The 57,671-nt window shown below is 32.7% G+C and carries 54 protein-coding genes (2 of these 54 cut by a window edge); 19 read left to right on the top strand and 35 right to left on the bottom strand.

The window, feature by feature from the left end:
• The 7 genes from KKQ79_RS12335 to KKQ79_RS12305 all read right to left on the bottom strand — a co-directional run.
• Window positions 1-558 carry the 5' portion of a glycosyltransferase gene (locus KKQ79_RS12335; RefSeq protein WP_213190391.1) on the bottom strand. 567 nt of this gene lie to the left of the window's left edge, so only the first 558 of its 1,125 coding nucleotides appear in the window; the start codon lies at window positions 556-558; its stop codon lies beyond the left edge, outside the window.
• Between the two features lie 112 nt (window positions 559-670).
• The gene (locus tag KKQ79_RS12330) at window positions 671-1,159 is read right to left on the bottom strand and encodes a hypothetical protein (protein ID WP_213190390.1); all 489 of its coding nucleotides are present in this window, start codon (window positions 1,157-1,159) and stop codon (window positions 671-673) included.
• Window positions 1,156-2,301, bottom strand: coding sequence for a hypothetical protein (locus tag KKQ79_RS12325; RefSeq protein WP_213190389.1), 1,146 nt, complete (start codon window positions 2,299-2,301; stop codon window positions 1,156-1,158). Before KKQ79_RS12325 ends, KKQ79_RS12330 begins: the two co-directional genes overlap by 4 nt.
• Window positions 2,291-3,076, bottom strand: coding sequence for a (Fe-S)-binding protein (locus KKQ79_RS12320; protein WP_069800327.1), 786 nt, complete (start codon window positions 3,074-3,076; stop codon window positions 2,291-2,293). The genes KKQ79_RS12325 and KKQ79_RS12320 overlap by 11 nt, the downstream gene beginning before the upstream one ends.
• A gap of 72 nt (window positions 3,077-3,148) precedes the next feature.
• A complete protein-coding gene (locus KKQ79_RS12315) occupies window positions 3,149-4,480 on the bottom strand; it encodes a 4Fe-4S dicluster domain-containing protein (RefSeq protein WP_213190388.1) in 1,332 nt (443 codons plus the stop codon).
• Window positions 4,481-4,514: 34 nt separating this feature from the next.
• Window positions 4,515-5,459 (bottom strand): MlaD family protein, encoded by a 945-nt coding sequence (locus KKQ79_RS12310; RefSeq protein WP_213190387.1) that lies wholly within the window; start codon window positions 5,457-5,459, stop codon window positions 4,515-4,517.
• Window positions 5,460-5,588: 129 nt separating this feature from the next.
• A complete protein-coding gene (locus KKQ79_RS12305; protein WP_213190386.1) occupies window positions 5,589-7,730 on the bottom strand; it encodes a SurA N-terminal domain-containing protein in 2,142 nt (713 codons plus the stop codon).
• A gap of 331 nt (window positions 7,731-8,061) precedes the next feature.
• Between KKQ79_RS12305 and lon the strand changes: the two genes are divergently transcribed.
• From lon to KKQ79_RS12285, 4 genes are all read left to right on the top strand, one after another.
• Window positions 8,062-10,452 carry an endopeptidase La gene (gene lon, locus KKQ79_RS12300; protein ID WP_213190385.1) on the top strand — a complete coding sequence of 797 codons (2,391 nt, stop codon included), beginning with the start codon at window positions 8,062-8,064 and terminating at the stop codon, window positions 10,450-10,452.
• A 98-nt stretch (window positions 10,453-10,550) separates the two neighbouring features.
• Window positions 10,551-10,784, top strand: a complete 234-nt coding sequence (locus tag KKQ79_RS12295; protein ID WP_069800337.1) for a hypothetical protein — start codon at window positions 10,551-10,553, stop codon at window positions 10,782-10,784.
• The gene (locus KKQ79_RS12290; protein ID WP_245993137.1) at window positions 10,769-11,065 is read left to right on the top strand and encodes a type II toxin-antitoxin system RelE/ParE family toxin; all 297 of its coding nucleotides are present in this window, start codon (window positions 10,769-10,771) and stop codon (window positions 11,063-11,065) included. Before KKQ79_RS12295 ends, KKQ79_RS12290 begins: the two co-directional genes overlap by 16 nt.
• A gap of 194 nt (window positions 11,066-11,259) precedes the next feature.
• The gene (locus KKQ79_RS12285) at window positions 11,260-12,189 is read left to right on the top strand and encodes a DUF4349 domain-containing protein (RefSeq protein WP_213190384.1); all 930 of its coding nucleotides are present in this window, start codon (window positions 11,260-11,262) and stop codon (window positions 12,187-12,189) included.
• A 2-nt stretch (window positions 12,190-12,191) separates the two neighbouring features.
• Here KKQ79_RS12285 and KKQ79_RS12280 read toward each other — a convergent pair whose 3' ends face one another.
• The gene (locus KKQ79_RS12280) at window positions 12,192-12,644 is read right to left on the bottom strand and encodes a hypothetical protein (protein ID WP_213190383.1); all 453 of its coding nucleotides are present in this window, start codon (window positions 12,642-12,644) and stop codon (window positions 12,192-12,194) included.
• A 126-nt stretch (window positions 12,645-12,770) separates the two neighbouring features.
• Here KKQ79_RS12280 and pgi point away from each other — a divergent pair, with 126 nt between their 5' ends.
• Genes pgi through KKQ79_RS12245 form a run of 7 tightly spaced genes read left to right on the top strand, consistent with a single transcriptional unit; the run spans window position 12,771 to window position 19,619 of the window.
• Window positions 12,771-14,411 (top strand): glucose-6-phosphate isomerase, encoded by a 1,641-nt coding sequence (pgi, locus tag KKQ79_RS12275; RefSeq protein ID WP_213190382.1) that lies wholly within the window; start codon window positions 12,771-12,773, stop codon window positions 14,409-14,411.
• Between the two features lie 39 nt (window positions 14,412-14,450).
• Window positions 14,451-15,338, top strand: a complete 888-nt coding sequence (locus tag KKQ79_RS12270) for a bifunctional 5,10-methylenetetrahydrofolate dehydrogenase/5,10-methenyltetrahydrofolate cyclohydrolase (protein ID WP_213190381.1) — start codon at window positions 14,451-14,453, stop codon at window positions 15,336-15,338.
• A gap of 42 nt (window positions 15,339-15,380) precedes the next feature.
• Window positions 15,381-15,971 carry a 7-carboxy-7-deazaguanine synthase QueE gene (locus KKQ79_RS12265; RefSeq protein ID WP_430982102.1) on the top strand — a complete coding sequence of 197 codons (591 nt, stop codon included), beginning with the start codon at window positions 15,381-15,383 and terminating at the stop codon, window positions 15,969-15,971.
• A gap of 37 nt (window positions 15,972-16,008) precedes the next feature.
• Window positions 16,009-17,376 (top strand): exopolysaccharide biosynthesis polyprenyl glycosylphosphotransferase, encoded by a 1,368-nt coding sequence (locus tag KKQ79_RS12260; protein WP_213190379.1) that lies wholly within the window; start codon window positions 16,009-16,011, stop codon window positions 17,374-17,376.
• A 59-nt stretch (window positions 17,377-17,435) separates the two neighbouring features.
• The gene (locus KKQ79_RS12255; protein WP_213190378.1) at window positions 17,436-18,185 is read left to right on the top strand and encodes an MlaE family ABC transporter permease; all 750 of its coding nucleotides are present in this window, start codon (window positions 17,436-17,438) and stop codon (window positions 18,183-18,185) included.
• Complete coding sequence (locus tag KKQ79_RS12250) at window positions 18,185-19,009, top strand: ABC transporter ATP-binding protein (protein WP_213190377.1); 825 nt, start codon at window positions 18,185-18,187, stop codon at window positions 19,007-19,009. Before KKQ79_RS12255 ends, KKQ79_RS12250 begins: the two co-directional genes overlap by 1 nt.
• On the top strand, window positions 18,984-19,619 hold the full coding sequence (locus KKQ79_RS12245; protein ID WP_250131248.1) for a porin family protein: 636 nt from the start codon (window positions 18,984-18,986) through the stop codon (window positions 19,617-19,619). Before KKQ79_RS12250 ends, KKQ79_RS12245 begins: the two co-directional genes overlap by 26 nt.
• 65 nt (window positions 19,620-19,684) lie before the next feature.
• On the opposite strand, the gene KKQ79_RS12240 is transcribed toward KKQ79_RS12245, so the two are convergent.
• Window positions 19,685-19,999, bottom strand: coding sequence for a hypothetical protein (locus KKQ79_RS12240; protein ID WP_213190376.1), 315 nt, complete (start codon window positions 19,997-19,999; stop codon window positions 19,685-19,687).
• Between the two features lie 77 nt (window positions 20,000-20,076).
• Entirely contained in the window at window positions 20,077-20,886 is an 810-nt protein-coding gene (locus KKQ79_RS12235; RefSeq protein WP_213190375.1) for a M48 family metallopeptidase, read from the bottom strand.
• Between the two features lie 152 nt (window positions 20,887-21,038).
• Here KKQ79_RS12235 and KKQ79_RS12230 point away from each other — a divergent pair, with 152 nt between their 5' ends.
• Window positions 21,039-21,569 (top strand): DUF4251 domain-containing protein, encoded by a 531-nt coding sequence (locus KKQ79_RS12230; RefSeq protein WP_213190374.1) that lies wholly within the window; start codon window positions 21,039-21,041, stop codon window positions 21,567-21,569.
• 1 nt (window position 21,570) lies between these two features.
• Here the strand turns inward: KKQ79_RS12230 and meaB are convergent, their stop codons facing one another.
• From meaB to scpA, 3 genes are all read right to left on the bottom strand, one after another.
• Complete coding sequence (meaB, locus tag KKQ79_RS12225; RefSeq protein ID WP_213190373.1) at window positions 21,571-22,557, bottom strand: methylmalonyl Co-A mutase-associated GTPase MeaB; 987 nt, start codon at window positions 22,555-22,557, stop codon at window positions 21,571-21,573.
• A 181-nt stretch (window positions 22,558-22,738) separates the two neighbouring features.
• A complete protein-coding gene (locus KKQ79_RS12220; protein ID WP_213190372.1) occupies window positions 22,739-22,951 on the bottom strand; it encodes a DUF2281 domain-containing protein in 213 nt (70 codons plus the stop codon).
• A 213-nt stretch (window positions 22,952-23,164) separates the two neighbouring features.
• Window positions 23,165-25,288: a methylmalonyl-CoA mutase gene (scpA, locus tag KKQ79_RS12215; protein ID WP_213190371.1), complete on the bottom strand. Its 2,124-nt coding sequence runs from the start codon at window positions 25,286-25,288 to the stop codon at window positions 23,165-23,167.
• Between the two features lie 416 nt (window positions 25,289-25,704).
• On the opposite strand from scpA, the gene pflB reads away from it, so the two are divergent.
• Together pflB and pflA are read left to right on the top strand one after the other, a co-directional pair.
• Complete coding sequence (gene pflB / locus KKQ79_RS12210) at window positions 25,705-27,930, top strand: formate C-acetyltransferase (RefSeq protein WP_213190370.1); 2,226 nt, start codon at window positions 25,705-25,707, stop codon at window positions 27,928-27,930.
• A gap of 224 nt (window positions 27,931-28,154) precedes the next feature.
• Window positions 28,155-28,892: a pyruvate formate-lyase-activating protein gene (gene pflA, locus KKQ79_RS12205; RefSeq protein ID WP_213190369.1), complete on the top strand. Its 738-nt coding sequence runs from the start codon at window positions 28,155-28,157 to the stop codon at window positions 28,890-28,892.
• Window positions 28,893-28,951: 59 nt separating this feature from the next.
• Here pflA and prfA read toward each other — a convergent pair whose 3' ends face one another.
• Complete coding sequence (prfA, locus tag KKQ79_RS12200; protein ID WP_213190368.1) at window positions 28,952-30,034, bottom strand: peptide chain release factor 1; 1,083 nt, start codon at window positions 30,032-30,034, stop codon at window positions 28,952-28,954.
• Between the two features lie 373 nt (window positions 30,035-30,407).
• Entirely contained in the window at window positions 30,408-30,680 is a 273-nt protein-coding gene (locus KKQ79_RS12195; protein WP_213190741.1) for a hypothetical protein, read from the bottom strand.
• Between the two features lie 285 nt (window positions 30,681-30,965).
• Between KKQ79_RS12195 and KKQ79_RS12190 the strand changes: the two genes are divergently transcribed.
• Window positions 30,966-33,437 carry an FAD-dependent oxidoreductase gene (locus tag KKQ79_RS12190; protein WP_213190367.1) on the top strand — a complete coding sequence of 824 codons (2,472 nt, stop codon included), beginning with the start codon at window positions 30,966-30,968 and terminating at the stop codon, window positions 33,435-33,437.
• A gap of 68 nt (window positions 33,438-33,505) precedes the next feature.
• Here KKQ79_RS12190 and KKQ79_RS12185 read toward each other — a convergent pair whose 3' ends face one another.
• The 9 genes from KKQ79_RS12185 to KKQ79_RS12145 form a co-directional block, all read right to left on the bottom strand.
• Window positions 33,506-35,113 (bottom strand): fumarate hydratase, encoded by a 1,608-nt coding sequence (locus tag KKQ79_RS12185; RefSeq protein WP_213190366.1) that lies wholly within the window; start codon window positions 35,111-35,113, stop codon window positions 33,506-33,508.
• A gap of 202 nt (window positions 35,114-35,315) precedes the next feature.
• A complete protein-coding gene (locus KKQ79_RS12180) occupies window positions 35,316-36,023 on the bottom strand; it encodes an ABC transporter ATP-binding protein (protein ID WP_069800381.1) in 708 nt (235 codons plus the stop codon).
• Between the two features lie 195 nt (window positions 36,024-36,218).
• Window positions 36,219-37,679 (bottom strand): DUF5687 family protein, encoded by a 1,461-nt coding sequence (locus tag KKQ79_RS12175; protein ID WP_213190365.1) that lies wholly within the window; start codon window positions 37,677-37,679, stop codon window positions 36,219-36,221.
• 49 nt (window positions 37,680-37,728) lie between these two features.
• A complete protein-coding gene (gene recN / locus KKQ79_RS12170; protein ID WP_213190364.1) occupies window positions 37,729-39,378 on the bottom strand; it encodes a DNA repair protein RecN in 1,650 nt (549 codons plus the stop codon).
• 100 nt (window positions 39,379-39,478) lie between these two features.
• Entirely contained in the window at window positions 39,479-40,381 is a 903-nt protein-coding gene (gene porD / locus KKQ79_RS12165) for a type IX secretion system protein PorD (protein ID WP_213190363.1), read from the bottom strand.
• A gap of 27 nt (window positions 40,382-40,408) precedes the next feature.
• Entirely contained in the window at window positions 40,409-41,611 is a 1,203-nt protein-coding gene (coaBC, locus tag KKQ79_RS12160) for a bifunctional phosphopantothenoylcysteine decarboxylase/phosphopantothenate--cysteine ligase CoaBC (protein WP_213190362.1), read from the bottom strand.
• Window positions 41,612-41,825: 214 nt separating this feature from the next.
• A complete protein-coding gene (locus tag KKQ79_RS12155; protein ID WP_213190361.1) occupies window positions 41,826-42,146 on the bottom strand; it encodes a DNA-directed RNA polymerase subunit omega in 321 nt (106 codons plus the stop codon).
• Window positions 42,147-42,184: 38 nt separating this feature from the next.
• Complete coding sequence (locus tag KKQ79_RS12150) at window positions 42,185-43,159, bottom strand: outer membrane protein assembly factor BamD (RefSeq protein ID WP_069800392.1); 975 nt, start codon at window positions 43,157-43,159, stop codon at window positions 42,185-42,187.
• A gap of 106 nt (window positions 43,160-43,265) precedes the next feature.
• On the bottom strand, window positions 43,266-43,889 hold the full coding sequence (locus tag KKQ79_RS12145; protein WP_213190360.1) for a TetR/AcrR family transcriptional regulator: 624 nt from the start codon (window positions 43,887-43,889) through the stop codon (window positions 43,266-43,268).
• Between the two features lie 101 nt (window positions 43,890-43,990).
• Between KKQ79_RS12145 and KKQ79_RS12140 the strand changes: the two genes are divergently transcribed.
• The 4 genes from KKQ79_RS12140 to KKQ79_RS12125 are packed head-to-tail and all read left to right on the top strand — an operon-like array spanning window position 43,991 to window position 46,473.
• Window positions 43,991-44,620 (top strand): TatD family hydrolase, encoded by a 630-nt coding sequence (locus KKQ79_RS12140; RefSeq protein WP_213190359.1) that lies wholly within the window; start codon window positions 43,991-43,993, stop codon window positions 44,618-44,620.
• Window positions 44,621-44,674: 54 nt separating this feature from the next.
• The gene (locus KKQ79_RS12135; protein ID WP_213190358.1) at window positions 44,675-45,421 is read left to right on the top strand and encodes a tRNA threonylcarbamoyladenosine dehydratase; all 747 of its coding nucleotides are present in this window, start codon (window positions 44,675-44,677) and stop codon (window positions 45,419-45,421) included.
• 16 nt (window positions 45,422-45,437) lie between these two features.
• Window positions 45,438-45,806: a ribonuclease P protein component gene (gene rnpA, locus KKQ79_RS12130; RefSeq protein WP_213190357.1), complete on the top strand. Its 369-nt coding sequence runs from the start codon at window positions 45,438-45,440 to the stop codon at window positions 45,804-45,806.
• 58 nt (window positions 45,807-45,864) lie between these two features.
• Window positions 45,865-46,473: a DUF4126 domain-containing protein gene (locus KKQ79_RS12125; protein WP_213190356.1), complete on the top strand. Its 609-nt coding sequence runs from the start codon at window positions 45,865-45,867 to the stop codon at window positions 46,471-46,473.
• Between the two features lie 58 nt (window positions 46,474-46,531).
• Here KKQ79_RS12125 and KKQ79_RS12120 read toward each other — a convergent pair whose 3' ends face one another.
• The 11 genes from KKQ79_RS12120 to KKQ79_RS12070 form a co-directional block, all read right to left on the bottom strand.
• Entirely contained in the window at window positions 46,532-48,199 is a 1,668-nt protein-coding gene (locus KKQ79_RS12120) for a hypothetical protein (protein ID WP_213190355.1), read from the bottom strand.
• Window positions 48,200-48,202: 3 nt separating this feature from the next.
• Window positions 48,203-48,769 carry an LptE family protein gene (locus KKQ79_RS12115; RefSeq protein WP_213190354.1) on the bottom strand — a complete coding sequence of 189 codons (567 nt, stop codon included), beginning with the start codon at window positions 48,767-48,769 and terminating at the stop codon, window positions 48,203-48,205.
• Window positions 48,769-50,052, bottom strand: coding sequence for a sigma-54 interaction domain-containing protein (locus KKQ79_RS12110; protein WP_213190353.1), 1,284 nt, complete (start codon window positions 50,050-50,052; stop codon window positions 48,769-48,771). The genes KKQ79_RS12115 and KKQ79_RS12110 overlap by 1 nt, the downstream gene beginning before the upstream one ends.
• Window positions 50,053-50,095: 43 nt before the next feature.
• Window positions 50,096-50,893 carry a tetratricopeptide repeat protein gene (locus KKQ79_RS12105; protein ID WP_213190352.1) on the bottom strand — a complete coding sequence of 266 codons (798 nt, stop codon included), beginning with the start codon at window positions 50,891-50,893 and terminating at the stop codon, window positions 50,096-50,098.
• Window positions 50,865-51,362 (bottom strand): hypothetical protein, encoded by a 498-nt coding sequence (locus tag KKQ79_RS12100; RefSeq protein WP_213190351.1) that lies wholly within the window; start codon window positions 51,360-51,362, stop codon window positions 50,865-50,867. Before KKQ79_RS12100 ends, KKQ79_RS12105 begins: the two co-directional genes overlap by 29 nt.
• The gene (locus KKQ79_RS12095) at window positions 51,359-51,766 is read right to left on the bottom strand and encodes a hypothetical protein (RefSeq protein ID WP_213190350.1); all 408 of its coding nucleotides are present in this window, start codon (window positions 51,764-51,766) and stop codon (window positions 51,359-51,361) included. The genes KKQ79_RS12100 and KKQ79_RS12095 overlap by 4 nt, the downstream gene beginning before the upstream one ends.
• The gene (locus KKQ79_RS12090; protein ID WP_213190349.1) at window positions 51,767-53,023 is read right to left on the bottom strand and encodes a S41 family peptidase; all 1,257 of its coding nucleotides are present in this window, start codon (window positions 53,021-53,023) and stop codon (window positions 51,767-51,769) included. It abuts the gene before it with no gap.
• A gap of 72 nt (window positions 53,024-53,095) precedes the next feature.
• Entirely contained in the window at window positions 53,096-54,529 is a 1,434-nt protein-coding gene (gene miaB / locus KKQ79_RS12085; RefSeq protein ID WP_213190348.1) for a tRNA (N6-isopentenyl adenosine(37)-C2)-methylthiotransferase MiaB, read from the bottom strand.
• Between the two features lie 107 nt (window positions 54,530-54,636).
• Window positions 54,637-55,125 (bottom strand): energy transducer TonB, encoded by a 489-nt coding sequence (locus KKQ79_RS12080; protein ID WP_104792895.1) that lies wholly within the window; start codon window positions 55,123-55,125, stop codon window positions 54,637-54,639.
• Between the two features lie 67 nt (window positions 55,126-55,192).
• A complete protein-coding gene (gene lysA, locus KKQ79_RS12075) occupies window positions 55,193-56,392 on the bottom strand; it encodes a diaminopimelate decarboxylase (RefSeq protein ID WP_213190347.1) in 1,200 nt (399 codons plus the stop codon).
• A 98-nt stretch (window positions 56,393-56,490) separates the two neighbouring features.
• A protein-coding gene (locus tag KKQ79_RS12070) for a 3'-5' exonuclease (protein WP_213190740.1) crosses the window boundary here: on the bottom strand, window positions 56,491-57,671 show its 3' portion. 40 nt of this gene lie beyond the right edge of the window; 1,181 of the gene's 1,221 nt are visible here — the last part of the coding sequence; its start codon lies off the right edge, out of view; it ends in the stop codon at window positions 56,491-56,493.

Below are 57,671 nucleotides of genomic sequence, written 5' to 3'. Positions count from 1 at the left end.
CGTATCTATAACATTACCAATTACGTTAGCTTCTTTTACAATTCCATTGAGTTGTAAACCTTTTTTTAATTCTTTGGAAACAGGAATCACCAATTCAGCATTTTTGGCAATAATTTTTGCGAGGGCAATGGTTTTTCTATTTTGTTTTGACAAAAATCCTGACCAATGTTCTGAAATCACAAACGGAATTCCGTATTTTCTTTTCAAGGAAACTGCAAAAAGCATATTGTTATGAAGAACATTTCCGTGAACCAAATCTGGCTTTTGCATTTTTTTGAAACCCAATTGATAGGCTTTCATTCTTCTCAAAAAATTCTGGAGTGGATTTTTTGAATTTTTGTAGTACACAATCAACGTTCTGATTCCATTGATAATTTGATCATCAAAAACGAATTTCTCTTTTTGGTTAAAATCGCCAATCGCATGAAGAACTTCCACGTCATGAAGCAAAGAAATGGCTTCTGCATGACGCTGCACAAAGTTTCCATTCGTAGGTTCAAGTTTATTAGGAAACCAAGACGAAATGAAGAGAATTTTATGTCGTGTATGAATGTTCAAACAGATAGTTTTATACAAATTTAAAGAAAACTTTCTAGGAAATAGATTTTGACTAAAGTCAAATTGAAGTTTGAAATAAAAAAGTCGGACTAAAGTCCGACTCTATTGAATTTTATTTGATAAAACCAGCCCAACTTCGCTTGAAAGGAAGTAAAAAGTCTGATAAATAATTTACGTAAGTGTCTTTAGAAAAATCAAAAACTTCTACTTCTTCTGAAATTTCACCATTTCTAACAGCAGTTCTAAAATCGGTCAATTTCATGGTTTTTACTTCACCATTTTCCTTGTAGCAAGCTTTCATTCTGTCAAAAATTCCTAATTGATATTCTGCCTCGATTTCTCTCATTACACCATTTAGAGAATCCATAGAACAGCCAGAAGCCTGTACTTTTTCTTCGTCTACTGTGATAATAATAAATTGCTTGTGGTCTATTTTAAAAGAAGACGTTAGTCCTTTTCCATGTGCATTCCAAGTAGGAAGAAAATCATACAATTTCTCCGTAATTTCCTTTACTTCTTTAGCAGTTAACGCTCTAGAAGCAGGATAAATAATGACTTTAAAGTCATTAGTCTCTACTATGGTTGATTCTTCTATTTTCATAATTTAAATAAATTATATTTTTTAAGTTTAATAAAATCAATTTTTCTCAACTCAAATAAAAATATTAAAAATAAAGCAAAAATAAAGGGAACATAAAATCTATACTCACCTGCAGCAGGAAAAAATAAAAACTTTAAATAAATATTTAAAAATAAATTTACAGCTACAAATTTAATCCAAATATTTTTACTTAAATATAGAATACTTAAAGTTAAAAATAATGAGCTAAGGATTACTTTCTTCATGTTAACAATTCCTTTTAATATTATATCAATATAAGTTTTTAAACTAAATTCTGGATTTTGGTCACTTATATAATTCCTTCTATAAATAAAAGAGTCATAAAAAACATGTTTCCAACCAGGATAATTATAATACTTAATTATTAAAAAATAGGCTGTTCCAATTAAAATTATAAATATTAAATTATTAACATTAATTTTTTTTAATAAAAAATATTCATATAATATTTTAAAAAAATAAAAGCTTAACCCAAATATAATGTAATCAGGTCTTGAAAGCATTATTAAAAAAATAATAAAAAAAATAAAATAAGAATTTATATTATTTATAATAAAATTAGCAAAAACTAATAATAGCAAAACTAATAATATATCTGGTGTGGCATTTCTAGATAAATAATGAAGAACTGGCAATGATGAAAACAAAACAGAAGCAAAAAAAACGAAAAACGGATATTCTAAATAGATAGCTTTTAGTGAAAAATAAAAAAATAATATAGAAATAAAAAATAGGAGTGAATTAAGATACAAAACAGAATAAGGAGCAGAAAATCCCATCAAATAAAAAGCTCTTACTAACAAATTATACCCAATTTTTATTTGATAATAAGGTAATTGTTCATTAAATGCGTCTGCATTTTCAAATAAAACTTTCCTATATGAACTTGCTCCTACTAAATTATCAAATTGTTTTAGAGAAGCCTCTTTTCTTATACTTAAATAAGTTTCGTTTTTTATTTTTTCAATATTTCCAGGGTACTCGCTCTCGAATAAGCAGCCCAAATAGCCTGGTAAATCCCAATCATACTCTCTATTTTGAAAACTATATATACTAAAGCTTAAAGCAATTAATATATATAAAATGTCTATTAAAAACCACTTTTTAGTTTTAAAGATCATCTGCTTCAGCAATTAATTCTACTATGTCTTTTACTTCTACTTCTTCATTTTTGTTGAAGTGTTTTACACCATCGGTCATCATCGTGTTACAGAATGGGCAACCTGTTGCTACAATTTTTGGATTAAGCGCAAGAGCTTCTTCTGTTCTTTCGATATTAATATCTTTATTGCCTTTTTCCGGTTCTTTAAACATTTGTGCACCTCCAGCTCCACAACATAAACCGTTGGTTTTACAACGCTTCATTTCTACCAATTCTGCATCTAATTTTTCTAAAAGAACTCTTGGAGCTTCGTATTCATCATTTGCTCTTCCTAGATAACAAGGATCGTGGAACGTAATTTTTTTACCTTTGAAAGCGCCACCTTCTATTTTAAGTCTTCCTTGTTCCATCAATTGTTGAAGCAACTGAGTATGGTGCATTACTTCGTAATTACCCCCTAAACTTGGGTATTCGTTTTTAAGAGTATTGAAACAATGCGGACAAGCCGTTACGATTTTCTTTACTTCGTAAGCGTTTAAAACTTCTATGTTCGTTAATGCCATCATCTGGAAAATGAATTCATTTCCGGCACGTTTTGCAGGGTCTCCAGTACAAGATTCTTCTTGCCCAAGAACTGCAAATTCTACTCCTACTTTATTTAAAATTTTAGCAAATGCTTTGGTAATTTTTTTGGCTCTATCGTCAAAACTTCCTGCACAACCTACCCAAAAAAGAACTTCTGGAGATTTTCCTTCGGCAGCATATTCTGCCATTGTTTTTATAGTGAAATCCATATTGTAAATATGCTAATTTGTTAATTTGCTGACGTGCTAATTTTCGCATCAACACATCATCTCATTGTCACATTAATTTTCGTTTGCCCAATTTAATCTGTCTGCTTGATTATATTGCCAAGGTGCAGCATTATTTTCTACATTCGTCATCATCATATTGAGTTCTTGTGGAGCTGCAGATTGTTCCATCACCATAAATCTACGCATTTCAAAAATGATAGAAAGTGGATCTATAAGAACTGGACAAGCTTCTACACAAGCATTACAACTTGTACAAGCCCATAATTCTTCTTTGGTAATATAATCGTTTAAGAGTTTTTTACCATCATCTACAAATTTTCCGTTTTTGTTGATGTTTTTGCCTACTTCTTCTACTCTGTCTCTGGTAGACATCATAATTTTACGTGGCGAAAGTTTTTTACCGGTAATATTTGCTGGACAAACCGCAGTACATCTTCCACATTCTGTACAAGAATAGGCATTCAGTAACTGAACTTGATTCAAATCAAAAATATCTTCAGCGCCAAATTTTGCAGGAGGTTCTGCTCCTTCTGGTTGCGCTGCATAAGGATCTGCATTAGGATCCATCATTAATTTGATTTCTTGAGTTACAGATTCTAAATTATTGAATTTACCTTTTTTCTCCAAATTAGCATACCAAGTATTCGGGAATGCAAAAATGATGTGAAGGTGTTTAGAATAATATAAATAGTTCATGAAGAACAAAATTCCTACAAAGTGGAACCACCAAGCTCCTCTTTCTATGAAATGTAAAAACCCATCACTGAAACCGAAAGATTGAAAAATCGGTGCAATAAGGTTAGATGAAACAGGGAAACTTCCGTGTGCTGCTAAAACGCCATTTTGCTGAAGCAACCAATCTGCTGCATTCATTTTGAAAAAAGCCATCATTAAGCAAAATTCTATCACCAAAATCCAATTGGCATCATTTTTTGGCCAACCTTTTAGGTCGATAGAAGATAATCTAGGAATTTTAAGACCATTTCTTCTGATGAAGAATGCCACTACAGCAATAACTACTAGCGCAGCTAAAATTTCTAATGTAGCAGTAAAAATTCCATAAAGTGTATCTCCAAAAATTGAAGCTAAGAAACGGTGCGTTCCGAAAATTCCATCTACAATGATTTCAATCAATTCAATATTGATAATCACGAAACCTACGTAAACAATCATGTGCAAGAATGCTGCAACTGGGCGTTTTTTCATTTTGCTTTGCCCGAGAGCAACAGTTGCCATTGTTTTCAATCTTTCTGAAGGGTTATCAGAACGATTGATTTCTCTTCCTAGTTTTATATTTCGGTAAATTTCTTTTAAACTTTTAAAAAACAGACCGAAACCAGCAATGAGTAAAACAAGGAATAAAATATTGTCTAGATATTGCATAGTTATTTTTTTCTCTTTTTCAAAAATACGTTAATTATTTCTTACCAAAAACAGAAATATTTATGTATCGCTTAGGATTTTCTTTAAGGTCTAAAATTAGACTATTAAGGTTCTCTGAGGTTTTATTGAGATTATTGTATAATTCCTCATCTTTAGCCAGTTTACCAAGGCTTCCTTCTCCATTATTAATCCCAGAAATCACTTGATTGAGTTTATTAGATACTTCTGAAAGCCTTTCTACTGTTTGATTGAGCTGTTTCGTATCAATACTTTCTGCAACTTTTCCATATTTCTCTACAGCAGCATTGGCAGAAATCATAGTTTTATTAGCATTATCAAGTACATTCTCTACTCTACCTTGACTTGAAGCCAATAATCTATTGGTTTGGTCAGAAGTATTTTTGAAAGAAGCAACTGTTTGGTTGAGACTTGCCAAAAGTATTTTAATTTCTCTTCTGTTTTGTTCGTCTACAATTTTATTGGTCGCTGCCATTGTAGAATCTAGTTTAGTTAAAACACTTTGTACTTGGTCTTTTACAGGGCCTACTTGCGAAGATAAACTTGCCATCAAAGAAGATTGAAAAGTTCCTCTTAAAGTATCTCCATCTTTAGCAAAAGGTGCTTTATCATAAACCAAATGAATTCTTGCTTGTTTACCAGACATAATTCCCGGTTCAAAGATTTCTACAGTAGAATTTTTAGAAAAATTAAAACCTTTATCCACTAAAACTTTAACCACAAAATAAATGGTTCCGTCTTTAGCTGTTTGAGGAAGAATTTTATCTACCTGTCCTACTTTCAAACCGTTGATAGAAACTGGATTAGACTGCTCTAAACCGTCTACATTGTCAAATTTTGCGTAGTAAATATTATCTGATGTAAAGAAACTTTTCCCCTTCATAAACTGGAAAAGAATAACGAATCCTACAATAGCTAAAAGTGCTATTAAACCTGCTTTTATTTCTTTAGTGTATTTCACAATTTTATGAATTTTTATGCGCAAATATACTACTTTTTGAAGTAATGGTAGTTTCAATATTTCTGCAGATTGTTATAAAAAAAGCGACTTTTTCTAGAAAAAGTCGCTTTTAAATATTTTTGAGAAGAATTATTGAGCTTGAGAAGTTTTATCCCATACTTCAATTCTGTAATCTTCTATCTTAGCATTGTCTTGTAAACTCTTCATTAATGATTGGCTAAACATTTGAGCACCTTGTTGTTGAATTGCTTGCATGATTTGTTTAACGTCTCCTGGTTGTTTGTTTAGCTTAACCGCTTTTTGAGTTACTACAAAAACTCCAGTTGCACCTTCTACTGGTTTAGAGATTTTACCTTTTTTAACACCAAATGCAGCTCCAGCAACTTTAGCTTCCATAGCACCTCCTACAAATGGAGAGAATAAACTTACTTGCGAAGATTGTTTAGTCGTACCAAACAATTTAGCAATTGCATCTAAAGTTGTTGCTTTGCTTGCAGTAATTTTTTCAGTGATTTTTTTCGCTAATAATTGATTTCTTACAATTGGTTCTACTTGTTCTCTTACAGATTCTGGATCTGCAATTCCCGCTTCTTGTTTACCGTTTAAGTATACTACGATGTAGTCACCATTACCAGTAGTAAAGATATTGGTTTCTCCTTTTTCTCTTTCTTTATTGAAAGCCCAAGCTAAAATTTCTTCATCTTTATCTGTTCCTAAACCTTGGATTTGACCTTGGAATCTTTTTACAGATTTAGGATTTTGGAAATTGAAATTTTTCTTTTTCGCTCCGTTTGCAAAATCATTGAAAGATTTTCCTTGAACAGACTGAATGAAAGTATTTGCTTCTGTATATACTTTGTTTTCGGTTTCTTTAGAAGCTCTGATGTCTTTTGCTAAGTTTGCAATTTTGTAAACTGGCATTTTATTTTCGTTAACAATAATATGATAACCAAAATCAGTTTCTACCACACCTACAGCTCCTTTTGCGTTTCCTTTAACCCAATCTCCAAAAGGTTTAGCGTAATTATTATCATTATCTAAAATCCAACTTAACATGCCTCCTCTTTGCGCAGCACCTGGCTCATCAGACATTTGCACATATTCGTTGAATTTCAATGGATCAGCTTTTACTAATGCACCAATGCTGTCTGCTAATTTTTTAGCTTCTTCTTTGGTTCTAGTTTGCTTTTCATCTGCTCTCATTGCGCCTTTGTACGCAAACAAAATGTGTTTAGGCATGGTAGCGCTGCTCTTTCCTACTAATTTGGTTACATAATATTTGTCACCTGATTTATAAGGTCCGAAGAATTGACCTACAGAAGCTCCTTTTACAAAAGCTTGCGCTTCTTGAGGAATTTCTTGGTCAGAAACAAATGAATATTTAATTTGTGCTTCAGAGTTTAATTCTACGAACATAGAATCGTTCGGAGTATTTTTGAAACTTTCTAAGCCATTTCCATTATCTACACCTTCGTTGTAAAGTTTGTTGATTTCTTTAAGAGCTAAAGCATCATCTGCTGCACTTGGTTTTGCAGGAAAATATACAATTCCTAAGTTTCTAGCAGCTTCAGATTTAAACATCACAGGATGTTTTTTGATATAGTTTGCTAAATCTTCAGTAGTTACTTTCACTGGATTTTTAGCAGCAAAAGCAGCATAATCTACTTTCACGAAGTCTATATCAGCAACTTCGTCTCTTTGCTTCATTAGTTCAGCAGCTTCTTTTTTGTTGGCTGTAATTCCTGCAGTAACGTTTGCAAAAAGCTGTCTTGCCATCATTCTGTATTCGATAGCCTTTTTAGCTTTTAGCCATTCATTATATTGGTTTACGTCGCCATTATTTTTAAGTTCTTCAATTTGCTTTTTAATTTCAGCAACTTTAAAGTTTCCTTTTTCGTCAAAATTTTGTGGATTCTGTTCTTTAGAAAACATTGGGTCAAATTGTAATTGATTCCAGAAAATTTCATCTGTAATTTTTAACCCCATTTTATCAAACTGTTGTTTGATTAATTTAGACTGCACCAAGATTTGCCAAGCCTGTTCTTCTAAGCCTTGCTGTGGTTGCCCTTGAGATTGTTGTTGTAACAAACTTAATTGGTCATTAAATTCATCACGAGTGATTTCTTCACCATTTACCTTTCCCAAAATATTTGGATTTTGACCAAACATTTTGTCCATGCTTTCAGGATTAATTAAAAATGCTAAAAGTGCAATAATAATCATTCCTAATAATAGCCAAGGTCTCTTTCTTATTGAAGCTGTAATTGACATTTTATATATAAGTATTTAAAATCAGTGTGCGAAAATACATAATTTTAAGATAATAGAGAAATTTTATCACTCATTTTCATTCGTTTATATTTATTTTTTTAAAGGACTTTACAGAAGTCTATCTGGCAAATATTTCACAATCGACCACCACTTTGAAAATCAGTTCAGTTTTCTAGAATAAAAAAAGGAAAATTTGTCCATAAAAACTCTTGGCATAGCTATTGCGAATATTACAGTACTCTTTATTTTAGGCAAGAAAATTTCGAATCTTGTCTTGGTAATTGATTTATATACTTTAAAAATGACAATTTGTCATTCTAATTTTTAGATTATGATTGAAATAGAAGATATCGCTTTTGAAAATTTTTTAGACGAAAATTTTAGCATCGTGGCAAACGAAGAAAAACAAACCAAAGAAGAAAAAGCGCAAGAGATTTTCCCGATTCTACCTGTTAGAAATATGGTGATGTTTCCGAAAGTGGTTATCCCAATCACTGCAGGAAGAGAAAAGTCTATTAAATTATTAGAAGAAGCACAAAAAAATGGTCAACTGATAGGAATTTTGAGTCAAAAACTCTCTCAACAAGAAAATCCCACCGAAAAAGACCTTTACCAAATAGGAACTATTGCTAAAATCATAAAAATCATCAAACTTCCTGATGGTAATATTTCTGCAATCACGAGAGGAGTTCAGCGTTTCAAAGTGAAAAATTTCATTGAAACCGAACCTTATTTCACCGCAGAAATAGAAAAATTAAAAGATTCTTCTACCAAAAAGAAAGAAGAATATGAAGCTTTGATTGATAACATCAAGGATTTAGCAATTAAAATCATAGAAATAGACCCTAATATTCCTGGCGCAGCTAATTTTGCCATCAGAAATATTGAAGGACAAGAAGATTTACTAAATTTTATCTGTGTAAATGCAAATTTCTCTTCGGAAAACAAACAAAAACTTCTGGAAGAAAAATCACTGATGAAGCGCGCAGAATTATGCTATGAACTGATGCATGATGATTTCAGAAGATTAGAATTGAAAAATCAAATTCATCAAAAAACTTCTCGCGATTTAGACAAACAACAGAGAGAATATTTCCTGAGCCAACAAATTAAAACCATTCAGGAAGAATTAGGCGGTGGAACGGAAACCGATGTAGATGAACTGAAGAAAAAAGCAGAAAAAATTTCTTGGAAACCAGAAATTCAGGAACATTTCGAGAAAGAACTGAAAAGACTTCAACGCCATAATCCTAATTCGCCAGATTATAATGTACAGAGAAATTATTTAGATTTCTTCACAGATTTACCTTGGAATTCTTATTCTAAAGACATTTTTGATATTCCAAAAGCGGAAAAAATCTTGAATAAAGACCATTTCGGTTTAGAAGACATCAAAAAAAGAATTTTAGAACACATGGCAGTTCTGAAATTAAAAAACGACATGAAATCTCCGATTTTGTGTTTAGTGGGTCCTCCTGGAGTTGGTAAAACTTCCCTCGGAAAGTCTATTGCAGATGCTCTTGGCAGAAAATATGTAAGAATGAGTTTGGGCGGTTTGCATGACGAATCAGAAATCCGTGGACACAGAAAAACTTACATCGGCGCAATGGCGGGAAGATTATTGCAAGCCATCAAAAAAGCGGGAACATCTAATCCAGTTATCGTTTTAGATGAAATAGACAAACTTGGACAAGGAATGCATGGCGACCCTAGTTCTGCACTTTTGGAAGTTCTAGATCCAGAACAAAACCACAGTTTTTATGATAATTTCTTAGAAATTGGTTACGACTTGTCAAAAGTAATGTTCATTGCTACAGCCAATTCGCTTTCTAGCATTCAAACGCCATTGTTAGACAGAATGGAAATTATTCAACTTTCGGGTTATACGATTGAAGAAAAGGTAGAAATCGCAAAACGCCATTTGATTAAAAAACAAATGGAAGAAACTGGCCTACAAAAAGACGCTTATAAACTAGGAAATAAAGAAATTGCACACGTAGTAGAAGCATTCACCAGAGAAAGCGGTGTAAGAAATTTAGAAAAACAAATCGCCAAAATTTCTCGTTGGGTTGCGCTACAAATTACCATGAATAAAGAATACGACCCGAAAATTTCCATTCAGAAAATTGATGAAATCTTAGGTGTTCCGATGTCTAAAAACTTCTCAGAAATGATGGATGTTCCAGGTGTAGTTACAGGCTTAGCTTGGACTTCAGTTGGTGGCGATATCTTGTTCATAGAGAGCATTTTAAGTAAAGGAAAAGGCAATCTTACCATGACAGGAAATCTAGGAAATGTGATGAAAGAATCGGCAACCATTTCGCTAGAATACATCAAAGCAAAACATGAAAGTTTAGGCATTTCCTTAGAAGATATTGAAAATAAAAATATCCACGTTCACGTTCCAGAAGGTGCGACTCCGAAAGATGGACCAAGTGCAGGAATTGCAATGCTAACGAGTATGGTTTCTAGTTATTTGAATAAAAAAGTAAAACCACATTTAGCAATGACTGGCGAAATTACTTTAAGAGGAAAAGTGCTTCCAGTTGGCGGAATTAAAGAAAAATTGTTGGCCGCAGTAAGAGCCGAAATTAAAGAAGTAATTTTATGTGAAGAAAACAGAAAAGATGTTTTAGAAATCAACCAAAATTATCTTAAAAATCTGAAAGTTCATTACGTGAAAACCATGAAAGAAGTAGTGGAATTAGCGATTGAAAAATAGAATGTTTTGCCACCAATTCACAAATCATTTTTAATTTTATAAAAAATTGTGGATTCGTGGCAATATTTTTTTAATTTTGATATTATAAATTTCTAAAAATGAGCACTGCTGAATTAAAATTAAATTTAATCAATCAAATTGCAGGTATTACTGATAAAGTAAGACTTAAAGAAATTATGCAATTACTTAAATTTCAAGCAGATGAGTCTCTTTACATTACTAATAAAGAAGAAAAAGAGGCTGTAAAAGAAGCACAAAATCAGATTAAAAACGGAGATGGAATTTCTAATGAAGATGTTCAAAAAGAAATTACATCATGGCTGGAGAAATAATTTGGTCACCTAAAGCAAAATCTGAACTTATAGAAATTCTTGAATATTGGGTAAACAGAAATAAATCAAACATTTACAGTTTAAAACTCAATCAATTAATCCAAGAACAACTCATTTTTATTTTAGAATTCCCAAAAATTGGTAGAAAAACGGATATCAAAAACGTTTATGTTAAAATTATCAGAGATTATCTACTTTATTATGAAATAGAAAAAGGAAATCTTCATGTTTTGACAATAAGACACGGAAAAAAGAATCCTAAAACTTTAGCTTTGAAATAAAATCAGATAGATTTTAAAAAAAACTTAAATGATAAGACCCGCAAATTTGCGGGTTGTTGTTTTTTTTACAAACAACTGAAATTCTGCAACTTCTATTGCAAACCAAGTTTACAAAAACAAAAAACCACTTTTACAAACTTTACAAGAATCTTGTGCTCAACTTTGAGGAAGTCTAACCACAAAAACCTTAAACAATGAACACAAAATTTCAAAAACTGGTTTTCGCAACTTTTATTTTAGCGGGATTATTTTCTTGTCAAAAATCTGAAAGCGTAGATGCCGAATACGAAAGCGCTGCCATGACTGCAGATTCTACTTCTATTCAAAAAGATGAAGTTTCTTACGCTGCTTCTCAACAAATTCCAGACAAAAAATTTGTAAAAACTGCAGAAGTCAGCATGGAAGTAAAAGACGTTTACGAAGCCACAGTTCACATAGAAAATGCACTAAAAAATTTGGGCGGATTTGTTACCAAAAGTGAATTACAAAGTCAAGTTATCGAAGAAGAAACCTATAACACTTCTGACCAAAATGCGGTTTTACTCAGAAAATTCAATTCTTATAACAAAATGCAAGTAAGAGTTCCTTCGGAAAAATTAGGTGCGTTTCTCACTTCTGTAAATGACCGAAAACTTTTCTTGAATACCAGAATTATTTTGGCTGAAGATGTTACCAATAATGCTAAAATTGCAGAACTTGAATTGAAAAAAATCAATAAAACGGGCGAAGTTATTTCTCAAATTAAAAACAATGAAAAGAAAGCAAACCTCACCGAAGAAAACGAAGAGAAAAATAATACACAACAAATTGAAAATCTAAATCTTGCAGATAATATAAAGTACAGTACTGTAGATATTTACATTAAAGAACCAAAAGTAAGAATCGCCGAAATTGCCATTACCAACACCCAATTTTACGACAATAAATACCAAGTCAATTTCTTCTACGAAGCGAAATCTTCTCTACTTAACGGATTTTATTTCGTGCAAAAATTTTTCGTTTTCTTACTGAATTTTTGGCCTTTATTTTTAGGAATTCTAATTGTAATTTATTTTGTAAAGTATAACCTTACGACTATTATCTTCCCGAAAAAAATTTCAAAATCTGAGAATGTCAAAAAGTGATACTAATGAATGTTTTCTGTAATTTTAGGAACCCAAATTATTAAGATTTGATAAAAGACAATCATCACTAAAAAGAAGGCAAAAGCATATTCTTCTAGTTTTTTAAAATGAGTATATAAGTTTTGTAATCCTTTATTTTGATTATTACTTTCTGTGAAATTTTTCATTCTGAAATCCATAATTTTTCTCATGAAAAATAAAATGGGAACCGCAAAAGAAAACATTAAAATCAATGCAAATTTGAAAGCTGGAAATTCTTGCTGAAATTTTTCAAAAAATAAAAAACACAAAACAGTCAAAAAAAGTAAGCCTAGAGAAAGATATAAATAATTTTTATTGAAGTCAACCAATCTTGTAAAATAGAAAAAAGAAACAAAACCTAAAGAGATTACCGTAAAAGATAAAAGTATTTGAAAAATCACGTTATTATTTTTCTCAAAGATAACAAAATTCATAAAATCTTAAAGCCCTGAAATTTTTCGGGGCTTTTATTTTTGCGTAAATTTGCACGGACTTTGTCCGTTTTATGAAGATGAATAAAACTGTAAATTTTAGTTGTTAAACCTTAAACCAAAAGAATTATGTTACCAAAAATAAATCCAGAAAACACACAAGCTTGGAAATCACTCAACGAACATTTTGCACAAAATGATTTTGACCTAAGAACACTTTTTCAAGAAAACACTGATCGTTTCCAACAGTTTTCAGTAAAAAAAGAAAATTATCTTTTTGATTTTTCTAAAAATTTAATTGACCAAAAAGCATTTGATTTATTGCTTCAATTGGCAGAAGAAACACAATTGAAAGCTGCCATTAACGCTATGTTTTCTGGTGAAAAAATAAATGAAACCGAAAAAAGAGCGGTACTTCACACTGCTTTAAGAGATTTTTCTGACAAAGAAATTCTTGTAGACGGCGAAAACATAAAACCAGGAATCAAAAAAGTTCTTGATCACATGAAAGCTTTCTCCGAAAAAGTAATTTCAGGAGCGCACAAAGGTTTCAGCGGAAAAGAAATTACTGATGTGGTAAACATCGGAATTGGAGGTTCAGATTTAGGACCTGTAATGGTAGTTTCGGCGCTTAAGCATTTTAAAACAAGATTAAATGTACATTTCGTTTCGAATGTAGACGGAAATCACATGGCAGAAGTAGTGAAAAACTTAAATCCTGAGACTACACTTTTCATCGTAGCTTCTAAAACGTTTACCACTCAAGAAACCATGACCAATGCAAATTCTGCAAAATCTTGGTTCTTAAAAGCTGGAAAAGAAGAAGATGTAGCGAAACACTTCGTAGCTTTATCTACTAATATTCAAGCAGTTAAAGCGTTCGGAATTGCAGAAGAAAATATTTTCGAGTTCTGGGATTGGGTTGGCGGAAGATATTCACTTTGGAGCGCTATTGGTTTAAGCATCGTTCTAGCAGTGGGTTATGAAAATTTTGAAAATTTATTGAAAGGAGCTTATGAAACCGATGTGCATTTCCAAACGGCAGATTTCAAAGAAAACGTTCCTGTTTTAATGGGGCTTTTGGGAATTTGGTACAGAAATTTCTTTGATGCAAGCTCTTATGCTATTTTACCTTACTCTCAATATCTAGATAGATTTGCAGCGTATCTTCAACAAGGAGATATGGAATCTAACGGAAAATCAGTAGACAGAAATGGTGAATATGTAACTTATCAAACGGGCCCAATTATTTGGGGAGAACCTGGAACAAATGGTCAACATGCTTTCTATCAATTGATTCACCAAGGAACAGAACTCATTCCTGCAGATTTTATCGCTTATGTAAAATCTTGCAACGAAGTTTCAGACCATCAAGAAAAATTATTAGCGAACTTTTTCGCTCAAACTGAGGCACTTGCATTCGGAAAAAGCGAAGACGAAGCAAGAGCAGAATTGGTAAAAGAAGGAAAATCTGAAGAAGAAATTGAAAAATTAGTAAAATTCAAAACCTTCATGGGAAACACCCCTACTAATTCATTCTTTATCAATGAACTAACTCCTTTTTCACTAGGACAACTCATCGCACTTTACGAACACAAAATCTTCGTACAGGGTGTGATTTGGAACGTGTTTAGTTTTGACCAATTTGGTGTAGAATTAGGAAAAGTGTTAGCAGGAAAAATTCTACCAGAACTTACTGATAATGATAAAGTAAACTCACATGATTCTTCTACAAATGGTTTAATAAACTATTTCAAAGAAAATAAGTAAATTTGGAATAAATCTAAAAAGTAAATAAAAAGAAAAAACATGGCACAAATTCTCGACGGTCTAAAAGTTTCTAAAGAAATAAAGGCTGAAATTAAAGCAGACGTAGAAAAAATTATTGCAAGCGGCAAAAGAGCACCTCATCTCGCAGCAATTTTAGTAGGAAACAACGGCGCGAGCGAAACTTACGTTGCCAGCAAAATAAAAGATTGTAAAGAAGTAGGATTTACCTCATCACTTTACAGATTTTCGAGCACCGCTTCTGAAGCAGAAGTTTTAGAAAAAATTGCAGAACTCAATGTAGATCCAGAAGTTGACGGATTCATCGTTCAGTTGCCTTTACCAAAACAGATGGACCAAGAAAAAGTAATCATGGCGATTAATTCTCATAAAGATGTAGATGGTTTTCACCCTGAAAATTTTGGAAGAATGGCACTCGAAATGAGTACATTTTTACCAGCTACACCTTTTGGAATCCTTACATTATTAGAACGTTATAACATCGAAACCAAAGGTAAAAACTGTGTCATTATCGGTAGAAGTAAAATCGTAGGAAGACCGATGTCTATCTTAATGGGAAGAAAAGATTTTCCAGGAAATGCTACGGTTACGGTAACGCACTCTTACACTCCACACATTGAAGAATTTACCAAAAATGCAGACATTGTGATTACTGCATTAGGAGATCCAGAATTTTTAAAAGAAGATATGATTAAAGATGGTGTAGTGATTGTAGACGTAGGAATTACCCGAGTAGAAGATGCTAATGCACCAAAAGGTTATAGAATTGTAGGAGACGTAGATTTTGCTAGTTGTGAGAAAAAAGCAAGTTGGATTACTCCAGTTCCAGGAGGAGTGGGACCAATGACAAGAGCGATGTTATTAAAAAATACTATTTTAGCATACAAACACACGATTTATAAAGATTAAGAATTGGATTTAACAAAAGAAATATTATTGAAAGAAGGAAAAATGCTCCCAGTGATGGAGCATTTTTATACTTTACAAGGAGAAGGAGCTCACACAGGAAAAGCTGCATATTTCATCAGACTAGGCGGTTGCGACGTTGGTTGTCATTGGTGTGATGTGAAGGAAAGTTGGGACCCAGAATTACATCCTTTGATGGATACCGTAGAAATTGCAGAAATTGCAGCAAGTTATTGCAAAACCATTGTTCTAACAGGAGGAGAACCACTGATGTGGAATTTAGAAATTTTGACCAAAAGATTAAAAGAATTAGGCTGCCAAATTCACATCGAAACTTCTGGAGCTTATGATATGAGCGGAACACTGGACTGGATTACGCTTTCTCCAAAGAAAACAGGCTTACCAAAAGAAGAAATTTACAAAGTAGCTAATGAGTTGAAAATCATAGTATTTAACAACCATGATTTTACCTTCGCTGAAGAACAAGCTGCAAAAGTTTCAGAAGATTGTAAACTGTATCTACAAAGTGAATGGAGCAAAAGAAACGAAATGTATCCTAAGATTACCGATTTTATTTTGGCAAATCCTAAATGGCAAGCTTCTGTACAAACACATAAATATCTTAATATTCCATAAAATTTAGCAACTTTGTAAGGACTTTTTTTTCTAAAACATGCAGAAATTAAGATACTCTAGATATTTTAAAAGCGCTATCATAATCCTCGATATTTTAATCGTGGCTGCTGTTTTTGTGTTCTTTTTTCTGATGAGACATGAATATGTTTTAGAAAAAGCAAGAACAGAAGAAAACGTTTTGTCACTTCTGCTATTAAGTCTTTTTTGGATTCTTTTAAGTGGAAGGACAAAATTGTATTCCATTCCTAGAAACCTTACGTATACACTTTATGTAGAGCGTATTGTCACTCATATTTTCATCTTTCTATTGGGAATTGTACTTTTAGCCAGAGTCAGCAATAATGAATTTTTGAAGTATGAAAGATTCTGGATTACGTTTACGCTTTTCATTATTTTATTTTTGGTTAAGTCATTCATTTTCTTTACCTTAAAGTACATTAGAGCACAAGGTGGAAACTACAGAAATGTAATGTTTATCGCAGAAAATTCATCTTCTGAAATTTTAAAAGATATTGTTACGCAACGTAAAGATTATGGTTATAGAGTTTATGAATTTCCCAATGAAGAAATTAATATTACAGAGCTTCAAAATTTTTGGAGGGAAAAAGAAATTCACACCGTTTTTATTCCTACTCAAAATCATTTAAGCAAAAAACTACTTGAAGAGATCAATAGAGAAGCAGAAAATGATAAGATAAAAATTTCATTAATTCCAAGTGCTATTCAAAACGATTTTTTCCAATATGATTTGGGATACATAGAAACTCAACCGATTTTAACGCCTTCGAAATTTCCTTTGCACTATTATAGTAATGCGATTATCAAGAGAAGTTTTGATATTTTATTCTCGCTTTTGGTTTTAATTTTTATTGCGACTTGGCTTTTCCCCATCCTTGCTTTATTGATCAAATTAGACAGTAAAGGAAGTGTATTCTTCAAACAAAAAAGATATGGATTTCATGATGAAATTTTTGAATGTCTCAAATTCAGAACCATGATTGAAAATGAAGAATCTACCACCAAGACTACCTCACAAAATGATAGTAGAATTACTAAAATTGGCAAATTTCTTAGAAAAACCAGTTTAGACGAAATGCCTCAATTCATTAATGTTTTAAGAGGAGATATGTCTGTAGTAGGACCTAGACCTCACATGTTATTAATTGATGAATTTTACAAGGCAAAAATTGGAAGATATTCGGTGAGAAGTTTAGTAAAACCTGGCATTACGGGACTTGCACAAGTAAGCGGTTTGCGTGGTGACACTGGCGAAATGGAAGTAGAAATGAAAAAAAGAATTATTGCGGATTCATTCTACGTGAAAAATTGGAGTATCATTTTAGATGCAGTTATAATTCTTAAAACCATTTTATTAGTAATAAAAGGAGACCAGAAAGCCATTTAGAACAATAAATTGAAATTCTATAAAATTATTAATCCTAAAAAATGTAACTTCGCACGGTTATGTTAAAACTTTTAAGCGCAATAGGACAATACTTTTTACTATTAGGAAAAGTAATTCAAAAACCTCAAAAAAGGCAAGTTTTTTTTAAACTTCTCATGAGAGAAATCAATGACTTGGGAGTAAATTCTTTTGGACTCACTTTATTTACCTCAATATTTGTAGGAGCTGTAATCGCAATACAGATGTATAATAATTTTAGAAATTCTTCTATACCCATTCCCGCTCCTTTTATTGGTTATGCTACCAAAGTTGTCTTAATTCTAGAATTTGCCCCTACAATTATTTCTGTAATTCTAGCCGGTAAAGTAGGTTCTTATATTACTTCGAGTATTGGAACAATGAGAGTTACAGAGCAAATAGACGCTTTAGATATTATGGGAGTAAATTCTGCAAATTTCTTGATTTTACCAAAAATTTTAGCAAGTGTAATTTTCAATCCATTGCTAATTGCTATAAGTATGGTTTTTGGAATATGGGGAGGTCATCTTGCAGGTATTGCGACAGGAAACTGGTCTAAAGCAGACTATATTTCAGGAATTCAAATGTATATGCCACCATTTTATATTTGGTATGCATTTTTAAAAACAGCTGTATTTGCATTCCTTATTGCTACCATCCCTGCTTTTTTTGGCTATAAAGTAAGTGGAGGATCTTTAGAAGTAGGTAGGGCAAGTACACAAGCTGTAGTTTGGACTATAGTAGCCATCATCATTGCTAACTTAGTATTAACACAAATGTTCTTAAGCTAATGATAGAAGTAAAAGATTTAAGAAAAAGTTTTGATGGTGTAGAAGTTCTGAAAGGAATTACCACCACTTTCGAAACTGGAAAGGTAAACTTAGTGATAGGACAGTCTGGTTCAGGAAAAACGGTCTTTCTAAAAAGTTTACTGAATGTTTTTGAACCAACCAGCGGACATATTTTATTTGACGGAAGAGATATTGTAGGCATGTCTCGTCAAGAAAAAGAGGCAGTGAGAGCAGAAATAGGAACCGTATTTCAAGGAAGCGCATTGTTTGATTCCATGACGGTTCAAGACAATATTATGTTTCCTCTAGATATGTTTACCAACCTTACTTTTACTGAAAAGAAAAAACGAGTGAAAGAAGTAATTGGTAGAGTTCACTTAGAAAATGCAGAAAAAAAATTTCCATCTGAGATTTCAGGAGGAATGCAAAAAAGAGTAGCGATTGCGAGAGCAATTGTTAATAACCCAAGATATTTGTTTTGTGACGAGCCCAACTCTGGGCTAGACCCTTTTACCGCAAACATAATTGATGATTTAATTGCAGAAATCACCGAAGAATATAATACCACTACGATTATCAATTCTCACGATATGAATTCTGTAATGACAATTGGCGAGAAAATTGTATACTTGAGAAAAGGAATTAAAGAATGGGAAGGAACAAAAGATATTTTAATCACCTCAGACAATAATTACCTGATAGATTTCGTTTATTCTTCAGAATTATTTAAAGAATTAAGAGAATATCTTATCAAAATCAATAAAACAAGTATAGATAACATTATAACAACAATAGAAAATGAAACAGATCAAGAAAATATTTAGCACATTATTTGTAACGGCATCATTGCTGTCATTCTCGCAGGTAACTTTCGGAGCGAAAGCCAATGTTATTTACCAAACTGGTGATCCTACTTGGGAAAACATAAAAAATGGAACTGTAGATGCATACGAAGACAAAGGAAAGAATAACGTAGGCTATAACGCAGGTATTTCACTAAAAATTGATACCCCTCTTGGAATTTTTATTCAACCAGAATTGTATTACACTACTTTTAGTAAAGATTTTACAGTAGAAGGAACTAACACTACCATTACAGTTAAAAACAACAGAGCAGATTTGCCTGTTTTAGTAGGATATAATGTATTAGGAAAAACACTAGGTATTTATGCAGGACCTGTAGCATCTTACAACCTTTCTACAGATAATCAATATAATGATTTTAAAGAAAATGCTACGAAAGAATTTACTTTAGGCTATCAATTCGGGGCACAGGTTACTATTTCTAAATTGGTAGTTTCTGCAAGATACGAAGGTGCATTTAGCAATGACCAAAGAAAATTCATTAATACAAATACATCTTCTTCTATTGATGAAATTAGATATGACAACAGACCGAGTTTATTAATGTTCGGAGTTGGTTTAAATTTCTAAAAAATTAAGGAAATTTATTAAAAACATAAAAAATCTCGGCTGCTTCGCAGCCGAGATTTTTCATTTTATAGATTACTATTATCAGAATTATTAGGAGTTGGATTTACATTTTGTTGCGCTAACTCAGCAGCTTGCTTTTCTATTTCTATCTTTTCTTGCTGCAATCTTTGTAATTCTTTTCTTTTTTGTTCCGCTTTTATAGAAGAGCCTTTACTTGCATATCCTACAATTCCTCCTATAATTAAACCAATTCCTACGCCTCCCATTATTCCCATAAAGTGAGAAAGTGTAAATTCTTCTACTTCTAAATTGGTGGTCATATAAAACAGCAATCCAGAAATACTTAAAAGGATAATTCCTATAATTGTTAAATTTTTCATTTTTAACGTATTTTTAAAATAAAACCTTCTCAAATTTAAAAAAATTTAAGAAGGTTTTTGTTATTATTTTAAATTATTTACATTTTTCCACCAGCTTGCTTGTAATATTCAAGCGCTTTGGTCATATGTTTATTTAAGTCTGATCTTCTAGTATCTGGACTTGGGTGAGTTGATAAAAATTCTGGTGGTCTTTGTGAATTGGCAGCTTGAGCTTCCATTCTTTCCCAGAAAGGTAGTGATTGTCTTGGGTCATATCCAGCCATTGCCATGATATATAATCCCATTTGATCTGCTTCTAATTCTTGACTTCTTCCATATTTAAGAAGTGCAACTTGCGCTCCAATTGGATATGCAACTTGAAAAATTTGTTGTAATTTATCATTCGAAATCACACCACCAGCAATTGCACCACCATATTGTGCAATCATTGCTTGAGAAATTCTTTCATTTCCGTGACCTGCAAGAGCGTGAGAAACTTCGTGTCCCATTACTACAGCAATACCTGTTTCGTCTTTACAAACGGGCATAATTCCTGTGTAGAAAGCTACTTTTCCACCAGGCATACACCAAGCGTTTAACTGTTTGTCTTCTAATAAATTAAACTCCCAGTTATACCCTTGCAAATCTGCTTCTCTACCAATGCTTTTATAATAATTAGTTGCAGCATTTTTTATTCTAATTCCTACATTTTTTACTCGAGTTGCATCAGTAGTATTAGTGATAACTTTAGCTTTAGAAAGCGCAGTTTGATATTCTTGCACTCCCATTGCAGAAAGTTGGTCATTTCCTACAATTTGTACAGATTTTCTACCTGTAATTGGATTCGTTACACAAGCAACTAATGCTAAAGAAACAGCTCCGGTAGCGATAATAGTTTTTATTTTCATTTTTATGTGATTTAATACTTGAAGCAAATTTAAAACAAATTTTATTCCATTCACAATTATGTAGAAATTATATAAAAAAGAAATTAAATCGTGATAGTTTTGCATTAAATTTGTATTGATAATTAATAGTTTAACTCAACACCCACTATATTATGAAAAAATTAATTTATTTGAGTTTCTTTGGATTACTCTCTTTTTTATATTCGTGTACGTCACAAATCAATATAGACCCCAAAACTTTAGAAGAAATTACAACTTCTAATCAGTTTATTTTTATGGCAGAAAGAGCCAATCCTACCAACTATGATGTAATCAATGTGATGAATTCTATGCCAAATGGTAATTCGGCTAGAATGCTAGATTTAGATTATGGTTATACTGTGGTTTTGAAAGAAAAAGAGCTAGATGTGACTTTGCCATACTTTGGCAGAATGTTTAATCCAAGTTATGACACTTCTAAAAACAGTTACCGTTTTACTTCTAAAGATTTTACACTGAGTAAAATTCTTAACAAAAAAGGGAATTTAGTGTATACCATTTCGCCTAAAGATGTAGATCATGTAAGAGTAATTTACATAGAAGTTTATAAAAACGGTAGTGCCTACGTTTCTATAGATTCTAACGACAGACAACCCATTTCTTATAATGGCTACTTGATGAAAAATGAAATTTCTAAGAAATAATTTAAAGTTTTTTATTCAATAAACTTTCTACAAAAATTTTGGCTTCAGAACTTGGATTAGATTTCAATTCTGAAGCATTTTTTTTATGACTTTCGAACTGATTTTCAAGTTCATTGGTAGATTTAGTTGCACTTAAAATATATTGATGAACCCAATATTCAAAACGTTTTTCGGCTTGAATTTTTCTTACTTCTTCTAGCCTTCCTGTTTTTATTTTTAAAGAAATGAAATCACTTATTTTCTCGTAAACCTCATCTAAACCTTCGTTATGAAGAGCGGAACCTAACAAAACAGGCACTTTCCAATCTTTTTCTTTTGGATGCTGAAACTGCAATGCGTGAATCAATTCTGAACGGTGCATTCTGGCCTCTTTTAGATTTTCTTCATGTACTTTATTGATGAAAATAACATCTATCATTTCCATCAAACCTCTTTTGATGCCTTGCAATTCATCTCCAGTTCCTACTACTTTTAGCATCAGAATTACATCCGAAATATCCGCAACCAAAACTTCTGATTGACCAACTCCTACCGTTTCTATCAAAATGTAATCATAACCAGCAGCTTCGCAAATAAGCATAGTTTCAAAAGTAGTATTGGCAACTCCGCCTAGAAATCCAGAACTTGGACTAGGGCGAATAAATGCGTTTTCGTCTTTTGCCAATTCTTCCATTCTGGTTTTATCTCCTAGAATGGAACCTTTATTCACCGAAGAACTTGGGTCAATGGCTAAAACAGCAACTTTTTTGCCTTGAGAAATTGCAAATTTTCCAAAACTTTCAATAAATGTAGATTTCCCAGCACCAGGAACTCCAGTAATTCCTATTCTTACAGATTTTCCGGTATAAGGCAGGATTTTTTTCAGCAGTTCTTCAGCCAAAACTCTATGCTCTGGCTTTTTACTTTCGATTAAAGTAATGGCTTTCCCAAGAATTCTTTTGTCTTGGGCTAATATTCCTTGTAAAAGTTCTTCTGTAGAAAATTTCATCTTAACAAAATTAAGAAAGTATTTCAAACTATTTTCCAAAAATTTAAAATTGCTTTAAAAGAAAATCAAAATAGAATTTCTACACTTTTTTTCTGTTAGAATTTTAGAAAAATGCCATAACGAAAAAGGCTTCAGAAACCTGAAGCTTTTATGAAAAAATTTGATTTGATATGAAGAACTTTTACTCTGTCTCTGCCGGAATATCTAAATGACTTCTGCCATACTTTATGTCTTCTAGACCTCTCAGTATTACTCTTTTTTGTTCGTCACTTAAATCTTCGTCTTTGTGAAATTTATATACCAAGTATTCTATATACTCCAATAATTCCTCTGCTAAATAATCTGGCAAATCTTTTATCAGATTATTAATTTTTTGTAATGTGGTTAATTCCATTTCAATTGGGTTTTTAGGCTTTTTTTGGTGGTATAAAGGTACGCCAATCCGCTTAACACACCTCATAAAGTGATATGAATGATTTCAGTGATTTTTGTTAGGTTTTTAAATAAAAAAAGGAAACCAAAAAATGATTTCCTTATATAAATTATTTTAAATTTTTAGATTTCAGAAAAAATTCCTGCTTCCTACATCACGCATCCAACAAAATTTTTATCCCAAAAACTTCTCCAAAATCTCCACCGCAGATTTCGGCAAGTTCGTTCCAGGTCCGAAGATAAAATCAGCCCCATTTGCATACAAGAAATCATAATCTTGCTGTGGAATTACACCACCTACTACAATCGTAATATCATCTGCACCTAGTTTTTTGAGTTCGTCTACCACTTGTGGAACCAGCGTTTTATGACCTGCTGCTAAAGAAGAAACGCCCAAAATATGAATATCATTTTCTACGGCTTGTTTCGCCACTTCTTCTGGCGTTTGGAAAAGCGGAGCCACATCTACATCAAATCCCATATCTGCAAAGGCTGTTGCTACTACTTTTGCACCTCTGTCATGACCATCTTGTCCCATTTTGGCAACCATAATTCTTGGTCTACGACCTTCTTGGTCCTCAAATTTTTGAGTAAGCCTCACCGCTTTTTCAAAATATTCATTTTTATTAGCATTCATAGCATATACACCTGAAATGGTTTTGATATTGGCTTTATATCTTCCGAAATTACTTTCTAAAGCATCTGAAATTTCACCAAGAGTTACTCTTCTTCTCGCAGCTTCTATACTTAGTGCCAAAAGATTTTTGTCTCTATTTTTAGCCGCTTCACGAATTTCTGTTAAAATTTCTTCTACTTTTTCTGCGTTTCGTTCTGCTTTTATTTTTTCTAATCTTTCGATTTGTTTTCTTCGAACTTCCGTATTGTCAATGTCTAGAATTTCAAATTCTGGCTGCTTTTGATTGGTTTTAAAAGAATTTACACCAATGATAAATTCTTCACCGCTATCAATTTTCGCCTGTTTTCTAGCTGCGGCTTCTTCTATTCTCATCTTCGGAATTCCTGCTTCAATTGCTTTCGTCATTCCGCCTTCTTGTTCTACTTCGTCGATATATTTCTGAGCTTCCTCAATCATTTTTTGAGTCAAAGCTTCTACCAAATGACTTCCACCCATCGGATCGACAACATCACAAATCCCAGACTCTTGCTGAAGAATAATCTGAGTATTTCTCGCAATTTTTGCAGAATAATCTGTTGGCAAAGCTATCGCTTCGTCTAAAGCATTCGTATGAAGAGACTGTGTTCCTCCTAAAGCGGAAGAAAGCGCTTCAATTGCTGTTCTGGTAATGTTATTGAACGGTTCTTGCTCGGTTAAACTCCATCCAGATGTTTGCGAGTGTGTTCTTAGTGCTAAAGATTTTTGATTTTGAGGATTAAATTGCGTCAAAAGATTCGCCCAAATATAACGAGCGGCTCTCATTTTGGCAATTTCCATGAAATGATTCATTCCAATTGCCCAGAAAAATGACAATCTCGGCGCGAAATCATCAACATTCATCCCTGCTTTTATCCCCGTTCTTACATATTCTAAACCATCGGCAAGTGTATAAGCCATTTCCAAAACTGGAGTTGCTCCTGCTTCTTGCATGTGATAACCTGAGATAGAAATCGAATTAAATTTCGGGATATTTTGAGAAGTATATTCGAAAATATCAGCAATAATTTTCATAGAAGGTTCTGGTGGATAGATGTAAGTATTTCTCACCATAAATTCCTTCAAAATATCATTCTGGATAGTTCCCGAAAGTTGTTCCTGAGAAACACCTTGTTCTTCTGCGGCAACAATATAAAATGCCAAAATCGGTAAAACTGCTCCATTCATGGTCATGGAAACCGAAATTTGATCCAATGGAATTTCATTGAACAAAATTTTCATATCTTCCACAGAATCTATGGCAACTCCTGCTTTTCCAACATCTCCTACTACTCTAGGATGGTCTGAATCATAACCTCTGTGCGTTGCCAAATCGAAAGCCACAGAAAGTCCTTTTTGTCCGGCCGCAAGGTTTCTTCTGTAAAAAGCATTGGATTCTTCTGCGGTAGAAAAACCTGCATACTGACGGATCGTCCAAGTTTTTTGAACGTACATCGTAGAATATGGTCCTCTCAAATAAGGAGCAATTCCTGCGCTGTAACCTTTTGATTTTAAAACTTCTGAATCTTCAGAAGTGTAAGAAGATTTTAGTTGAAGTCCATCTTTTTCAAAAGAATAATTTTCTGTATTAGAAGTAAATCCAAAATTTTTAAAATCGGGATTTACGTTTTGAATTTTCGTTCTCATTTCATGAAATTTCGATGAGTAAATTTACGATATTTTTAATTTTAAAAAAAAGTGAAATTTTAGGCGATTTGGGCTCCTTGACAGCAAAAAATGTAAAATTTGATTTTTCACAAACATATATAGATATTTTTATCGAATTTTTATTAATTTTATTTAAAACTGACAATTATTTTCATTTTAATTAAATTTATTAACTTCTAATCAAAATAATTCGCCAACATTACTTATTCGGTCTATCAAAGTGCTATTTTTCTATTCAAAAAATCAAACGAAACCCTAATTTATATCATGATTAATCGTTGTTCTAGGGCAAAATATCTTCCTAACTTTGCTTCGCTTTTTTAACCTATTGATGACTAAAATTTCAAGGAAAATAAGCCCAAAATACAATTAGAAACAAACAAAAAATTAACATTATGGAAGCAACTATTGGTTTTAAACCCGGAGTTTGGCAAAAGGAAATTAACGTAAGTGATTTTATTAGAAACAATTACACAGAATATACCGGAGACGAAAGCTTCTTAACTCCTGCTACTGAAGCAACCAATCAACTTTGGGCAGAACTATCTGAAATGTTCAAAGCAGAGAGAGAAAAAGGAATTTATGATGCTGAAACCAAGAAACCATCTCAGATTGATGCTTATGGAGCTGGTTATATCAATAAAAATTTAGAAAAAATCGTAGGAGTTCAAACTGATAAGCCTCTAAAAAGAGCTATTTTCCCAAATGGCGGAATTAGAATGGTGGAAGATGGCTTAAAAGCTTACGGTTATGAATTAGACGAAGCAACTAAAGAAATTTATACAAAATATAGAGTTACTCATAACGAAGGTGTTTTCTCTGCTTACAATTCACCGATTAGAAAAGCTAGAAATTCTGGAATCGTAACTGGTTTACCAGATGCATACGGAAGAGGTAGAATTATTGGTGACTACAGAAGAGTTCCTTTATATGGTGTGGACTTCTTAATTAAAGATCGTCAAGACTATTTCGAAAACATGGATTGTGATGGTATGAACGAAGAAATCGTAAGACTTCGTGAAGAAATCACTATGCAAATCAATGCATTGAAAGCGCTTAAAAAAATGGCAGAATCTTACGGTTTTGACATTTCTAAACCTGCAACCAATGCTAAAGAAGCTATTCAATGGTTATATTTCGCTTATTTAGCAGCTACTAAAGACCAAAACGGTGCTGCAATGTCTATTGGTAGAGTTTCTACTTTCCTAGATATTTACATTGAAAGAGATATTAAAAGAGGTGTTCTTACAGAAATTGAAGCTCAAGAATTGATTGACCATTTCGTAATGAAACTAAGAATCATCAGATTCTTGAGAACTCCAGAATATGATTCACTTTTCTCTGGTGATCCAGTTTGGGTAACAGAATCAATTGGTGGTTTGAATAAAGACGGCGGTTCTTATGTAACCAAAAACTCTTTCAGATTATTACACACTTTATACAATTTAGGTGCATCTCCAGAACCAAACTTAACTGTTCTTTGGAGCGAAAAATTACCAGAAAACTGGAAAAAATATTGCGCTAAAGTTTCTATCGATACTTCATCTCTTCAATACGAAAATGATGATTTAATGAGAGATTGCTTTAATGACGATTACGGAATTGCTTGTTGTGTTTCTCCGATGACTTTAGGAAAACAAATGCAATATTTCGGAGCAAGAGCTAATTTACCTAAAGCTTTATTATATGCAATAAATGGTGGCATTGATGAATTAACCAAAGTTCAAGTCACTCCAGAAATGCCAAAAGTAGAAGGCGAATATCTAGATTTCGATGATGTTTGGAATAAGTTTGATAAAATGATGGATTGGTTAGCAGAAACTTACATCCAAGCATTGAACATTATTCACTACATGCACGATAAATATTCTTACGAAGCTTATGAAATGGCACTTCACGACGTAAATGTTATCAGAACTCAAGCTTGTGGAATTGCAGGAATCTCTATCGTTGCCGATTCATTTGCAGCGATGAAATACGGAAAAGTAAGAGTAATAAGAGACGAAAACGGAATCGCAGTAGACTATGTAGTAGAAAAACCTTACGTTCCTTACGGAAATAACGATGATAATACTGATAAAATCGCAGCAGAAATTGTAGAAATTTTCATGAACAAAGTAAGAAAACAAAAAACTTACAGAAATGCAATTCCTACACAATCTGTTCTTACCATTACTTCAAACGTAGTTTACGGTAAAAAAACAGGAAATACACCAGACGGAAGAAGAGAAGGTGAGCCTTACGGACCGGGAGCAAATCCTATGCACGGAAGAGACACAAAAGGTGCAGTAGCTTCACTCGCTTCTGTTGCTAAATTACCTTTCGAACACGCTCAAGATGGTATTTCTTACACTTTTGCAATTACGCCTGAAACTTTAGGAAAAACATTAGACGAAAAACAAGGAAATTTAGTTGGACTTTTAGACGGATATTTCAACCAAAAAGGTCACCACTTGAATGTAAATGTTTTCAATCGTTCATTGTTAGAAGATGCAATGCAACATCCAGAAAAATACCCTCAATTAACCATTAGAGTTTCTGGTTACGCAGTGAATTTCATCAAGTTAACTAAAGAACAACAATTAGATGTCATCAACAGAACCATCACAGAATGTTTCTAATTTATATATAACATCAATTATCTTGAAGAAGAGTTAAGAAATTTCTTAACTCTTTTTTTAAGAATATGAATTTCATCAAAATTAATTTCCCCGTCCCTAAAAGGTGTAATTTTGATGAAAATTTTTAGAATTTTAACTCCCTTTTAGGGTTGGGGAAAAGAAAAATTCTAAAAATTTATTATTAAAAAGCTTTAAACACCCTTTAAGAATATTTATCTTTGAACATGTCAAATCACGGATTTATCCATTCATACGAAACTTTCGGCACCAAAGACGGCCCAGGAATTAGATTTGTTTATTTTCTGCAAGGTTGTCATTTGCGTTGCCTCTATTGTCATAACGCTGATACTTGGAACAAAGGCGAAAAAACCAAAATGTCTGTAGACGAAGCCTTCCACGAGATAGAAAAAGTAAAAGGTTTTATAAAATCTGGGGGCGTTACCGTTTCTGGTGGCGAACCTTTGATGCAAGCCAACTTTGTCCTGGAATTATTCAAAAAATGTAAAGAAAACGGAATTCATACTTGTGTAGATACCAATGGTTATTTGTTCAGTGAAGAAATCAAAGAAGTTTTAGAAATTACAGATTTGGTGCTTCTAGACATTAAACACATCGACCCAGAAAAATATCTAAAATTAACGGAAGTAGAGCTAGAACCTACGCTTCAGTTTATGCAATATTTATCTGAAATCAACAAACCAACTTGGCTCAGATACGTTCTGGTTCCTGATTATACCGATGATGCGGAAGATTTAGAAAATTGGGCGAAATATGTTTCTCAGTTCAAAAATGTAGAACGCGTAGATATTTTACCATTTCACCAAATGGGCGCCCACAAATGGAAAGAAATTGGCAGAGCTTATCCTCTAGAAAATTGCCGACCAGCCGATATGGAAGATGTAAAAAAAGCAGTGGAAATTTTTAAGAAATACAATTTGCCTTTACCAGATAATCAAAAATAAAAGTCGAGAAATGATCTCGACTTTTTTGTTATTTATTCTATAAATTAGGTTTATAAAGGTTAAATTTCCTCTTGTCCTTTCATTTTTTCTGCATTTTCTGCCATAATCACGGCATCCATCATTTCTTGGATGTCGCCATTCATATAAGCATCTAGATTGTAGATAGATTTGTTAATTCTGTGATCGGTAACTCTACCTTGAGGATAATTGTAGGTTTTAATTTTTGCAGAACGATCTCCTGTAGAAACCATTGTTTTACGTTGAGCTGCAATGTCACCAACAACTTCCTGTAATTTAATATCATACAATTTCGCTCGAAGCATTTCCATCGCTAACTCTCTGTTTGCCAACTGAGAACGCGCTTGTTGACAAACCACCACAATTCCTGAAGGTTTGTGCGTTAACTGTACTTTTGTTTCTACTTTGTTTACGTTTTGTCCACCAGCTCCACCAGAACGAGAAGTTTGCATCTCGATATCTGCAGGATTTATTTCCACATCTACTTCTTCCGCTTCTGGTAAAACTGCAATCGTAATCGCCGAAGTATGCACTCTACCTTGAGATTCTGTCTCTGGAACTCTTTGAACACGGTGAACTCCAGATTCAAATTTCATAATTCCGTAAACACCTTCTCCTTCTACTTTCATCACCAGTTCTTTGTAACCTTTAGACGCTTCAGAAGAATCGGTAACTTCGTGTCTCCAACCTTTGGTTTTGAAATACATGGTGTACATTCTGTACATATCTTCCACGAAAATCGCAGCTTCGTCGCCACCAGTTCCGGCGCGCATTTCTAGGATAATGTTTTTATCATCTGCAGGATCTTTTGGGATTAAAAGAACTTTTAATTCTTCTTCCAAACCTGGAATTTTTTCTAAAGCTTCGTTTTTTTCGATTTTTGCTAATTCTACAAAATCCTTATCAGAACCATCTGCAATGATTTCGTCTGATTCTTCAATCGTATTTAATGCTTGCATATACTCATCAAAAACTTTCACGATTTTTCCCAAATCGCTGTATTCTTTGTTGAGCTGACCATATCTTTTTTGGTCAGTAATTACATCTGGTTGTATAATTAAATCAGCAACCTCGTTATAACGTTGCTTAATTGCTTGAAGTTTTGGGATTAAACTTTTTGACATAGTCTAAAATTATTTGGGTGCAAAGATACAAAAAAGTCGGGAGTTGGAAGATGGAAGTCGGAAGTTGAAAGACAAAAGAATAACTGAAAGTGTTTTATAGCCCCGATTGAAGTGGAAATCCTTTTTTGTCACATTGAGCGGAGTCGAAATGTGAACAAAAAAGATTGCAAAGAAAAGCGGGACTGAATTTTCTAAAAATTTCAAATTTTCCTGCTTCTTAAAGAAACACCCCGTCAAATCAAAGATTTGACACCCCTCTAAAAGAGGGGAATAAAAAAAATCTGCTCAGAAAACTGAACAGATTTTAAATATATTTTGTTTTGCTTTGATATTACTTTTCTCAAATTCAGGGAGAAAAGCAATGTCACCTCAATTAATGATGACCAGCGTGTAAATAAGGCCCTTCTCCTTTTGGTTGGTTGTAGATTACTTCTACACCTTCTTGCTCTAGAAGCGTTTTTCTTCTGATATCTTCTGGGTTAAATTTCTTAGTTTTTCCGAAATATTCAGCTAAACCTTCAGTTAACCACATTGGAATCACTACTCCAAAGAACATGAAAATACACCAAAATCCTATGAGGAACATTACGATAAAATAAACGGTCCAAAGGAACTGATAAACTGGCCAAAATCCTGCTAAAAACATAATTTCTATTATTTTAGGCAAAAATAAAACTTTACTTCTATTTATGCAAAAATAATTAAGCTTTTTTTATAAAGATTAATGTTCATCATTCCAAAACCTCTATTTTACTCAAAATCAACAAGAAGAAATTTCTCAAAATCGATAAAAATTATCTTTTTTAATAGAAAAATATCTTTGTTAAGAACTTTCTTTTTTTTGAAGTCATTTATTGATATTTCTCATTAAGAAATTATGCATCACCCTATTTTATTGGGGTAATTTTGCAGAGAAATTAAATGACAAAAGATGAAGATATTAATTATAGGCGGTGTAGCTGGTGGAGCCACTAGTGCCGCAAGATTGAGAAGATTAGATGAAAAAAATTCTATAATTTTATTTGAAAAAGGAGCGTACATTTCTTATGCAAACTGCGGCCTTCCTTATTATATTGGGGGAGTGATAGAAGAAAGAGAAAAACTTTTTGTGCAATCTGCCGAAGAATTCGGGACGAGATATGGTATTGACGTAAGAGTAAATACAGAAGTTTTAAGCATTCATCCAGAAGAAAAATTAATAAAAGCAAAAAATCTGATTACTGGCGAAACTTACGAAGAAACATATGATAAATTAATCCTTTCTCCAGGTGCTGATCCTATTGTTCCGCCACTTCCAGGAATTAAGAGTGAAGGAATTTTTACCATTCGCAATGTTACAGATACCGATTACATCAAAGAATATATTTCTACCAAAAATGTACAAAAAGCTATAGTAGTAGGTGCTGGTTTTATTGGTTTGGAAATGGCAGAAAACCTCCACGAACTTGGTATTCAGGTTTCTATTGTGGAAATGTCTGACCAAGTAATGGGACCTTTAGATTATTCTATGGCTTCTATTGTGCATCAACATTTAAAAACTAAAAATGTAGAATTTTATCTTCTTGATGGTGTAAAAAGTTTTGAAAAATTAGAAGACGGAAGTATTATTGTTGAATTAATGTCGGGAAGAAAAATTACTGTAGATATGGTGATTCTTTCCATCGGTGTAAAACCTACCATTAAACTCGCTAAACAAAGTGGTTTAGAAATTGGTGAAGCTGGCGGAATTAAAGTAAATCCTTATTTACAAACTTCAAATCCAGATGTTTATGCAGTAGGTGACGCAATAGAGTTTCCTAGTCCAATTACAGGAAAACCATTTATGAATTATTTGGCGGGACCTGCAAACCGACAAGGTAGAATTTGTGCAGACAATATTATTTTAGGAAATGCAACTGAATACAAAGGTTCTATAAGCACGGCAATTGCCAAAGTTTTTGATATTACGGTAGCTTCAACTGGTATTGCAAGCAAAATTTTGAAAAAATCTGGAATTAAATATTTAGATTCTATCACGCATTCTGCCTCTCATGCTGGTTATTATCCTGGTGCAATTCCTATGACCATCAAGATTATTTACCAACCTGAAACTGGTAAACTTTTCGGAGCGCAAGTTGTGGGTTATGATAGCGTTGATAAGAGATTAGATTTAATTGCAAGCGTGGTAAAAAAAGGCGGAACAATTTATGATTTAATAGATATAGAACACGCTTATGCTCCACCTTATTCTTCTGCAAAAGATCCTGTAAATATGGCAGGTTATGTTGCAGAAAATATTCTGAACGGGAAGGTTAAGATTAAACATTGGAGACACGTAAATGCTCAAGAAACTTTAAACGGAACAGTTTATTTAGATGTTAGAACTAAAGATGAATTTGAATTAGGTTCAATTCCTGGAGCTATTAACATTCCGATTGATGATTTGCGAGACAATCTTCATTTACTTAATAAATCAAATACCATTGTGGCATTTTGTGCGGTTGGCTTAAGAGGTTATTTGGCGGCAAGAATTTTAATGCAAAATGGTTTCGAAAATGTATTTAATCTAAATGGAGGTTATAAAACTTGGGAATACGCGGTAAAAAAACAGAGCAACGAAGATATTTATAAAAATTTGGTGGTTAAAAAAGATGACCATATTTATCAAGCTCAAAATAAATCTGTTACCGTTTCTAGTGGAAACGTCATAAAAGTTGATGCTTGTGGATTGCAATGTCCAGGCCCGATTATGAAACTCAAAAAAGTTTTTGATACTGCAGATTCTGGAAATGTGTATGAAGTTTTGGCAACAGACCCAGGTTTTGCAAAAGACGTAGTTTCTTGGTGTAATATGACAGGGAATAAACTGATAGACGTAGCTTCTAACGCTGGGAAAATTTCTGCAATTATAGAAAAAGCAGAACAAAAGAAAACTTCTGTACAAAGAAATACTCAAAACGGAGCTTCTTTTGTGGTTTTCAGTGATGATTTAGACAAAGCATTGGCTACGTTCGTTTTGGCGAATGGTGCTGCAAGTTCGGGCAAAAAAGTGACCCTTTTCTTTACTTTTTGGGGATTGAATATCATCAAAAAAGCAGAAAAACCTAGCGTTAAAAAAGATATTGTAAGTAGAATGTTTGAGATGATGATGCCTTCAAATTCTAAAAATTTAGCACTTTCTAAAATGAATATGTTCGGAATTGGCGCTAAAATGATGAGGAATCAAATGAAAAACAAAGGCGTAGCTTCACTAGAACAAATGATGAAAGATGCGCAAGAAAACGGAGTAGAATTTGTGGCTTGTCAAATGTCTATGGATGTAATGGGTGTGAAAAAAGAAGAATTGTTAGATGTAGTACAAACTGGTGGTGTGGCAACATTCTTAGAAAAATCAGACGAATCTAATCTTAATTTATTCTTATAATTTCAAAAAAATTGTGAATATAAAAAGAGAGCGAAAATTTCGCTCTCTTTTCTTATATTTGTAATATTTTAATGCGCCAAAGCTGCAAAGAAATCATTGCCCTTATCATCTGTAATGATAAACGCAGGGAAATCTTTCACTTCAATTTTTCTTACCGCTTCCATTCCTAATTCTGGGAAATCTACTACTTCCACAGAAAGAATATTTTCTTTAGCCAAAATTGCAGCAGGACCACCAATAGAACCTAAATAGAAACCGCCGTATTTAGCACAAGCATTGGTTACATCTTTGCTTCTGTTACCTTTAGCGAGCATAATCATGCTTCCACCATTTTTCTGGAATTCGTCTACATAAACGTCCATTCTTCCCGCAGTCGTAGGCCCGAAACTTCCACTTGGCATTCCTTCTGGAGTTTTAGCAGGACCTGCGTAATAAATTGGGTGATTTTTAAAATATTCTGGCATTGGTTTTCCAGCGTCTAATAATTCTTTGATTTTTGCATGAGCAATATCTCTTGCAACAATCAGTGTTCCGTTCAGTTTCAAACGAGTTTTGATTGGATATTTAGACAATTCCGCCAAAATTTCTGGCATTGGTTTGTTCAAATCTATTTCCACAGCTGGTTCTAAATGAGGAGCTGTTTCTGGTAAATATTGCGCTGGATTGGTTTCTAATTGTTCTAAGAAAATTCCTTCTTTGGTGATTTTTCCTTTGATATTTCTGTCTGCAGAACAAGAAACACCCATTCCAACAGGACAAGAAGCAGCGTGTCTAGGTAATCTGATTACTCTAACATCGTGTGTTAAGTATTTTCCACCAAATTGCGCTCCGATTGCAGATTCCTGACAGATTTCTTGCACTCTTTTCTCCCATTCTAAATCTCTGAACGCTTGACCAGCCATATTTCCTTCTGTAGGAAGGTTGTCATAATATTTAGCAGATGCTTTTTTCACCGCTGCTAAATTGGCTTCAGCAGAAGTTCCACCAATAACTAATGCTAAATGATAAGGCGGACAAGCTGCAGTTCCTAAATCCATAATTTTTTCGCGGATAAATTCTTCTAAAGATTTATCGTTCAAAAGAGATTTTGTTTTTTGATACAAGAAAGTTTTATTCGCAGAACCTCCTCCTTTTGTCAAGAATAAAAATTCATAGTAATTTCCTTTTTTTGCATAAATATCAATTTGTGCAGGAAGGTTAGAACCAGAATTTTTCTCTTCGAACATGCTCAAAGGAACAATCTGAGAATATCTTAAGTTTCTATTTTTATAGGTATTGAAAATTCCTCGACTTAAAAATTCACCGTCATCTACACCTGTGTAAACATTTTCTCCTTTTTTTGCTACCACAATTGCAGTTCCTGTGTCTTGGCAAGAAGGTAATGCACCTTCTACCGCAACTGCAGCATTCTGCAATAAATTATACGCTACAAATCTATCATTATCAGTAGCTTCTGGATCATCTATAATTCTGCGTAAACTTGCCAAATGCTCAGAACGAAGCATAAAAGAAACATCTTCCATTGCTTTTTCCGCCAAAAGTTCTAAACCTTTTGGATCAATGGTTAAGATTTCTCTATCACCTAATTGTTCTACTTTTACGTAATCTGAAGTGAGTTTTTTATAAACAGTGTCATCCTTTAGAATTGGATACGGATCTTGGTAAATAAAGTCCATTTTATATTTGATTTACGATTTTTGATTTACGATTTTTGAAGCTAAAAACCTTCTCTTTCATCTTCAAAATTGAAGTGTAAATTTACGAAATAAATCAAATAGAGGAAAGATAATATTGCGAGTATTAAAACAAAAAACCCTTTCTGCGTTCTATGCAAAAGCAAAAAACGCAGAAAGGGTTGGTTCTTAAAAAAAAGCTAGTCTATAAACTTACTTGACTGGCAAAATATTCTTCTAATTCTTTCAAGGTCTCAGAATTGGTAGAAATATCTTTTACCACGACTCCTTTATTGATGGCTACAATTCGGTTGCAAACCTCTGTAGTGTGCGCCAAATCATGGCTAGAAATCAAGAAGGTGACTTCTGCATTTTGAGAAAGCACTTTAATAAGATTCTTTAGTTTAATCTGTGTAGAAGGATCCAAATTCGCGAAAGGTTCATCTAAAACAATAATTTCTGGATTGCCAATTAAAGCGCCTACAATTCCTACTTTTTTCTGATTTCCTTTCGATAAATCTCTGATGTATTTTCTAGCATTGAGAATTTCGCCATTGAATAAATCTTCGAATTGTTTTAGAAATTCGTCTACAGAAGCTTTGTTTTGTCCGCGCAACTCGCCTAAAAAGTAAAAATATTCTTCTGGAGTAAGATAGCCTATCAAGAAACTGTCATCAATAAATGCCGAAACTTTATTTTTCCAATTTTCTGACTTATTCACTTGAATTCCATCAATTTGAATACTTCCTGAACTGGGTTCAATTAAATCTAAAAGCAAGCTAAAGAGCGTGGTTTTTCCTGCTCCGTTATTTCCTACCAAACCGAAAGTTTCGCCTTTGGGAATAGTAAGTTCTTGTATGTTAAGCACTTTTGCGGTTCCGTAAATTTTAGAAATATTTTGAATGTTTATCATGATAGTAATTGGTATTTAGTAATTGGTAGTTGGTAATTGGTATTTGGTAATTGGTATATTTATTTTGGTTGTGATTTTGCGTGAGGGCGAAACTGGAAATCCTTTTTTGCAAAAAAAGATTGGAAGTGTAGACCGACTTTTTTGCTTTGGCTCTGTAAGAAAGCTTGGAAAAAAGGCACGCCCAAATTTTAATCATTATTTTTTAAAAGCAGCAATGGTAGAATATTTTTCAGTTCTGTAGATTTTTACAATGAGGTTGAAAATTTTATCTCGAAGCAGAAACCCTATCAATCCTAAAATCCCTAAACTCATTACAGCCGGAGTCATTCCGAAGAAATATTTCATCGCTCCGAAAACAGCCATTGGTAAAACCATTTGTGGCAATAAAAGAACAGGAATTTTAATATTGAAATTGTTTTGTCCGCTTGTAAAACCTTTTGAAGCAGAGTTCAAATCAATCGGTTTTTTATTGTAAGCTCCCGCCAATAAAGTGAGATAAGAGTTTACTCCCAAATTATATAAACCTGCCGCAAAAATGGTAAAATAAAATTCCCAACTGATGAATGCATAACCGACTGCTAAAATCATAGAAACCGAAATGGCAATCACAAAAAGCGCCCATTTTGCTTTGAGAAAATCTTTGTAAGGAACATTTTGCGTCATCATCAGTGGATAATAAGAACTGTCCCAAGCTGGAACCCTTTGCCCGAACATAAAATTAAAACCGCCTGTTACAAAAATTCCTAGAAAAACTTGCATGAAACTGGTGTTGTAACCTTTGCTAAAGAAAAGTAACCCGTAAAAAAGGAATAAAACGCCACCAATTAAAGCACTTCTCGCCGCTTTACTTCTTTTAATCAATCGAATATCATTGTTGATAAAAGTTCCTAATGTTCCGTATTTATTGAGGAAAGCAATGTTTTCGGTTTTTCCTGCCGCTTTTTTCATTTCTAAACCTCTGTCCAAATACAAATTCTTTTTGATGAAAGAGAAAGTATAAACCGCCAAAACCAGCAATACAACAATCGGAATAATAAAGAAGCCAATATTTTGATACAATCCGTAGAAAATCCGCTCAGAAATCGCCAAAACATCTATGATTTCAAAGTAATGCAATCCACCAATAATCGCCATCAATCCAAAAAGACTATACATCAATTTATCACTTTTATTGATAATGGTGTTGACAAACGTATTGATAAAAACCATGGAAATACACGCTGCGAAATAAAGCAAAACGGTTACTGCATTTAGATTTCCTTTAAAAATTAAAAGCGCTGCAAATGGAATCGCAAAAAGTAAAAACGCCCAACTGAAAAACGAAACTAAAATTTTCACCAAAGTGTAACCTGCCACTTGATTTTTAGAAATTTTCATGGTGAGAAATGGCTTGATGTTTTCCGCAGGAAGTTGCTGCATAAAATATTTCAACAGCAAATCGATGGCAATGTAGACTAAGAAAATTCGGCTGAAAAGTTGAATAGGTTCATAAGCTACTTTTTTCGCTCCGAAATACACTCCAATAGCTCCACCTACAAAAATAAGCGCCAAATATGCGTACATAAACAGCATTCCTATTTTCATTAAGATTCCCGCAGCAAATTGCGGACTTCTCACAAAACTTTTGAGTTCAAGTTGTAGAAATTTTAGAAACATAATCGTTTTTCAATCATTAGTTTCTAAAACTATATTTTCGTTACAAAATTTATTGCATGAGTTCTTTTGCCTGAAGAATTGCGGCATCTGTAATCTTGCTTCCAGAAAGCAATTGCGCAATTTCTGTAAGTTTTTCTTCTTGATTAAGTGGGAAAATTCTGGTTTGGGTTTTTCCTTCAATATCAGATTTTTGCACTTTATAATTATCATTTCCTTTTGCTGCAACTTGTGCAAGGTGAGTAATGACTATCAACTGCATATTTTCTGCCATTTCTTGCATTACATTGCCCATTTCATCGGCAATTCTACCAGAAACACCCGTGTCTATTTCGTCTAAAATAAGCGTAGGAAGTTCTGCATTTTCTGCCATGAGTTTTTTAATCGAAAGCATCACTCTACTTCTTTCACCACCAGAAATAGCATTTTGAATCGGTTTTAAGGCAAATCCAGCATTCGCTTGGAATAGCAATTGGATTTTCTCCGTTCCAAATTTACCGAATTCTTTCGTTGAAGAGAGTTCCACTTCTACTTTTGCTTTTTCTAATCCTAATTGATGTAAAAGCGATTCTACTTTTTCTACAAAAACTGGAGCCGTTTGTTTTCTGTTTTTAGATAAAATTTCAGCTTTTTTCAGCAAAGACTGAGAAGCCTCAGCAATTTCTTTTTCCAACTGAGCAATTTTATGTTCTATGTCTTCAAAAGAATTCTTTTCTAAAGAAAGTTCTTCTTTGATTTTCAACAAATCTTCTATATCTGAAACCTTGTGCTTTAGAAAAAGTGCGTTGATTTTATCATTTTGCTCTTGTAAAACCAATAAATCTTCAGGATTTGCATCTAGTTTTTCGGCTTCATTTTGCAACTGAAAGAGAATATCTTTGAATTCTACATAATTTTCTTCTAATCTTGCATTGAGCTCAGAAAACTGCAAAGACAAGTCTGCGACTCTGCTCAATTTGTTTTTAACATCATAGAAACCATCGAACAAACCAACTTCTTCTTGGTCTGTTCTGGCAAAAATCTGCGCGAGCAATTCAGAAATCGCACCTTTATTTTCAGCTAAAGAAATTTGGCTCTGTAGCAATTCATAATTCACAGATTCTAATTGCGCTGCTTTTAATTCTTCCAACAAAAACAACTTGTAATCGCTCTCTTTATTTCCTTCGGAAAGTGTATTTTTCAGTTTTTCTAGTTCTCTTTGCTTTCTTTGAAATTCAAAATAATCACATTGATAGGTTTCTATCAAATTTTTGTTTTCAGAAAGCCCATCGATGATTTTAAACTGATATTCTTCGCTGAACAATTGAGAAGTTTCAAACTGAGAATGAATATCAATCAATCTTTCAGAAAGTTCTTTCAAAACGTCTAAAGTAACAGGAACATCATTTACAAAAGCTCTAGATTTCCCAGAAGGTAAAATTTCTCTTCTAATAATGGTATCTGCTTCAAAATCCAAATCATTTTCCTCAAAGAAAATTTTCAAAGATTCAGAAATTTTAAATTCCGCTTCAACTACACTTTTCGTTGAGAAGTCAGAAATGCTTTTAGAATCTGCTCTTTCTCCTAAAATAAGTCTCAAAGCACCCAAAATAATAGATTTACCAGCGCCAGTTTCGCCAGTAATCACTTGTAAACCTTTCTTGAAATGAATTTCAAGTTGGTCTATCAATGCAAAATTTTGGATATAAATTCTTGATAACATTATTTAAAGAATACTTATTTTGAGTTGCGTTTTCGAGCCTGTAAAAATAGTGTAAATTTCAGAAAATTCAAACCACAAAAGCGTAGCTCTAAGATTCATTTTACTTCCATTTATTCCATTTCGTGTCCATATCTTTTGGAGAGAACAAACTCATCAAATTTTTGAGCTGATTCATGTCTACACCTCCATTATTATTGGAATCGAAAATGTTATAAATTTCGTCTTTTTTGCTTTCTACAAAGAGATTAAAAGGATAATTCATCTGGAAATTGCTTTCGTAGAATTTAAGTTTCAAAATCTCGTTTGCAATGGTTTGTTTGGTAGAAAATTGGTCTTGTTTTCCTAAATTATCTAAGCCCATTCTGTGATAATTATAGTAGAAATTTCTAAGCGTGGAATTTTGTTCAGACAAAATCGTAGCAATGAGCGCTCCTCTATTTCTTGGACTTTCTAATTGAGACCAACCCATATAGTTCTGATTTTGAGAATTTTGAGTAATCTGCATCGCTTTATCAAACCATGGCGTTCCGCCTTTCATTTGATACGTATCTGCATCGTAACCTAAAATAAGGTAGACATAAAAACTCATCACATCAATCAAATTTTTCCCCGAAAATTGTCTTTCGTTAAAAACCATATTCTGATTTTCTAGATATTCAAAAGAAAAATTGGTGTCATTAACATTAAGAATCGGCGTTTCATATTGCGTTCCATAAACAGGACGCACCGACTGAACCACCAAAGTTCCTTTATAATTATTCCCGCTTTTTTCGGCAAGAATGATTGAAAAATTACATTTTATTTTTTCGTAGTTCTGAAATTTTTTGCCAGTCCAACTGGTTTTATTGATGAAGTCTTTCAGACTTTTCTCCATTGTTCTGAATAATTGCACGTTACTTCCGCCAATTTGTTGGTAATTAATCTGAACTTGAGCATTCAGCTCTTGCGCAAAACTAAATTGAGAAAGCAGTAAAAGTGCAAATATGTAAAGTAGTTTTTTCATTGAATTCTAAACGAATTTTTAAAAAATTTATTTCTTAAGTTGAGTTTCTACAAAATCTAAAATGTCTTTTGCCACTTCGTCTTTAGATTTTAGAGAAAATTCTTTTTGTTCTGAATGCGTTAAAATTTTAACCTTATTGGTGTCTTTTTGGAAACCAGCACCTTCATCACGAAGTGAATTAAGCACAATCATATCCAGATTTTTTTTCTGCAATTTGCTTTTGGCATTTTCTTCTTCATTTTGAGTTTCAAGGGCAAAACCAACCAAAAACTGATGCGTTTTTTTCTCGCCCATCGTTTTCAAAATATCTGGATTTTTAACCAATTCTATGGTAAATTCTTCTTCAGATTTTTTAATTTTTTCTTTGGCAACGATTTTTGGGGCATAATCTGCAACAGCAGCACTTGCAATAGCAATATCTACCTTTTCATAGTATTTAAAAACTTCATCGTACATTTCTTTCGCCGAGGTTATTCTATGAATTTCTATATTTTTATTGCTTGTTTTTTGTGAAGTAGGTCCAGAAATTAAAATCACTTTTGCGCCACGTTTTACCGCTTCTTCAGCAAGCGAAAACCCCATTTTTCCCGAAGAATGATTGCCAATAAAACGAACTGGGTCTATTGCTTCATAGGTAGGTCCTGCTGTGATGAGAACCGTTTTTCCTTCTAAGTTTTTAGATTGATTTTGAGTAAAAAAATCTTCTATTTTTTGTAAAATAGTTTCTGGCTCTGCTAATCTTCCTTGACCTTCTAATCCAGAAGCCAATTCCCCAAATTCTGCGGGAATAATGTGATGACCAAATCTTTCTGCTTTTTCTAAATTTTCTTTGGTGGAAGGATGTGCATACATATCCAAATCCATTGCTGGAGCTATGAAAACGGGACATTTAGCTGACATATAAGTAGCAATGACCAAATTATCACAAATCCCATGAACCATTTTAGCCAAAGTATTCGCAGTACAAGGTGCTACCAATAATACATCGGCCCAAAGTGCAAGTTCTACATGAGAATTCCATGTTCCGTTTTGGTCATAAAAATCAGAATAAACTGCATTTTTAGAAAGTGTAGAAAGTGTGACTTTTGTAACAAAATTTTCAGCAGAAGGTGTTAAAATAACCTTTACTTCTGCACCTTTTTTTACAAAATCTCTTACAAGGTAATTCATTTTGTAGGCTGCAATTCCGCTAGAAATTGCCAATAGAATTTTTTTACCTTTTAGAGCCATATGATTAGAATTTTAACTGAACGAATTTATGGTTTTTTTTTGAATTTTTATTGGTTATTTTAAACGCAAAGAATCTGCATCATTTACCGTTATTAAAGGCATTTCATTTAACAAAGCTTGCAAAGTTGAAAATCTAAAGATTTTCTAACATAAACTCAACAAAAAAGCCACAGAAATTCTGTGACTTTGTTTTTTTTATCCTAACGAATATCGTTTATTTTTCTTCGGTTCTACGGAAGTAAATTTCGTCATCTAACCATTCTCTAATGGCAATAGATGTAGGCTTTGGTAATCTTTCGTAGTTTTTAGAAATCTCAATTTGCTCTCTGTTTTCGAAAACTTCTTCCAGAGTAGAATTGTGCACCGCAAATTCATCTAATTTTTGGTGAAGTTCAGTTCTAATTTCAGCATTAATTTGTTCTGCTCTTTTTCCCATAATTACGATAGCTTCGTAGATAGAACCTACTTTTTCTTCGATTTTATCTCTATCGTAAGTAATGGTGTTTACTTCTGCTTTTGTATATTTTACGCTCATTTTGAGTGATTTATTTTTATTTTAGTTTGCAAAGATAATTAATTTCTTCTAATCTTGAAAGTAGCACCTGGTTCTGGAGTGCTAATTTTTGCACTATCGATTTTAATTTTATTCGCTTCTTGCTGATCTTTAACTTGTTTTTTAGCGTCTTCCTTGGCTTCAGCTGCTTTTTGTTTTTCTGTAAATTCAGCTTTTCTAGCTTCTACTTCTTTTTGAAGTTTCGCAAATTCTACAACTTCTTTTTCTAGTTTTGCTCTAATATCTAGGGCTTCTTTGCTTAAATCTGAGTTTGGATATTCTCTTTCTACCTGTCTGGTAAATGCAATTGCACTTTCTAATCTTTCTTTTTTAAGGTCATAAATAGAGTTGATACCCAATTCTGATTTAGATTTTAAAATATAAGCGTAGATTTTAGATTTAAGTTTAGTTGCAGGAAAATCATTTAAAACGTTTTCAAAAGCAATGGTAGCTGCTTTGTAATCTGCCATTTTAAAATATTGTCTTGCATTTTCATAAGCTTTGAACTCTAATTTATAGTTCAGTTCATCAATTAAATCATTGATGTTTTTTGCTTTTTCTGAATTTGGATAATTATTTAAAAATTCTTGTAATTCATTAATCGCCGAAGTTGTATTGCTCTGGTCTAAGTTATAATCCATAGAACCTTCGTAGTAACACAATGCAGACATATAAGCTGCTTCTTCTTTTCTAGGATCATTGGTAAATGTAACGGAGAAATTCTTGAATTGATGCGCCGCAAGTTTATAGTTTTTGTCGTAGTAATTAGCATACGCAGATTTATAAACTACTTCTGGAGCGTCATCTGTTCCTGCAACGAGATTGGTTAATCTTTCGTAAAGCGCAAGAGCGTCTGTCCATTTCTTTTTTTCGTATTTTTCATTGGCAACTTTCATGATAAAATCTTTATCAGCAGATTTCATTGCCAAATCATATTGTTTGTTACAAGACAAAAGCAAAAAAGCGATTGCGAATAATGAGAATATTTTTTTCATAAATAAAAGTAAGGAAATCTTTCTATAATGTTCCCTTTATCAGTTTGCAAAAATAAAACTTTTTTTGTCAAAAGATTTATTTTAAGATACTTTAACGCAAATAAGGTTAAATTTGATATCCTAAAAGCGAGAAAACACAAAGATTGAGATGGTTTTTCAGTTTTTTTTCGGCATTAGCTAGGTAATCTTCGTCGTTACCTTTTAAATAAATTTCGTAATAATTTTTATTTCTAATGGTAAATACGATGGTTCCAATGATGGTAGAAACTATATCTTCTGATTTTGCAGCTCTTTTAAAAACGCCGCTTACAATACCTTTTTGCACTACATCTTCCAGAACTTTGGTAAACGTTTGGTAGAATTCTAGCAACGTATCCTTCACTCTATCTTGATGTCTGAGTTCTTGAGTCACAAAACCATGAAAATAATTGAATTTAAATAACTGTTTAGTTACGAAATTAATAATTTCTTTGAGTTGCATCTCTGGTTTTCCGTCTTTTATGGTTTGGGTAAATTCAGCAAATGTTTCTCTGGTTTTCTGTACTCTATATTGGTAAAGATTTACCATCATTTTCTCTTTAGAGCCGAAGTAATAAGAAATCATCGCCACGTTGATATTCGCTTTAGCAGAGATATCACGAACGGAAGTCCCTTCAAAACCATTCTGCGCAATAAGCTCTTCCGCGATGTCTAGAATATGAATTTGCTTTTCGGTAAATTTTTTCTTCATTCTCTAATTTGTTGAAAAGTAAAGATATAAAAAACTTTTTCTCAAACAAACAAATGTTTAATACTTTGTTTAATTTTTTAACCGATTTCATATCTTTGAATATGAATTTTTTCAACTTCCATCATCATAACCCACAAATCTCTTACGGAATTTATAATTCTACGCCAGAAGAAAGGATTCCAGAGCATTATTTTTCGGTGGGAATCCATCCGCAAAGCATTGATGAACACTGGGAAAATGACTTAGAAAACCTAAAAATCATTTCTCAAAATCCAAAATGTTTAGCTATTGGCGAATGTGGTTTGGATGCTTTGGTAAACATTGATGAAAATCTTCAGAAAAAAATTTTCGAAGCACAAATTCTTTGGGCAAACGAAATTCAAAAACCGGTTATCATTCATTGTGTAAAGAGGTTTCAAGAATTAATTCCTTTTCAAAAAATTGCAAAAGTTCCATTAATTATTCATGGTTTTAATAAGAAAAAAGCGATAGCTGATGAAATGTTGAAACATGGTTTTTATCTAAGTTTTGGAAAATCTGTACTTCACAACTTATCTTTGCAAACTTCTTTGAAAGAAATTCCTTTAGAAAAAATCTTTTTAGAAACAGATGATGCAGATTTTGACATTGCAGAATTGTATCAAAAAGTAGCTGAAATCAAGGAAATTTCTGTAGAAAAATTACAAGAACAGATTTCTAAAAATTTAGAAATTTTAAACATTCAGTTTTAATTAAGTGATTAAGAAAATCTTTGCGCTTTTTGCGTGAAAAAATAAAATTAGAAAATGACAGATTGGTTACAACGTTCGGAACTGCTCGTAAAAAAAGAAGGCTTAGAGACCTTGAAAAATGCTAAAGTTTTAGTGGTAGGTTTAGGTGGAGTGGGTTCTTTTGCAGCAGAATTTTTGGCAAGAGCTGGAGTAGGAAACATGACGATTGTAGATGGAGACATTGTAGATATTACCAACATAAACAGACAGTTACCCGCTTTACATTCTACTGTAGGAAAGGATAAAGTAGAAATCGTTGCCGAGAGAATTTTAGACATCAATCCTGAAATTAATTTGGTTAAAATCAATGAATTTCTTTCACCAGAAAGAATGGACGAAATTCTAGAAGAACATCAATTTGATTACGTATTAGATTGCATAGACAGTGTTTCGCCGAAATTAGCCTTGATTAAAGCTTGTAGAAGAAGAAAAATAAAACTGGTTTCATCGATGGGAGCAGGTGGAAAAACCGACCCAAGTAAAGTTTTGGTAAGAGATTTAAGCAAAACCAATAATTGTTACCTTGCCAAACAAATCAGAAAAAGATTGAAAAAAGAGGGAATTACCAAAGGTTTCAGATGTGTTTTTTCTACAGAAATTCAAAAAGAAGAAAGTCTAAAACTCACCGATGGAAGCAATTTTAAAAAATCTTTTTACGGAACCATCAGTTTCATGCCTGCACTTTTTGGTTTAAATGCTGCTGCAGAAGTGATTAATTATTTGTTGAAAGAGCCAAGTAAAAAGAATCAAGAGCAAAATTAATTTTATACTCAATATTTTGAACTACAAATATCCCAGAGAAGAAAAACTCAAACAAAAAAATGACATTTCCTTACTTTTTGAGAAAGGAAAATGGAAAACTTGTGGAAATTTGAGAGTAATTTCTTACCAAATAGATGCTTCGACTTCGCTCAGCATGACAGCTCAACATAAAGTTGGCGTTTCTGTTTCTAAGAGATATTTTAAAAAAGCAGTTCACAGAAATAGAATCAAAAGACTTTTGCGCGAAGTTTACAGACTTAATAAAGCTCAGTTTTTAGAAAAATTTGGCGAAAATTCCTTAACCATGTTGTTCTACGTTTCGCCTACTCTTCCGAAAAATTATCAAGAGATAGAAGAAGAATTTTTAAAACTTCTCAAAAAATAAAAATCATTAGCACGTTTTTTGTAATTTAGTTTGCACAAATAATAAACTATTACACAAAATGTTAGACAACATTCCTTATCTTCCTTACTTCATCAGTGCATTTATCGGCATTGGTTTAGCTGCAGCTTCTGGCTTTAGAGTTTTCTTGCCTATGTTTGCTGTAAGTCTCGCTTCTTACATGGGTTGGATTCCCATGAACGAAAACTTTCAATGGTTGGCTGGTTTACCTACGCTCATCACTACAGGAATTGCCACTGTGGTAGAAATTTTAGCGTATTACATTCCGTACGTTGACCATTTATTAGACACCGCTTCTGTTCCATTGGCTACAATTGCAGGTTCTATCATGTTTGCTGCTCAATTTACAGATTTAGGAACGTTTCCAACTTGGGCACTTGCATTAATTGCAGGAGGTGGAACTGCCGCTGCAATTAGTTCTGGATTTGCAGGAACACGAGCCGCATCTACTGCGACAACTGGCGGACTCGGAAATTCTGTAGTTGCCACCACCGAAACAGCAGGAGCAGGAATGATGACTTTTTTAGCTTTAGCAGCTCCCGTAATTGCGTTTTTGGTAGCGATTGCCCTTGTTATTGTAGTCTTTATTTTTGGAAGAAAAATCTGGAATAAATTAAGAGGAAATCTTAAATCTGAAGAAACTTTATGATCTAATCATTAGTCTAATTCAATAAAAAAACTCCAAGAAATTCTTGGAGTTTTTTGTTTTATTTACCTTGTTTTAAATCTTTGATTTCTTGAATTTTAGCCTTGAAATCTTCGGCTTTTTCTGGGTGTTTATTTTGTAGAATTTCGTAAGCTTTAATTGCCTTCGTGTACAATCTTTGTTCGGTATAAAGTTTTGCCAAAGTTTCGGTCATCAAGTGTGAGATGTCGTCATTTTTTTCTTTCACCACAAAATTCACTTCTTCTTTTAACTGAGAAATTTTAGGATTTTCTTCAATGAATTTATCGATGATTTCTGCTTTTTTCTCAATGACTTTTACTGGGATATTTTCAGGAGTTTTAATTCCGGAACGATCAATTTTAAGCCAACTTTGCCAAGTATTTACAAAACCTGGAACATTGCTATTATTTTCTTCCGCCAAAAATTTTTCTACTTGACTTTCAATAGCTTGAACAGGATTTTCTTGAACGTTAGTTTTTAAGAAAGAAGTATTTAGAATAGATTTTTCAATAGGTTTTTCTTCAATTTTAACTTCTTCTAAAACCTCTTTTTTCAATTCGATTGGTGCAACTTCTTCTACAATTTTCTTCTCTTCTGTAATTGCAATTTCTGGTTTTACTTCAACTGGTTTTTCAGTAGCTTTCGGTTGAGAAACTGCTGGTTTTTTAATCATAGAATCCAGTGGATTCATCACAAAATTCATCGGTTTCCAATCGGTATGAATTTCTTCTACAATTTCTTCTTTTTCTTCCGTCAAAATAGGAGTATTAATTACTTGAGGCTCTTCTTTTTCAATCGTCATTTCTGTATTTTCCTCTATAATCTCTGTTTTTTCTGGTGCTGAAATGTTCAATTCTGGAGTTTTTTCAGATGGAATTTCTGCAGGTTTTGTTTCTTCTTCGGTTGGTTTTTCTTCAATAATTGTTGCAGAAATTTCTGCTTTTGGTTCAGATTTCGATTCTTCTTTTGGAGTAGAAGGAACGGTGAATTTTACGTTTGGCAAGAAACTTTCGAAACCATTAAAACTGATATCCGAAGGTTTTACAGACGTAATTTCCTTGTCATCTGATTGATCAATATGCTCTAAAACGGTTTCTTTACTAAAATTAAGGTCTTCTTCTCTAGTTTTGAACGCAATTTTTTCTTGTTCTTGTTCCGATTTTTCTTGCTCAAGCAATTGATTTTCAATCTCTAAAATCTCCAATTCTTTCAGTACTTCGAACTCATTTTCTTTTTTATCAAGAATTGGTGCTTCTAATTCTGTATCTCCTACTACACTTTTCGGATGCGTAACTACAGGTTTTTCTGCCTCTATTTTTTCTACCGTTTCTGTTAAATTTTCAAAAGAATTTTCAGTGATGTTTTGCTCTGGAACCTCAACGATTTTTACAAGTTCTTCAATGGTTTTTTCAACTTCATTTTCTGTTTTAGCGAGTACAATTTTCTTGAATTTCGTCAGTTCTTTTTTCTCTTCTTCCTTCTTTTTATTGATGAAAGTGTAGAGAATTTTTTTATCCGTAGTATACGCTGCGGTTTTGGTTAGTTCTTTTTGGTAATTTTCAGCATCGAAATTAAAAATCGCCGAAAGATGCAAAGTTCTGATACTCTGCATATAAGGGAATTTAGAAATTTCATTCTGAAGAAGTGAAATGTCTTCTTTAGAAATATTTTCTGGGCGCTGAAGCAATTCTAAAACTCGTGCATTCATCTTTTACCAATTGGCTACAATATCGTTAAAAATTTTATTGATAATCCTTTCGTTTACCAATTTCACTTGAGAAGTTTCTATGGCATTAATATCTAAATCACTACTAAAAACCGCTTCATCTGAATACGTTCTATCAAAACTTGCTTCTGGAAACTTACTGTTTTCGTAATGAACTTTTACCGTAATGGTGAGTTTATTCTGTGCCGCTTGAATATTTCCACCGTCTGTAGTAACTGGTGTAGAAATAGTGGTAGGCGAAATGCTGTAATCTGTAATTTCTCCTTCAATAAGAACATCAGGATTTTCCGTAGTTCCCTTTAGACCAGATCTTTGCAAAAATCTATTTTGAAGAGCAATAGAAAATTCTTGACTTAAATTAGCATTCACCAAAGCTGCATTATTAGGAAAATTTTTAATCTGAATCGTTTTTTCGTCGTGATTCAAAGAATTTCCTGTAAAACTATAGCAAGAAGACAAAAAAGCCAAGGAAAAGAAACCCAAGAATAAAACTCCAAAAATTTTAAAATTTTTGGTCTGAAATCTGAAATTTAAAATCTGAAATCTTTTCATTAATCTTCTAAATTATATTGTTTTATTTTTCTGTAAAGCGTTCTCTGAGAAATTCCCAATTCATCGGCAGCCTTATTTCTTCTGCCGTTGTGTTTTTCGAGCGCTTTTACAATTAAATCTCTCTCATTATTGATTAAAGATAGAGACTCTTCTTTTGGTTCTTCTTCTAAATCTATATCTTCTACTCCATTTTCGTACTCCTCAGTATCATTGTAGAAATTAGGAGTTGGCGCAGCTGGTTGATCTTCGTAATACAAAATAGAGCTTGTATTAACCGGTTGGGTTTCAGTTTTAAAAACTCTACCAATTAAATCTTGTTCATGATGCGAAAAACTTTGATTTCCTCTATTCTTAATCAGTTCCGAAGTTAAGGATTTTAAATCATTTATATCGCTCCTCATATCAAAAAGAATTTTGTACATGATTTCTCTTTCTGAACCGAAATCTGCTCCTGAATTCCCTGAATTCCCACCTCTGGAAACCACAGCAGGAAGCTGAGCATTCATCGGAATATATTCTGATAATTTAGTAGAATTCACACTTCTGTTTTGTTCTACCACTGTCATTTGCTCTACTAAATTTCTCAACTGACGAATATTTCCTGGGAAAGTATAATTTTCTAAATATTTAACGCCGTCATCTGTCAATTGCAACTCTGGCATTCTGTATTTTTCGGCAAAATCAATGGCGAATTTTCTGAAAAGCAAATGGATATCTCCTTTTCTTTCTCTCAAAGGCGGCATATCAATCTGAACCGTATTGAGACGATAGTACAAATCTTCTCTAAATCTGCCGTCTTCAATCGCTTTCATCATATTCACATTAGTCGCAGCTACGATTCTCACATTGGTTTTTTGAACTTGAGAAGAACCCACTTTCATAAATTCTCCACTTTCTAAAACTCTGAGAAGTCTTACCTGCGTTTGCAAAGGCAATTCCCCAACTTCATCTAAGAAAATAGTACCACCATCTGCTACTTCGAAATAACCTTTTCTGGTAGAAGTTGCGCCTGTAAAAGCTCCTTTTTCGTGCCCAAAAAGCTCTGAATCTATCGTTCCTTCTGGAATTGCACCACAGTTTACCACAATATATGGTTGATGTTTTCTGCGAGATTCGCTATGAATAATTTTCGGGATATGTTCTTTACCAACTCCAGATTCTCCGATAACCAAAACGGAAATATCTGTAGGCGCCACCTGAATTGCTTTTTCTATGGCACGGTTAAGTGCGGGAAAATTCCCTATAATTCCGAAACGATTTTTTATGGATTGTAAGTCGCTCATTTTTAATTTGATTTGAAATTTGAGGTTTAAAATTTTAGATTTTCTATAAATCTTGCATTTGTTTTTTATAAACTTTGTTAAAGTGATGCGTGTAAACATCTTTCATCAATTTGCCTTCATCATACGTTTTTAAGGCTAAATTTTTCAAATCTAAATAATCTTTATTCCTAATTTTTGAAACTTTTGCTTTATAAAAAATATTTTCAGCAAAGTCGTAAATTTTGCTTTGTTTTTCGAAGTTTTCTAAAGCTTTATCGTAATTTTTTAATTCAAAATAGGCAACACCTAATTGGTAATAATCATAAAAACCAGTGCTGTGATTTTTATTTGACAATTGATTTTCAAACAGTTCAATGGCTTTTTCTTTTTGATGAATAGCACTGTAGCAAATTGCTTTTACAATTTCTAAATGATAGTCGCCATTTTGAGAGCTGCCTAAATCTGTAGGGCGGTATTCTTTTAGTTTTTCTAAATCAATAATTGCACCTTGATAATCTCTCAGAAACTGAAATCTGCACCAAGCTCTGTAACCCAAATTTTGATTAGGATTAATTTCTACCGCTTTGTCTATCAGTTTTTTCCAAGTGATGAAATCGCCAGATTTTAAAAAAGGAACTGCTTTTTCTCTGTAAGCATAATCATTATTAGGACAAAGTTTTATGGCTTCATCAAACAAAGATTGTGCATACTCGTTCCATTGAAATTTCTCTGCTTTGTTAGAAATTTCACAGGATTTTTTGCAATTTTCGTCTTGTAATGCCTCACAATTTACTTGTGAAAGAGACAATCCAAAAATAAATAACCCAAAAAAATTAAGGTAAGATTTCAGTGACTTTTCCATTTTCTATTTTAAAGGTTAAATATTGATAATAATCTCTCTTTTCTAGGTTTTGCCAGCCGTTTAAATTTTTAGTAAATTCTAAAATCTCATTAACGAAACTTTTGTCAAAACTAAATTCTTTATAATCTGCATTGAATTGTTGAATTCGAAAGCGATTGGTTTTTCCTTCACAATTTACAATAAATCGTATGGTGATATATCCGTTACTTTTTGCATCAGTTTCTAAATTTAGTTGCTCAAAGTTTTCAATAATTGCTAGTTTTTCTCCTTCGTATTGCAGTTCTTTATTTAGATTAAAATATTGTAATTGACTAGTATTGCACAATTTAAAATTTTTATCATCTAATTTTTCATCAAATTCAATATCGCCAACATTAGAAGTTAGTTTTGATACTTTCTCAGTTTGACAACTGAATAGAATAGGGAAAAACATTAGAAGTAAAAATTTCATTAGAATTTTGTTTTTCATTTGTTTTGAGTGATGTTTTTACTTATAATTTTCTCCAATTTCTCTTCTAAATCAATTTCATTTTCATAAATTATTTTAAAATCTGCAATTCCTGAAACCGTGGTAGAATGTTCTGAACTTGAATTCCTTACATATATTACAGGTATGTTTTTAGCTTTTGCATAACGAACTTCAATTCCTATACCGATTCCTTTTTCTGAAACTTCAGCAATTAAAATGGCTGACTTTTCTACATCTTCCATTGCTTTTTGCATCATTTCCTTTTCTTCCTTTGCAGAAAATTGATATTCATCTACAAAAACAAATCCAGAAATTCCAAATTTTCCCAAAGCATTTTTTATCGCCTGAACTTCTTTTTCAAGTTCATTTTTTTTAGAAAAACTAATGGAAATGTAGGCTTGCATTTATTTGTAGTTTTTCACAAACTCAAAAACAGGATCAATACCATTCTTATAATCTTCAAAAGTTTCTTCAACGTTATAATCCGGTTTCATTGTTTCTTGATTCTTTTTTTTAGTAGTTAAAACAATTTCTGTAGAATACGAAACTTCAATTTTAGAATTATTCAAGCTAAAATAGTTTAAAAATCCGTAATGATTAGGTTTGCCCATAGTTTCCTCGCCAACAAAAATTGCTTTTGTGTTTTCTTGAAAAAACCTTGAATTTAGTATCGCAGCAGAAAATGTATCTCTACCAATTAAGACAAAAAGTTTTCCTTTTTTATCGATTTTAGAATTTATAACAACTTCTCTAATGAAATTATCTCCCTGCTTATAGCTTCCTCCTGAATTTAAACGCATATCAAATATTAGTTTTTCAACAGGATTATCATTAAGCATTTTTTTTACCTCATTTTGAAATTCTAGAAAAGAAGGAAGTGTTGTTTCTTCAGGCTTTCCTTTATAAATACTAGGTTCCTCTTTGCTTACACAAGAATTATAAAGAACATAAAGGATTTTTTCTTTTTCAAAATATTTTTTTTCAAAAATTTTCTTTTTATTTTCACGTATAAAAGTAATATTTTGAGGGTTTATTTTAATCTTATCATCATCTTTAATCTCTTCTGGAAGTAAAGTCTTTTCTGTTAACAAATTACTATTTTGAAAAGTAATTTTAATAGAATCATTTTTTGCAAAGCCGAAAAACCTTAACAATTGTGTAGAGTGCAATCCCGTTAAAGACTTTGATTTATATATAGCCTTGTTTTCATTGACAAAGAGACTGGAAATACTGTCTGTAACTTGCTTCACATCAAATCCATTAATTTTTAAAATCTTTTTCCCAAGTAATTCTTTATTTTCTTGGTTTGTTAAGGTAACATGGATTCCATCTTCAAAATAAAAATATCTTAATGGTAATGTTTTATCATTATTTAAATATTTACCCCAAGAAATGTTTGTATGAGTATCTCCTTGTTTTGCAATGATTTGTTGTAATTTTAATGCAATTTCTAAATCAGAAAGATTACTTGTCTGTGAAACAAGGTTGTCTAAATCTCTGTCAAACAACACTTTATCTCTTTTAAAAAATAAGTTGCAATGTTTTTTTGACAAATTTTCTCTCAAAAAATTGATATCTTCTTTCCATTTTTCAGGATTCATTTGCCCAAAAACAAATGAAATTGAAAAAAATAAAAAGATGAAAATGGTTATTCGTTTCATAAAATTTGATTTAAAAAATTTAAAACTTTGTCAAAGATTCTTTTGCTTCGCAAAAACTTTGACAAAGTAATGTTAAACAGTTTTCCCCAAAAGTGTGCCTTGAGTGCTGTCATGAACAAAAACAGTCACAAAGTCACCAATATTCTGTCCTTCTACTTTGTCAAAAACCACTACTGCATTCTGAGAAGTTCTTCCTTTCCATTGATTTTTATCTTTTTTAGACTCTCCTTCTATTAGAACTTCGTAGGTTTTGCCAACGTAAGATTTCATTCTTTTTCTGGATAATTCTCCTTGTAATGCAATGATTTCTGCTAATCTTCTTTGTTTAACATCAGCAGGAACATCATCTTCCATTTTTTTGTGAGCTGGAGTTCCTGGTCTTTCAGAATACGCAAACATATAACCGTAATCGTATTCTACTTGTCTCATTAAATCAAGAGTTAATTGGTGATCTTCTTCGGTTTCGCCACAGAAACCAGCAATCATATCTTGAGAAAAAGCAATGTCTGGAACTATTTCCTTTGCTTTTTTAATCAAATCTAAATATTCCTGACGTGTATGTTGACGATTCATTTTCTGCAAAATTCTATCACTTCCACTTTGTACAGGAAGGTGAATATATTTACAAACGTTATCGTATTTAGCAATCACTCGGAAAACTTCTTCTGTCATTTCGTGCGGATTAGAAGTAGAAAATCTGATTCTCATCGCAGGAACTGCTTTTGCTACCATTTCTAACAATTGAGCAAAATTTACAGCCGTAGCTTTTTGCATTTCCGAAGCTTTATCAAAATCTTTTTTAGGACCACCTCCATACCAAAGATATGAATCTACGTTTTGCCCAAGAAGCGTAATTTCTTTGTAGCCATTTTCCGCTAATGCCTTGCATTCTTTAATGATAGAATGCGGATCACGGCTTCTTTCTCTACCTCTGGTAAAAGGAACTACGCAAAAAGTACACATATTATCACAACCTCTGGTAATGGTTACGAATGCTGTAACACCGTTTCCACCTAAACGAACAGGATTAATATCTGCGTACGTTTCTTCTTTAGACAAAATAACATTGATGGCGTCTCTTCCGTCTTCTGTTTCCTTCAAAAGATTTGGCAAATCTCTATACGCATCTGGACCAACTACTAAGTCTACCAATTGTTCTTCTTCTAAAAATTTAGTTTTAAGACGTTCAGCCATACAACCAAGAACACCAACAGTAAGGTTAGGCCTTTCTTTTTTCAAATTTTTGAATTGTGAAAGTCGCATTCTCACCGTTTGTTCTGCTCTTTCTCTGATAGAGCAAGTATTCAGCAAAATTAAATCTGCTTCTTCTACTTTCATGGTGGTATTATAACCTTGTTCGTTAAGAATAGAGGCTACGATTTCGGAGTCTGAGAAGTTCATTTGACAACCGTAACTTTCTAAAAACAATTTTTTAGAATTTTCTGGTTTTTCTGCAATAGCAAAAGCTTCGCCTTGTTTAGTTTCGTCTATATATTTTTCTTGCACTTTTCAAATATTTTGAGTGCAAAGATAAGGAATTTTCTGACAAAATGGCAGGAGAAACACCTATTAAGAAAATAAAAAAATCGCTTTTCTCAAGCGACTTTTATTTTTTACATATCGAATAAATCTGTCCTGAAATTGACTTTCAGTCTTATTTTAGAATCTACTTTTGCACCATCGCAAGTTGCAGGCATCCATTTTTGATTCATGGCTTTTACCGCATTCTTAATGTCTGTTTGCAAAAGATTACTATTCGGAACTTCTGGTTTTAGTGCAAAATCCTTTAAATTTCCTTCTTTATCAATGTAGAAAATGAAATCAAAAGTTCCATTTACAGAGTATAAATTGTTAGAAAGACTGGCTTTTAGATTTTTAAATAATTTGTCTTTGAAACCATTTTCCCCGCCAATATATTGCGCATAAGTAGCATTCGCACATTTCAGTCTGTAAAATTCTAGCGGATTATTCATATCTAATGAAATATCTGCTCTACCAAATTCTTTAGAATTTTCTGTAATATCATTGTCTTCTACCAAATATTGTGCACTTACAAAACCGAAAGAAAACGTCATCATCACTAATAATAAAAATTTTTTCATGTCTTAAAATTTGTTAGTAAATTTACAAAAAAAGGTTGTAAACGAATTACAACCTCTGATTTAAAATTTATAAAACTTCAATTTGATTTTTCAATAAATCATCGAATTCTTCTCTTTTTCTGATGAGATGTGCTTTTCCATCTAAGAATAAAACTTCAGCTGGTTTCAATCTAGAATTGAAATTTGAACTCATCTCAAAACCATAAGCTCCTGCATTTCTGAACACTAAAATATCTCCTTCTCTTACTTCATGTAATTTTCTGTCCCAAGCAAAAGTATCGGTTTCACAGATATTTCCAACTACGGTATAAATTCTTTCAGTTCCTTTCGGATTGGTTAGATTTTCGATGACGTGATATGAATCATAGAACATCGGTCTGATTAAATGGTTAAATCCAGAATTTACGCCTACAAAAACGGTAGCAGTAGTTTGTTTAATCACGTTAGATTTTACCAAAAAATGTCCAGATTTAGAAACCAAATATTTCCCTGGCTCAAACCACAATTCAAAATCTTTTCCTGTTTCTTTTTTGAACTGAGCGACTGCTTTTTCTACTTTTTTACCCAAAGCTTTCACATCAGTTTCTAACTCGCCTTTTTGGTAAGGAACTTTGAAACCGCTTCCCATATCAATATATTTAAGATTTGGAAAACTTTCTGAAAGTTCAAACATAATTTCTAAACCTTGCAAGAAAACTTCTGGGTCTTTAATCTCGCTACCAGTATGCATGTGCAAACCTTCAATATTGAGATTAGTAGATTTCATCACGCGTTCTATGTGACGCATTTGGTGAATAGAAATTCCAAATTTAGAATCAATGTGTCCTGTAGAAATTTTGTAATTTCCTCCTGCAAAAATATGTGGATTAATTCTTAGAAAAACTGGGTAAGAATCGCCATATTTAGTCCCGAATTGCTCTAAAATAGAGATGTTATCAATATTAATATGAACGTTTAGAGCCATTGCTTCTTCTATTTCGGCAAGGTCTACACAATTGGGCGTAAATAAAATTCTCTCAGCCGAAAAACCAGCTTTTAAACCTAATTTTACTTCGTTTATAGAAACACAATCAAGATTAGCTCCTAATTTTTCTACATATTTTAGGATGTTGATATTGGTGAGTGATTTACAAGCGTAGAAAAACTTAGTGCTCTCTACAAAAGAAGTGGTGAGTTTCTCATACTGAGATTTTATAGAATCGGCGTCATAAACATAAACCGGCGTTCCGAATTCTTCTGCAATCTGAAGCAAATCTTGATTTGTCATAATAAAAATTTTACTGCAAAAATATAAATTTTAGATTTTAAAACCAAACAATAATTTTATTTAGTAAAAATTATCTATTTTGAGTGTTATTTTTAGATTTATTTAGGTAATTTTTCTATTTTATACTCGTTTTTCAGTAAAGATAGTTTTAAATCATTGATGATTTCTGGCGAAACTTTCTTCACTTCTATCTGCAATTTATTTAATTTCTTCCTAGATTGAATCTGATGGAACAATTCATAATACCCAAATGAAATCAATTTTCCTTCTTCTATGATGAGAAATGATTTCTCGCCGAGATTTCTTCCTTTTCCAATCCATAGTTCATTTCTACCTTTCAGCGTAATGAGCTCTTTCAGTGTTTTATAATCGCTAAGCGTTTCATTTTCGGTGATATAATGCTTCACTTTGCTGCCTTGAGAAAAATTTTTGAATTTCAACAAAGGTTTTTCAGTGTGAAGAGAATTTTTTTCAACCTTAAATTTTCCATCAATGTAGAACAAACCATAAGGTAAAAACTGCTTCTTCGATTTATTTTGATTCAACAAAATCAATCTCGCAATCGTATCTGTTCCCGTAAGTTCATAATTAATTTGGGCAACTTCTTCCTGAATGCCTTGCCATTTAACAGATTTAGAATTGAATAATTTTTTAGAAACTCTAAAAATATCATCTACATAATCTTCAAAAAGAATGGCTCCAGAAGCATTTTGAAAATACACAAACCCTTTCTCCGAAGGTAAATCCTGAGTAAGTTCCTTTATTTTATTGATATAAGATTTTGCATTGCTTTCTTCGTGATGCTGCTGAATAATTTCATGGCTGTTGTCTTTGGTTTTTAACAATTTAAAAAGTTCCAAAGTTGCTCTTGCATCACCAGAAGCTCTGTGTTCATCTACCAAAGGAATTCCGATAGATTTACATAATTTCCCCAGAGAATAACTTTTTTCATGAGGAATCAGTTTTTTTGCCAAAGGAATCGTGTCTAAAGTATTGATTTTAAAATCAAAACCTAGTCTTTTAAAACTTTGACGAAGCATTCTGTAATCAAAATCTATATTGTGTCCTACTAAAATGGTTCCTTCTGTAATTTCTACGATTCTTTTGGCGATTTCATGAAATTTTGGGGCGGTTTTTACCATTTTTTGGGTAATTCCTGTCAGTTTTTGTACAAAGGGAGATATTTCACTTTCTGGATTAACAAGTGAAATAAATTGGTCTGTGATAACGTGGCCATCATATCTGAAAATCGCAATTTCTATAATGCTTTCTTTTCTAT

It is taken from the genome of Cloacibacterium caeni, assembly GCF_907163125.1.
GTDB lineage: Bacteria > Bacteroidota > Bacteroidia > Flavobacteriales > Weeksellaceae > Cloacibacterium > Cloacibacterium caeni_B.
The sequence above is the reverse complement of the archived record's forward strand: the minus strand, read 5'-3'. Positions and strand labels throughout refer to the sequence as shown.

Excerpts from the sequence above, each read along its gene's own strand:
- scpA (WP_213190371.1), bottom strand. The coding sequence starts at position 25,288 with ATGAGAACGAAAATTCAAAACGTAAATCCCGATTTTAAAAATTTTGGA.
- KKQ79_RS12260 (WP_213190379.1), top strand. The coding sequence starts at position 16,009 with ATGCAGAAATTAAGATACTCTAGATATTTTAAAAGCGCTATCATAATC.
- KKQ79_RS12265 (WP_430982102.1), top strand. The coding sequence starts at position 15,381 with ATGCTCCCAGTGATGGAGCATTTTTATACTTTACAAGGAGAAGGAGCT.
- KKQ79_RS12330 (WP_213190390.1), bottom strand. The coding sequence starts at position 1,159 with ATGAAAATAGAAGAATCAACCATAGTAGAGACTAATGACTTTAAAGTC.
- KKQ79_RS12095 (WP_213190350.1), bottom strand. The coding sequence starts at position 51,766 with ATGCAAGCCTACATTTCCATTAGTTTTTCTAAAAAAAATGAACTTGAA.
- KKQ79_RS12195 (WP_213190741.1), bottom strand. The coding sequence starts at position 30,680 with ATGTTTTTAGCAGGATTTTGGCCAGTTTATCAGTTCCTTTGGACCGTT.
- KKQ79_RS12255 (WP_213190378.1), top strand. The coding sequence starts at position 17,436 with ATGTTAAAACTTTTAAGCGCAATAGGACAATACTTTTTACTATTAGGA.
- KKQ79_RS12245 (WP_250131248.1), top strand. The coding sequence starts at position 18,984 with ATGAAACAGATCAAGAAAATATTTAGCACATTATTTGTAACGGCATCA.
- lysA (WP_213190347.1), bottom strand. The coding sequence starts at position 56,392 with ATGACAAATCAAGATTTGCTTCAGATTGCAGAAGAATTCGGAACGCCG.
- KKQ79_RS12250 (WP_213190377.1), top strand. The coding sequence starts at position 18,185 with ATGATAGAAGTAAAAGATTTAAGAAAAAGTTTTGATGGTGTAGAAGTT.
- porD (WP_213190363.1), bottom strand. The coding sequence starts at position 40,381 with ATGAAAAAACTACTTTACATATTTGCACTTTTACTGCTTTCTCAATTT.
- KKQ79_RS12315 (WP_213190388.1), bottom strand. The coding sequence starts at position 4,480 with ATGCAATATCTAGACAATATTTTATTCCTTGTTTTACTCATTGCTGGT.
- KKQ79_RS12090 (WP_213190349.1), bottom strand. The coding sequence starts at position 53,023 with ATGAAACGAATAACCATTTTCATCTTTTTATTTTTTTCAATTTCATTT.
- KKQ79_RS12080 (WP_104792895.1), bottom strand. The coding sequence starts at position 55,125 with ATGAAAAAATTTTTATTATTAGTGATGATGACGTTTTCTTTCGGTTTT.
- meaB (WP_213190373.1), bottom strand. The coding sequence starts at position 22,557 with ATGAAATTTTCTACAGAAGAACTTTTACAAGGAATATTAGCCCAAGAC.
- KKQ79_RS12270 (WP_213190381.1), top strand. The coding sequence starts at position 14,451 with ATGGCACAAATTCTCGACGGTCTAAAAGTTTCTAAAGAAATAAAGGCT.
- KKQ79_RS12150 (WP_069800392.1), bottom strand. The coding sequence starts at position 43,159 with ATGAAAAAAATATTCTCATTATTCGCAATCGCTTTTTTGCTTTTGTCT.
- KKQ79_RS12285 (WP_213190384.1), top strand. The coding sequence starts at position 11,260 with ATGAACACAAAATTTCAAAAACTGGTTTTCGCAACTTTTATTTTAGCG.
- KKQ79_RS12105 (WP_213190352.1), bottom strand. The coding sequence starts at position 50,893 with ATGGAAAAGTCACTGAAATCTTACCTTAATTTTTTTGGGTTATTTATT.
- KKQ79_RS12280 (WP_213190383.1), bottom strand. The coding sequence starts at position 12,644 with ATGAATTTTGTTATCTTTGAGAAAAATAATAACGTGATTTTTCAAATA.
- coaBC (WP_213190362.1), bottom strand. The coding sequence starts at position 41,611 with ATGGCTCTAAAAGGTAAAAAAATTCTATTGGCAATTTCTAGCGGAATT.
- KKQ79_RS12120 (WP_213190355.1), bottom strand. The coding sequence starts at position 48,199 with ATGAATGCACGAGTTTTAGAATTGCTTCAGCGCCCAGAAAATATTTCT.
- pflA (WP_213190369.1), top strand. The coding sequence starts at position 28,155 with ATGTCAAATCACGGATTTATCCATTCATACGAAACTTTCGGCACCAAA.
- KKQ79_RS12235 (WP_213190375.1), bottom strand. The coding sequence starts at position 20,886 with ATGAAAATAAAAACTATTATCGCTACCGGAGCTGTTTCTTTAGCATTA.
- KKQ79_RS12230 (WP_213190374.1), top strand. The coding sequence starts at position 21,039 with ATGAAAAAATTAATTTATTTGAGTTTCTTTGGATTACTCTCTTTTTTA.
- pgi (WP_213190382.1), top strand. The coding sequence starts at position 12,771 with ATGTTACCAAAAATAAATCCAGAAAACACACAAGCTTGGAAATCACTC.
- KKQ79_RS12305 (WP_213190386.1), bottom strand. The coding sequence starts at position 7,730 with ATGTCAATTACAGCTTCAATAAGAAAGAGACCTTGGCTATTATTAGGA.
- lon (WP_213190385.1), top strand. The coding sequence starts at position 8,062 with ATGATTGAAATAGAAGATATCGCTTTTGAAAATTTTTTAGACGAAAAT.
- pflB (WP_213190370.1), top strand. The coding sequence starts at position 25,705 with ATGGAAGCAACTATTGGTTTTAAACCCGGAGTTTGGCAAAAGGAAATT.
- KKQ79_RS12115 (WP_213190354.1), bottom strand. The coding sequence starts at position 48,769 with ATGAAAAGATTTCAGATTTTAAATTTCAGATTTCAGACCAAAAATTTT.
- KKQ79_RS12135 (WP_213190358.1), top strand. The coding sequence starts at position 44,675 with ATGACAGATTGGTTACAACGTTCGGAACTGCTCGTAAAAAAAGAAGGC.
- KKQ79_RS12125 (WP_213190356.1), top strand. The coding sequence starts at position 45,865 with ATGTTAGACAACATTCCTTATCTTCCTTACTTCATCAGTGCATTTATC.
- KKQ79_RS12180 (WP_069800381.1), bottom strand. The coding sequence starts at position 36,023 with ATGATAAACATTCAAAATATTTCTAAAATTTACGGAACCGCAAAAGTG.
- KKQ79_RS12110 (WP_213190353.1), bottom strand. The coding sequence starts at position 50,052 with ATGAGCGACTTACAATCCATAAAAAATCGTTTCGGAATTATAGGGAAT.
- KKQ79_RS12325 (WP_213190389.1), bottom strand. The coding sequence starts at position 2,301 with ATGATCTTTAAAACTAAAAAGTGGTTTTTAATAGACATTTTATATATA.
- recN (WP_213190364.1), bottom strand. The coding sequence starts at position 39,378 with ATGTTATCAAGAATTTATATCCAAAATTTTGCATTGATAGACCAACTT.
- KKQ79_RS12190 (WP_213190367.1), top strand. The coding sequence starts at position 30,966 with ATGAAGATATTAATTATAGGCGGTGTAGCTGGTGGAGCCACTAGTGCC.
- KKQ79_RS12295 (WP_069800337.1), top strand. The coding sequence starts at position 10,551 with ATGAGCACTGCTGAATTAAAATTAAATTTAATCAATCAAATTGCAGGT.
- KKQ79_RS12220 (WP_213190372.1), bottom strand. The coding sequence starts at position 22,951 with ATGGAATTAACCACATTACAAAAAATTAATAATCTGATAAAAGATTTG.
- KKQ79_RS12155 (WP_213190361.1), bottom strand. The coding sequence starts at position 42,146 with ATGAGCGTAAAATATACAAAAGCAGAAGTAAACACCATTACTTACGAT.
- KKQ79_RS12145 (WP_213190360.1), bottom strand. The coding sequence starts at position 43,889 with ATGAAGAAAAAATTTACCGAAAAGCAAATTCATATTCTAGACATCGCG.
- KKQ79_RS12320 (WP_069800327.1), bottom strand. The coding sequence starts at position 3,076 with ATGGATTTCACTATAAAAACAATGGCAGAATATGCTGCCGAAGGAAAA.
- KKQ79_RS12140 (WP_213190359.1), top strand. The coding sequence starts at position 43,991 with ATGAATTTTTTCAACTTCCATCATCATAACCCACAAATCTCTTACGGA.
- KKQ79_RS12290 (WP_245993137.1), top strand. The coding sequence starts at position 10,769 with ATGGCTGGAGAAATAATTTGGTCACCTAAAGCAAAATCTGAACTTATA.
- KKQ79_RS12240 (WP_213190376.1), bottom strand. The coding sequence starts at position 19,999 with ATGAAAAATTTAACAATTATAGGAATTATCCTTTTAAGTATTTCTGGA.
- prfA (WP_213190368.1), bottom strand. The coding sequence starts at position 30,034 with ATGTCAAAAAGTTTAATCCCAAAACTTCAAGCAATTAAGCAACGTTAT.
- KKQ79_RS12175 (WP_213190365.1), bottom strand. The coding sequence starts at position 37,679 with ATGTTTCTAAAATTTCTACAACTTGAACTCAAAAGTTTTGTGAGAAGT.
- KKQ79_RS12100 (WP_213190351.1), bottom strand. The coding sequence starts at position 51,362 with ATGAAAAACAAAATTCTAATGAAATTTTTACTTCTAATGTTTTTCCCT.
- KKQ79_RS12185 (WP_213190366.1), bottom strand. The coding sequence starts at position 35,113 with ATGGACTTTATTTACCAAGATCCGTATCCAATTCTAAAGGATGACACT.